50 protein-coding genes and 1 tRNA gene (2 of these 51 cut by a window edge) are annotated in these 57,671 nt (G+C 47.7%); 18 read left to right on the top strand and 33 right to left on the bottom strand.

The window, feature by feature from the left end; translation table 11 throughout:
* The 3 genes in view from AS006_RS03710 to AS006_RS03700 are tightly spaced (each overlapping or abutting the next) and all read left to right on the top strand, a layout consistent with a single transcriptional unit that may run on beyond the window.
* Positions 1-845, top strand: the 3' portion of a protein-coding gene (locus AS006_RS03710; protein WP_101513018.1) for a DMT family transporter. The gene continues 52 nt to the left of window position 1, outside the view; 845 of the gene's 897 nt are visible here — the last part of the coding sequence; its start codon lies off the left edge, out of view; its stop codon occupies positions 843-845.
* A complete protein-coding gene (locus tag AS006_RS03705; protein ID WP_101513017.1) occupies positions 775-1,854 on the top strand; it encodes a Gfo/Idh/MocA family protein in 1,080 nt (359 codons plus the stop codon). The genes AS006_RS03710 and AS006_RS03705 overlap by 71 nt, the downstream gene beginning before the upstream one ends.
* Positions 1,854-2,561 (top strand): rhomboid family intramembrane serine protease, encoded by a 708-nt coding sequence (locus tag AS006_RS03700; protein ID WP_101513016.1) that lies wholly within the window; start codon positions 1,854-1,856, stop codon positions 2,559-2,561. The genes AS006_RS03705 and AS006_RS03700 overlap by 1 nt, the downstream gene beginning before the upstream one ends.
* On the opposite strand, the gene AS006_RS03695 is transcribed toward AS006_RS03700, so the two are convergent.
* The 6 genes from AS006_RS03695 to AS006_RS03670 all read right to left on the bottom strand — a co-directional run bounded on the left by AS006_RS03695 (position 2,548) and on the right by AS006_RS03670 (position 8,901).
* On the bottom strand, positions 2,548-3,852 hold the full coding sequence (locus AS006_RS03695; RefSeq protein WP_101513015.1) for a nucleotide sugar dehydrogenase: 1,305 nt from the start codon (positions 3,850-3,852) through the stop codon (positions 2,548-2,550). The two genes, AS006_RS03700 and AS006_RS03695, sit on opposite strands and share 14 nt — an antisense overlap.
* A complete protein-coding gene (locus AS006_RS03690; RefSeq protein WP_101513014.1) occupies positions 3,846-5,303 on the bottom strand; it encodes a radical SAM protein in 1,458 nt (485 codons plus the stop codon). Before AS006_RS03690 ends, AS006_RS03695 begins: the two co-directional genes overlap by 7 nt.
* Positions 5,263-5,688, bottom strand: a complete 426-nt coding sequence (locus AS006_RS03685) for a thioesterase family protein (protein ID WP_101513013.1) — start codon at positions 5,686-5,688, stop codon at positions 5,263-5,265. The genes AS006_RS03690 and AS006_RS03685 overlap by 41 nt, the downstream gene beginning before the upstream one ends.
* Entirely contained in the window at positions 5,685-7,517 is a 1,833-nt protein-coding gene (ftsH, locus tag AS006_RS03680) for an ATP-dependent zinc metalloprotease FtsH (protein WP_101513012.1), read from the bottom strand. Before ftsH ends, AS006_RS03685 begins: the two co-directional genes overlap by 4 nt.
* Positions 7,504-8,748, bottom strand: a complete 1,245-nt coding sequence (gene tilS, locus AS006_RS03675) for a tRNA lysidine(34) synthetase TilS (RefSeq protein ID WP_101513011.1) — start codon at positions 8,746-8,748, stop codon at positions 7,504-7,506. Before tilS ends, ftsH begins: the two co-directional genes overlap by 14 nt.
* A gap of 77 nt (positions 8,749-8,825) precedes the next feature.
* Positions 8,826-8,901 (bottom strand) — tRNA-Thr (locus AS006_RS03670).
* Positions 8,902-9,100: 199 nt separating this feature from the next.
* Here AS006_RS03670 and proC point away from each other — a divergent pair.
* Positions 9,101-9,868, top strand: a complete 768-nt coding sequence (gene proC, locus AS006_RS03665; RefSeq protein WP_101513010.1) for a pyrroline-5-carboxylate reductase — start codon at positions 9,101-9,103, stop codon at positions 9,866-9,868.
* Complete coding sequence (locus tag AS006_RS03660; protein ID WP_101513009.1) at positions 9,869-10,408, top strand: GNAT family N-acetyltransferase; 540 nt, start codon at positions 9,869-9,871, stop codon at positions 10,406-10,408.
* Here AS006_RS03660 and AS006_RS03655 read toward each other — a convergent pair.
* From AS006_RS03655 to AS006_RS03630, 6 genes are all read right to left on the bottom strand, one after another.
* Positions 10,405-14,508 (bottom strand): PolC-type DNA polymerase III, encoded by a 4,104-nt coding sequence (locus AS006_RS03655; RefSeq protein ID WP_101513008.1) that lies wholly within the window; start codon positions 14,506-14,508, stop codon positions 10,405-10,407. The genes AS006_RS03660 and AS006_RS03655 overlap by 4 nt on opposite strands.
* Complete coding sequence (ruvC, locus tag AS006_RS03650; RefSeq protein WP_199167347.1) at positions 14,495-14,992, bottom strand: crossover junction endodeoxyribonuclease RuvC; 498 nt, start codon at positions 14,990-14,992, stop codon at positions 14,495-14,497. Before ruvC ends, AS006_RS03655 begins: the two co-directional genes overlap by 14 nt.
* Positions 14,993-15,073: 81 nt before the next feature.
* Entirely contained in the window at positions 15,074-16,081 is a 1,008-nt protein-coding gene (gene queA, locus AS006_RS03645; RefSeq protein ID WP_101513322.1) for a tRNA preQ1(34) S-adenosylmethionine ribosyltransferase-isomerase QueA, read from the bottom strand.
* A 16-nt stretch (positions 16,082-16,097) separates the two neighbouring features.
* Complete coding sequence (gene lnt, locus AS006_RS03640; RefSeq protein WP_233185621.1) at positions 16,098-17,534, bottom strand: apolipoprotein N-acyltransferase; 1,437 nt, start codon at positions 17,532-17,534, stop codon at positions 16,098-16,100.
* Entirely contained in the window at positions 17,527-18,678 is a 1,152-nt protein-coding gene (locus AS006_RS03635) for a DegT/DnrJ/EryC1/StrS aminotransferase family protein (RefSeq protein ID WP_101513324.1), read from the bottom strand. The genes lnt and AS006_RS03635 overlap by 8 nt, the downstream gene beginning before the upstream one ends.
* Positions 18,679-18,773: 95 nt before the next feature.
* Positions 18,774-20,156: a DegQ family serine endoprotease gene (locus tag AS006_RS03630; RefSeq protein WP_101513006.1), complete on the bottom strand. Its 1,383-nt coding sequence runs from the start codon at positions 20,154-20,156 to the stop codon at positions 18,774-18,776.
* A 115-nt stretch (positions 20,157-20,271) separates the two neighbouring features.
* On the opposite strand from AS006_RS03630, the gene ftsY reads away from it, so the two are divergent.
* Genes ftsY through AS006_RS03610 form a run of 4 tightly spaced genes read left to right on the top strand, consistent with a single transcriptional unit; the run spans position 20,272 to position 23,858 of the window.
* The gene (ftsY, locus tag AS006_RS03625) at positions 20,272-21,156 is read left to right on the top strand and encodes a signal recognition particle-docking protein FtsY (protein WP_101513005.1); all 885 of its coding nucleotides are present in this window, start codon (positions 20,272-20,274) and stop codon (positions 21,154-21,156) included.
* Entirely contained in the window at positions 21,153-21,806 is a 654-nt protein-coding gene (locus AS006_RS03620; protein ID WP_101513004.1) for a DUF2225 domain-containing protein, read from the top strand. The genes ftsY and AS006_RS03620 overlap by 4 nt, the downstream gene beginning before the upstream one ends.
* On the top strand, positions 21,782-23,440 hold the full coding sequence (locus AS006_RS03615) for a peptidoglycan DD-metalloendopeptidase family protein (protein WP_101513003.1): 1,659 nt from the start codon (positions 21,782-21,784) through the stop codon (positions 23,438-23,440). Before AS006_RS03620 ends, AS006_RS03615 begins: the two co-directional genes overlap by 25 nt.
* A 1-nt stretch (position 23,441) precedes the next feature.
* Positions 23,442-23,858, top strand: a complete 417-nt coding sequence (locus AS006_RS03610; RefSeq protein WP_101513002.1) for an RrF2 family transcriptional regulator — start codon at positions 23,442-23,444, stop codon at positions 23,856-23,858.
* A gap of 18 nt (positions 23,859-23,876) precedes the next feature.
* On the opposite strand, the gene AS006_RS03605 is transcribed toward AS006_RS03610, so the two are convergent.
* The 5 genes from AS006_RS03605 to AS006_RS03585 are packed head-to-tail and all read right to left on the bottom strand — an operon-like array spanning position 23,877 to position 27,100.
* On the bottom strand, positions 23,877-24,071 hold the full coding sequence (locus AS006_RS03605; RefSeq protein WP_012644985.1) for a hypothetical protein: 195 nt from the start codon (positions 24,069-24,071) through the stop codon (positions 23,877-23,879).
* Between the two features lie 3 nt (positions 24,072-24,074).
* Positions 24,075-24,743: a DNA/RNA nuclease SfsA gene (gene sfsA, locus AS006_RS03600; RefSeq protein ID WP_101513001.1), complete on the bottom strand. Its 669-nt coding sequence runs from the start codon at positions 24,741-24,743 to the stop codon at positions 24,075-24,077.
* The gene (locus tag AS006_RS03595; protein WP_101513321.1) at positions 24,740-25,219 is read right to left on the bottom strand and encodes a flavin reductase family protein; all 480 of its coding nucleotides are present in this window, start codon (positions 25,217-25,219) and stop codon (positions 24,740-24,742) included. The genes sfsA and AS006_RS03595 overlap by 4 nt, the downstream gene beginning before the upstream one ends.
* Complete coding sequence (locus AS006_RS03590) at positions 25,140-26,519, bottom strand: MFS transporter (RefSeq protein WP_101513000.1); 1,380 nt, start codon at positions 26,517-26,519, stop codon at positions 25,140-25,142. Before AS006_RS03590 ends, AS006_RS03595 begins: the two co-directional genes overlap by 80 nt.
* Positions 26,516-27,100, bottom strand: coding sequence for a hypothetical protein (locus tag AS006_RS03585; protein WP_369819746.1), 585 nt, complete (start codon positions 27,098-27,100; stop codon positions 26,516-26,518). Before AS006_RS03585 ends, AS006_RS03590 begins: the two co-directional genes overlap by 4 nt.
* Before the next feature lie 53 nt (positions 27,101-27,153).
* Between AS006_RS03585 and AS006_RS03580 the strand changes: the two genes are divergently transcribed.
* Positions 27,154-27,687, top strand: a complete 534-nt coding sequence (locus AS006_RS03580) for a hypothetical protein (RefSeq protein WP_199167345.1) — start codon at positions 27,154-27,156, stop codon at positions 27,685-27,687.
* A gap of 22 nt (positions 27,688-27,709) precedes the next feature.
* On the opposite strand, the gene AS006_RS03575 is transcribed toward AS006_RS03580, so the two are convergent.
* The 4 genes from AS006_RS03575 to AS006_RS03560 form a co-directional block, all read right to left on the bottom strand.
* The gene (locus tag AS006_RS03575; protein WP_101512999.1) at positions 27,710-29,623 is read right to left on the bottom strand and encodes a methyltransferase domain-containing protein; all 1,914 of its coding nucleotides are present in this window, start codon (positions 29,621-29,623) and stop codon (positions 27,710-27,712) included.
* A 116-nt stretch (positions 29,624-29,739) separates the two neighbouring features.
* On the bottom strand, positions 29,740-30,795 hold the full coding sequence (gene corA, locus AS006_RS03570) for a magnesium/cobalt transporter CorA (protein WP_101512998.1): 1,056 nt from the start codon (positions 30,793-30,795) through the stop codon (positions 29,740-29,742).
* A gap of 84 nt (positions 30,796-30,879) precedes the next feature.
* Positions 30,880-31,428, bottom strand: a complete 549-nt coding sequence (dps, locus tag AS006_RS03565) for a DNA protection during starvation protein (RefSeq protein ID WP_101512997.1) — start codon at positions 31,426-31,428, stop codon at positions 30,880-30,882.
* A gap of 113 nt (positions 31,429-31,541) precedes the next feature.
* Entirely contained in the window at positions 31,542-32,249 is a 708-nt protein-coding gene (locus AS006_RS03560) for a PHP domain-containing protein (RefSeq protein WP_101512996.1), read from the bottom strand.
* Between the two features lie 264 nt (positions 32,250-32,513).
* Between AS006_RS03560 and carA the strand changes: the two genes are divergently transcribed.
* Both carA and carB read left to right on the top strand, forming a co-directional pair.
* Complete coding sequence (gene carA / locus AS006_RS03555; protein WP_101512995.1) at positions 32,514-33,686, top strand: glutamine-hydrolyzing carbamoyl-phosphate synthase small subunit; 1,173 nt, start codon at positions 32,514-32,516, stop codon at positions 33,684-33,686.
* A complete protein-coding gene (gene carB / locus AS006_RS03550) occupies positions 33,686-36,985 on the top strand; it encodes a carbamoyl-phosphate synthase large subunit (protein ID WP_101512994.1) in 3,300 nt (1,099 codons plus the stop codon). Before carA ends, carB begins: the two co-directional genes overlap by 1 nt.
* A 16-nt stretch (positions 36,986-37,001) precedes the next feature.
* On the opposite strand, the gene leuB is transcribed toward carB, so the two are convergent.
* From leuB to ilvB, 9 genes are read right to left on the bottom strand one after another with little or no spacing between them, the layout of a single operon-like run.
* Entirely contained in the window at positions 37,002-38,066 is a 1,065-nt protein-coding gene (gene leuB, locus AS006_RS03545; RefSeq protein WP_101512993.1) for a 3-isopropylmalate dehydrogenase, read from the bottom strand.
* Positions 38,067-38,069: 3 nt separating this feature from the next.
* The gene (gene leuD / locus AS006_RS03540) at positions 38,070-38,570 is read right to left on the bottom strand and encodes a 3-isopropylmalate dehydratase small subunit (RefSeq protein ID WP_101513318.1); all 501 of its coding nucleotides are present in this window, start codon (positions 38,568-38,570) and stop codon (positions 38,070-38,072) included.
* Between the two features lie 4 nt (positions 38,571-38,574).
* Positions 38,575-39,828, bottom strand: coding sequence for a 3-isopropylmalate dehydratase large subunit (leuC, locus tag AS006_RS03535; protein WP_101512992.1), 1,254 nt, complete (start codon positions 39,826-39,828; stop codon positions 38,575-38,577).
* Positions 39,829-41,370 (bottom strand): 2-isopropylmalate synthase, encoded by a 1,542-nt coding sequence (gene leuA, locus AS006_RS03530; protein WP_101512991.1) that lies wholly within the window; start codon positions 41,368-41,370, stop codon positions 39,829-39,831.
* Positions 41,357-42,973, bottom strand: a complete 1,617-nt coding sequence (gene cimA, locus AS006_RS03525; protein WP_101512990.1) for a citramalate synthase — start codon at positions 42,971-42,973, stop codon at positions 41,357-41,359. The genes leuA and cimA overlap by 14 nt, the downstream gene beginning before the upstream one ends.
* A gap of 12 nt (positions 42,974-42,985) precedes the next feature.
* Positions 42,986-44,650 carry a dihydroxy-acid dehydratase gene (gene ilvD, locus AS006_RS03520; RefSeq protein ID WP_101512989.1) on the bottom strand — a complete coding sequence of 555 codons (1,665 nt, stop codon included), beginning with the start codon at positions 44,648-44,650 and terminating at the stop codon, positions 42,986-42,988.
* A complete protein-coding gene (ilvC, locus tag AS006_RS03515) occupies positions 44,640-45,650 on the bottom strand; it encodes a ketol-acid reductoisomerase (protein ID WP_101512988.1) in 1,011 nt (336 codons plus the stop codon). Before ilvC ends, ilvD begins: the two co-directional genes overlap by 11 nt.
* Positions 45,650-46,165: an acetolactate synthase small subunit gene (gene ilvN / locus AS006_RS03510; protein WP_101512987.1), complete on the bottom strand. Its 516-nt coding sequence runs from the start codon at positions 46,163-46,165 to the stop codon at positions 45,650-45,652. The genes ilvC and ilvN overlap by 1 nt, the downstream gene beginning before the upstream one ends.
* On the bottom strand, positions 46,162-47,907 hold the full coding sequence (gene ilvB, locus AS006_RS03505) for a biosynthetic-type acetolactate synthase large subunit (RefSeq protein WP_199167342.1): 1,746 nt from the start codon (positions 47,905-47,907) through the stop codon (positions 46,162-46,164). The genes ilvN and ilvB overlap by 4 nt, the downstream gene beginning before the upstream one ends.
* A gap of 227 nt (positions 47,908-48,134) precedes the next feature.
* Between ilvB and AS006_RS03500 the strand changes: the two genes are divergently transcribed.
* The 5 genes from AS006_RS03500 to AS006_RS03480 are packed head-to-tail and all read left to right on the top strand — an operon-like array spanning position 48,135 to position 54,140.
* Positions 48,135-50,297 (top strand): aspartate kinase, encoded by a 2,163-nt coding sequence (locus AS006_RS03500; protein ID WP_101512985.1) that lies wholly within the window; start codon positions 48,135-48,137, stop codon positions 50,295-50,297.
* A 5-nt stretch (positions 50,298-50,302) separates the two neighbouring features.
* Complete coding sequence (gene thrC, locus AS006_RS03495) at positions 50,303-51,343, top strand: threonine synthase (protein WP_101512984.1); 1,041 nt, start codon at positions 50,303-50,305, stop codon at positions 51,341-51,343.
* Complete coding sequence (locus AS006_RS03490) at positions 51,340-52,185, top strand: homoserine kinase (protein WP_101512983.1); 846 nt, start codon at positions 51,340-51,342, stop codon at positions 52,183-52,185. Before thrC ends, AS006_RS03490 begins: the two co-directional genes overlap by 4 nt.
* Before the next feature lie 12 nt (positions 52,186-52,197).
* Positions 52,198-52,932, top strand: a complete 735-nt coding sequence (locus AS006_RS03485) for an ABC transporter ATP-binding protein (RefSeq protein WP_101512982.1) — start codon at positions 52,198-52,200, stop codon at positions 52,930-52,932.
* Positions 52,914-54,140 carry an ABC transporter permease gene (locus AS006_RS03480; protein WP_101512981.1) on the top strand — a complete coding sequence of 409 codons (1,227 nt, stop codon included), beginning with the start codon at positions 52,914-52,916 and terminating at the stop codon, positions 54,138-54,140. Before AS006_RS03485 ends, AS006_RS03480 begins: the two co-directional genes overlap by 19 nt.
* On the opposite strand, the gene AS006_RS03475 is transcribed toward AS006_RS03480, so the two are convergent.
* Genes AS006_RS03475 through AS006_RS03465 form a run of 3 tightly spaced genes read right to left on the bottom strand, consistent with a single transcriptional unit; the run spans position 54,132 to position 56,569 of the window.
* Positions 54,132-55,262 (bottom strand): NADP-dependent malic enzyme, encoded by a 1,131-nt coding sequence (locus AS006_RS03475; RefSeq protein ID WP_101512980.1) that lies wholly within the window; start codon positions 55,260-55,262, stop codon positions 54,132-54,134. The two genes, AS006_RS03480 and AS006_RS03475, sit on opposite strands and share 9 nt — an antisense overlap.
* 4 nt (positions 55,263-55,266) lie before the next feature.
* Positions 55,267-55,761: a FumA C-terminus/TtdB family hydratase beta subunit gene (locus tag AS006_RS03470; RefSeq protein WP_101512979.1), complete on the bottom strand. Its 495-nt coding sequence runs from the start codon at positions 55,759-55,761 to the stop codon at positions 55,267-55,269.
* Positions 55,751-56,569 (bottom strand): fumarate hydratase, encoded by an 819-nt coding sequence (locus AS006_RS03465; RefSeq protein ID WP_101512978.1) that lies wholly within the window; start codon positions 56,567-56,569, stop codon positions 55,751-55,753. The genes AS006_RS03470 and AS006_RS03465 overlap by 11 nt, the downstream gene beginning before the upstream one ends.
* 45 nt (positions 56,570-56,614) lie before the next feature.
* Between AS006_RS03465 and AS006_RS03460 the strand changes: the two genes are divergently transcribed.
* A protein-coding gene (locus AS006_RS03460) for a TrpB-like pyridoxal phosphate-dependent enzyme (RefSeq protein ID WP_101512977.1) crosses the window boundary here: on the top strand, positions 56,615-57,671 show its 5' portion. Its footprint extends 212 nt past the window's final position; the window shows 1,057 of its 1,269 coding nt (coding positions 1-1,057); it begins with the start codon at positions 56,615-56,617; its stop codon lies off the right edge, out of view.

Raw genomic sequence — 57,671 nt, 5'->3', positions numbered from 1 at the left:
TCGCAACAAAGGTGGTCGTTCAGGTTCTGAATCCTTTCCTTGCAGGTTTTTTGAGGTTTTTGCTCGCCTTCCTCTTTCTGAGTCTGGTTTCAGGAAGACCGAAACTGTTCAACAGAGACATTTTCATGGCGGGCTTTTGGGGAGTCTTTGGTTATTTTGCTTTCGAGAACTCTGCACTCATGTTCACAGAGCCGACCAACGCTGCGATCATCGTCTCGTCCGCTCCCATCTTTTTTCTTCTCTTCTCACACATCGTTCAGAAAAAGAGGACAACAGCGGGCATGTACCTCGGTGTGATGCTTTCATTTCTTGGAGTTGCCCTCGTCATACTGAACGGACGATTCGTTCTCAAACTGAATCCGATTGGAGATCTTCTTGCATTCGGAGCCGCTCTGTCCTGGGTCTTTTACACACACCACGTGGAAAAGCTTGGAAGTCTCACCCTCAAAGAGAACGCCGGTATCATGTTCTGGGGGATGGTTCTTTTTCTTCCCTTCTCTGCTGGAAGGTTTCATCAGCTTCTGAACATGAACGCTTCTGTGATCGTGTCTTTGCTCTATCTTGGACTCCTATGCTCTGGTCTTGCATATTTTCTCTGGAATAAGGCAATCGAAAAGCTCGGAAGCAGGAGAACAACGAACATGATATACTACATACCAGTTGTGACGGCCGTGGTTGAACACACCGTGAAGATGAAGCTACCATCCGCTCTTTTGATTGGAGGGGTTGTGCTCGTTGTTCTGGGACTTTCTATCTTCGAAAGGGAGGTAGAACATGAAACTGAGAGTGGCACTGATAGGATGTGGAAGGATCGGTCAGAAAAAGCACGTTCCCGCTCTGATTGAAACGGGTGATCTTTTCGACACGGTGGCCGTTTGTGATTTGGTGGAGGAAAGGATGGATATGGCCGCCGATCAATTCGAAAAGGCAGGTCTCAAAAGACCTGAGACGGTGAAAGATTACAGAGAAATTCTCAAAAGAGACGACATAGACGTGGTATCCATCGCAACAGAAAGCGGAAAACACTACCAGATGACGATGGAGGCACTGGAGAGTGGAAAGCACGTTCTTGTGGAAAAACCCATGGCACTCTCAACACGGCATATGAACGAGATGGTGGAGCTTTCGGAGAGAAAGAAACTGAAACTCGCCGTGTTCTTTCAAAACAGGTTCAACCCGCCTATTCAAGAAGTGAGAAAGAAGCTGGATTCAGGAGCCTTCGGGAAGGTGTTCTACGCGTCCGTGGCGGTAAGGTGGAACAGAAACGAAGCGTACTACAAACAGGCAAAATGGAGAGGAACGTGGGAGATGGACGGAGGAGTGTTGATGAACCAGTCCACCCACGCCATAGACCTTCTTCAGTGGTTTCTCGGTGGAGAGATCGAGGAGATATACGGTTACATAGCGAACACGAACCATCCTTACATAGAGGCGGAAGACACCGGTTTTGCCATCGTGAAGTTCAAAGGAGGAAAAACGGGTCTGATAGAAGCAACGAGTAATGTGTTCCCAAGAAATCTCGAAGAGACACTCGCCATCTTTGGAGAAAAAGGAACCGTCGTCGTTGGAGGTCTTGCGGTCAACAGGATCCTCACCTGGAGGTTTGAAAAAGAAGAGTCCCATCCGTTCATGAACCTGCCAGATCCAGACACAGTGTATGGAGACAGCCACAAGTACGTGTACAGAGACTTCTACGAAGCGGTCCTCAAAGACAGAAAACCTTACATCTCAGGAGAAGATGGAAAGAAGGCGGTGGAGATAGTCCTTGGGATATACAAGTCCTTCCTGGAGGGAAGACCCGTGAAGTATCCGTTCGATTTTTCCACGGAGGAAATGAAAGGAGTAAAACTGTGATGAGAAAGAGGACCGTTTTTTTCATTTTGCTGTTCAACGCGTTCATATTCGTGTTGATGAGTCTTTCTGGAGTTTTCTCCACAAGGGAACCCATACTTCAAATGCTTCTTCTTCTCAGATACGGTGCCCAGTACGGTCCTAGAGTCGACGCAGGAGACTGGTTCAGGTTGATCACGGCCCTCTTTGTCCACGGAGGAATCCTTCACATCCTCTTCAACTCCTATGCCCTCTACTACTTCGGACTGATCGTGGAGGACATATACGGTTCGGAGAAGTTCCTGTTCAGTTACTTTTTCACGGGAGTAGTTGGAAACATCGCAACACACGTTTTCTATCACGACACGATCTCCGTTGGTGCAAGTGGTGCGATCTTTGGCCTCATAGGAATGCTCTTTGCGGCGGGCTTCAGAAAGGACACACCCTTCTTCATGAAGCCGGTAACCGGTGTTTCACTCCTTCCCATCATCCTGATAAACGTGGTGTACGGTTTTCTTCCTGGAACGAACATCAACAACGCAGCGCACCTCGGAGGATTTCTGTCTGGAATGCTCCTTGGATACACAATGAAGCCCTTCTCGTGGAAGAGAAGGGCTCTCTGGAAAGCCATTGCCATTCTCACCGTCTCACTTGTGGTTCTCTCTTATGTGTTCCTGATCAGACAGATCCCGGAGATCGATGAGGCGATCAGAAGGTTCAGAGCAAGATGATCTTTTCTCTGTTTTCTTTCACATCCTTTGTGATGTTTTTGGTGTCGAAGACAACGGGTGCGTGCCTTACAACGAAGTTGTAATCCACTCCGTTTTTGTGAGCGGTGGTTATCACAACGATGTCCACACTCTTCAGGTACTCCTCTGTGAGTTCAACCCTTTTGTGGATTTTCTCTCCTCTTTTCACTTCAGGAACGTAAGGATCGAAGAATTCAACAATCGCTTTTTTCTTTTCAAGATAATACCACACCTTGAGAGCGGGTGATTCCCTCACGTCGTCTATATCACCTTTGTAAGCAACACCGAGGAGAAGAACCTTCGAACCATTCAAAGGTTTGCTTCTCTCGTTGAGTATGTCCTGGACTCTCATCACAACGTACTCGGGCATGAAATCGTTTATCTCTCCTGCTATCTCCACAAGATCGAGCCTCACGTCGTACTCCTTTGCCTTGTAGGCAAGGTAGAACGGATCTATCGGTATACAGTGACCCCCCGCTCCAGGCCCGGGATAGAAGGGCATGAAACCAAAGGGCTTTGTTGCGGCAGCTTCTATCACTTCCCATATGTTGATTCCCATTCTTCTTGCAAGAATGGCCACCTCGTTTATGAGGGAGATGTTCACGAGTCTGAAGGTGTTTTCAAGTACCTTGGACATCTCCGCCACTCTTGGAGAAGAAACAGTGTGTACCGGTGCTTCGAGCACGTTCTCGTAGAGAATTTTTGCAAGCTCAGTGCACTTTTCTGTGACTCCACCAACCACCTTCGGCGTGTTTTTTGTCTTGTAGATCTTGTTTCCGGGATCCACCCTTTCCGGACTGAAAGCAAGATAGAAGTCTTCCCCAACTTTCAGGCCGGTGGATTCCAATATGGGAAGAACGACTTCTTCTGTGGTGCCGGGATAGGTAGTGCTTTCGAGGACAACGAGCATTTCCCTGTGAAGATGTTTTGCTATCTCTTTGGCTGTGTTTATCACGTAAGTCAGATCTGGTTCTTTGTACTTTCCAAGAGGAGTTGGAACGCAGATCGTTGCAACATCGCAGTTTTTCAGCTCAGAAAAATCTATTGTGGCTCTGATCATGCCCTTTTTAACAAGATCTTTGAGCTCTTCATCTACCACGTCTCCTATGTAGTTTATTCCCGCGTTCACCATGTCGACTCTCTTCTTCTGGATGTCGAAACCGACCACTCTGTATCCCGCTTTTGCCTTCTCCACCGCCAGGGGAAGGCCTACGTATCCAAGACCGATAACTCCTATCACAGCCGTCCTGTTCAGAAGTTTTTCCTTCAACACAGTTTCTTCCTCCCCTCGTTGAAGATCGTCTTCCTGAAACGCTTTTTATCTTCGAAAGATCTCAACCACTCCGCCATTTCTTCTCTGGAAGCACGGGCTATCGTGTACTGTATCACAGATTCTCTGATGCTCTCAAAATCAACCCTGAAACCTTTGAGAGACTCCCTCAGAAACTTTTCTTTTTCTCTCAGAACATCTACAGACTCCATCTTTCTTTCTTCAAAATCCGTTCCCGGTTTTGGAATGAGAGGGTTGAAGCTCATGTGAACCTCTCTGTAGCCCATCTTTAGGGCGATCTCTCCTATCTTTCTGAAGGCCATGAGATCTCCTTCCGTTTCCTCTTCAAGACCGTATATGAAGTACATCTTTATTCTATCAAAGCCGACGTTTCTTGCCATTTTCAGAGCAATTTCGATCTGATAATCCGTTATGTCCTTCTTCAAAATGTCTCTGATCCTCTGAGAGCCTGCCTCTGGAGCTATTGTGAAGGATCTCTGTCCCGATTCCTTCAGTACCTTCAGTAGCCTTTCAGAAAGACGATCGAGCCTCAGGGAAGAGACCGAGATCTTCAGTTGATGTCTTTCGACAACGCCGAGGAGTTCGTTGAGCCATGGATAATCGGTTATGGTGGCACTTACGAGTCCGTATTCCTTCCAGGGCATTTTCTCCACAAGACTTTCGAATTTCTCTGGCCTTACAAACCGAGCGGGCTTCAGGTTCTTTCCAAATATACAGAAAGAACACCTTCTTATACAGCCTCTTCCAAGCTCTACCAGGAGCTTTCCAGGAAAGACACCAACATTCGAAACGATGTGCGCGTGTGGAAGAAACTCGTCTATGATAACACCGGTTGCTATCTCCGAATGCTCCTTTCCCAGAGAAGGAACGTTCACCGAAGGTATTTCAGCAAGCATCTTCAGAATATCTTCCTTTTTCTCTTTTGTAAGAGCTTCTGAAAACTTCTCAAGGTACTTTTCCAGCTCACCGTAGTAGACCGCATCGGCAACAGGGATGAGAAACTCGGTGTTCAGATAGGTCGCGGCACCACCTGCCACAATGATCGGGTGATGCTCTTTTCTTTCCTTCCAGAAAATGGGAATTCCCTTCTTTTTGAGAAGATCAAGCAGGTTCAGAAAGTCGTTTTCAAAACTCACAGAGAAAAGCCAGATAGGGAATTCATCGAGAGGGGTCTGGGTCTCAAGAGAATAGTATTTTGAAAAGGATTCGTCGTAGAAGAACCTTTCACATCTGATACGGGGGTGTTGATTGAGAAGCTTTTGAACGTAATAGAAGGCAAGTCCTGAACTTGCAACGGTGTAATCGTTGGGAATAATGAGGGCGACACGAACGTCGCCCTCGAGTTTCAGATTTTCAACCTGTCTTTCTTTGTTTCTAAGACCCAGGACCTTCTCATATTCCAAAAAATCCTGAGGTCTTCTCGGTTTTCTCAAGCGTTACCCTCCGCAGGTAATTCCTGGAAACGATAACCCTCACAAATTCTGCCTCTAGAATCTTTTCATCACCACTCATCACGATCCCCCTGAACTTCACCCGGTTTCCTGTAACTCCGATCACCCTCACACCAACAGCCACTCTTGTTCCTGTGGGAACAGCCCTTACGTGCCTCACACAACTTTCCACCACAACGGCCGTGTAGTCGTCGGGAAGGTATCTGTTCAGAAGATCGTAGGATACTCTGTGAACTACCCCCATGAGTGCTGAGGTGGAAACGAGGTGAAGATCAAGCATCGCCACGTCCTCGTTCCAGGCCATTGTTTCATCGAGTGCCACGTCTTCTGTAAGCCTCTTTCCTTCAAGAAAGTCAAATTGCATCATTCCACCACCTTTTCGAACTCCTCAGAAAGGATCTTTCTGAGTTCTTCCCCCTCGAGGGTTTCTTTTTCCAGAAGAATCTCTACGATGTTATCGAGTTGTTTTCTGTACTTTCTTATGATCTCTTTAGCACGTTCGTAACAGTTCATCACGATTTTTTTCACTTCTTCATCGATTTTGCTTGCCACCTCTTCACTGTAGTTTCTCAGACGTGTGATCTCTTTTCCGAGGAAGACCTCCTGCTCTTCCTTGCCCCAGGCGAGAGGCCCGAGCTCCTCACTCATTCCAAGCTGACACACCATGTTTCTGGCGATCTCGGTTGCCCTCTCTATGTCGTTGGCTGCCCCGCTCGTCACGTCTCCGAAAACTACCTCTTCTGCTGCTCTCCCTCCGAGCAAGGCGGTGAGCTTGTCGAGGAGCTCGTTTTTCGTGACAAGATACTTGTCTTCCTCTGGGAGATGAAGGGTGTATCCGAGTGCTTTGTACCCTCTTGGGATGATAGAAATTCTGTGAACGAGTTCTCCGTTGGGAACAACAGTTGAAACGATAGCATGTCCTGCCTCGTGGTATGCGATGATGCGCTTTTCTTTTGGACTGATGAGCCTGGATTTTCTTGCAGGACCGGCTATCACCCTGTCTATCGCCTCTTCAAAATCTTTCATCGTGATCTTTTCTCTTCCATCTCTTGCTGCAAGAAGCGCCGCTTCGTTGACAAGATTTTCCAAATCGGCTCCCACAAAACCAGGAGTCCTCTTTGCAAGGATCTCCAGGTCGACATCCTCGGCGAGGGGTTTGTTCCTCGTGTGTATCTCCAGTATCTTTTTCCTTCCAAGCATGTCGGGTGGATCCACCACGATCTTTTTGTCGAACCTTCCGGGTCTCAAAAGGGCCGGGTCGAGAATGTCCGGTCTGTTCGTGGCGGCCATGACTATGATTCCCTCTTTCGAGTCAAATCCGTCCATCTCCACGAGCAACTGGTTCAGCGTTTGTTCTCTCTCATCGTGCCCCCCACCGAGCCCTGCGCCTCTGTGTCTTCCTACCGCATCGATCTCGTCGATGAAGACGATACAAGGAGCGTGGGCCTTAGCCTGTGCAAAAAGGTCTCTTACCCTCGCAGCTCCAACTCCAACGAAGAGCTCCACAAAATCGGATCCACTGATGTGGAAAAATGGAACGTTCGCCTCACCCGCAACAGCCCTGGCAAGAAGTGTCTTTCCAGTACCCGGAGGCCCAACAAGCAAGATACCCTTTGGCATTCTAGCTCCGATCCTGTTGAACTTCGATGGATCCTTCAGAAATTCAACCACTTCTCTGAGTTCTTCTATTGCCTCGTCTGCTCCTCCTACATCCTTGAAGGTGATTCTCTTGCTTCCAGAAGGTTTGTACATTGTTGCTCTGCTCTTTGTAAAGGTGAAAGCCTGACTGTTCCTGCCTGAAAGGCTCCTCATTATGAAGAGCCAGACGACTATGAAGAGAATCGTTGGTATGAGAGTTCCCAGAACGTTTATCCAGAAAGAACTGCCTCCGCTTCTTTCACCGGAAACCTTTATTCCTTTCGAAACGAGCCTTTCAATGAACTGTGAATCATTCACCACCCATGGAGCATCGACTTCATACACCCTTCCGTCTTTGGTGTAAACCCTCAACACTCCATCGTCCCTGATGACCACTTCGGATACCAGTCCTCTATCATCCTCCACCATCTGAACAAAACTCGTGTAACTCAACTTGGAAACGGGAGAACTTTCGATGTAGAAGAACCTTGCAAGCCAGAACAGAGAGACTATTATGAGAATCGTGAACAGGAGATTCCAGATACTAGACCTGTTCAAAACTCGTACCTCCTTTCACATAACCGATCGGAAATTCCAAAAGTTCCACGTTCACTTCCGGTGGAAAGAGATCCGAAACTGCTATTTTGGGTATCCAGAGAACCCTGTCATGTTCGTCAACGAGCAGGGGCACCCTGTCCCGGTAAAACACTGGCACTTTCTTTTCAATGAGAATGTCCTTCAGTTTTTCTTCCGAGCCGTTGATTATAATTCTATCACCTTTTCTTCTATTTCTGAGCCAGAACGCACGTTCAGTTCCGTGGAGGTTCACCTTTATTTTAAACCCTTCGATGTCGAAAATGCCATCTTTCACCTCCAGTTTGTACTTCTTTTTGAACAGGGTTTTCCCCACCGCCCCGTATCCAAACGATCTTTCAACGAACACATCTTTCCAGAGTTCAACCCTTTTTGATTTTAGCGATTCCATTAATTTTTCGTAATCCGGGATTTTCCCGTAGATGGTTTTCAATACCCATCTTGTGACTTCAAGAAACAGAAACTGGTTCTTCGGCTCTTCGAAGACGGCAAAATCTTTGTAAAAATGAACCTTTTCTTTCACGAAGTTCTGAACAGTCTCCTCAACGAATTCTCTCAACATGAAACTGATCGAAACCAGTCTGTAGACAGCATCCTCTACGTTCGGGTTCAGTTTCTTGAGGAGGGGAACAACTTCGTGTCTTATGAAGTTTCTGGTGTATTTGATGTCGTAGTTTGTTTCATCCACAACAAACGGGATCTTCTGCTTTTGAGCGTAATCTTCTATCTCGGATCTTTTGAACACAAGAAAGGGCCTTATGTATTTTCCCCTTTTCACCGGGATACAGGCAATTCCCAGAGGGCCGGTACCTCTAACCAGTCTGTGAAGGACTGTCTCCAAAAGATCGTTCTTGTGATGAGCAAGAGCGATCTTTGTTGCTTTGAACTTTTCTGCCGTCTTCTCAAGAAAACTGTATCTCACCTCTCTAGCCACTTCTTCCAGGGTCTTTCCAGAGTTCTTCCACAGGGCAGGAACATCTACAACGGCAGTTTCCACAGGAACATCCCACTGACGGCAAATGTTTTCCACGAATCTTCTGTCCTTTTCTGAACTTTCTCTTATCCTGTGATCAAGATGAGCACCTAGAACTTCGATCTTCAAAAGGGGGGAGAGTTTCTTCAGGATGTACAGGAGGGTCATTGAATCTATTCCACCGGAGACGGCAACGAGAACACGGTCACCTTCATTGATCAAGCGGTTTTCCTTCACGAATTCCAGGAACCTTTCCTCGAATTCTTCGGTAATGTTTCACACCCCTCTATGAAAAGAAATGGAGCCAGCGGTGGGACTCGAACCCACAACCTGCGCATTACGAATGCGCCGCTCTGCCGGTTGAGCTACGCTGGCCTCCCTCCAGGTTCTATTTTACCAGTAGATGGAAGAATTTCAAGATCGGTTAGTTGAAGAATTTCTCACCAAACTTCTTCATCATAAGTGATTCTGACACCCAAACCAGTCAGGTACTCTTTGGAAAAAAACAACCTTTCACGCCCACTTTGTGAATGAATTGTATAATATTCACAAACACACAGCTGGGGGGAAGAATATGAAGATATCCATCATCGGTGTTGGGAATATGGGCTCTATCTTTGCTGAGAAACTGTCTGAGAAGGCAGAAAAGGTGATTCTTGTTGAAAAGGTGCCGGAAAAACTTGCTCGTTTCAAAAGAGAACCATTCGAGATAGTCGATGTTGAAGCGGCCAAATTTTCCGACTACATCGTTCTTGCTGTGAAACCTCAGGACGCTTTCAGCGTTTTGGAAAAGCTGAAAGGATACAGTGGTGTTCTCATATCCATAGTCGCTGGGTTGAAGATATCAAAGATCGAAGAATACAACATTCCAAAGGTGGCACGTGTCATGCCAAATGTCGGTGTGAGGGTCGAAGAAGGTGTTCTTGCTGTAAGTTACAGCGAAAAGGTTAGCTCTGAAGAGAAGGAAAGAGTAAAATCACTCCTTGAAAGCCTTGGTCTTGTTGTTGAAATAGAGGAAAAACACTTTCCCGCGATAACTGCCCTCACAGGAAGCGGACCGGCTTTCATCTTTGTGATGACAGAGGCTTTCCTCGATGCCGCACTGAAGATGGGACTTTCCTTTGAAGTGGCCAGGGATCTTGTTTACAAACTCTTTGAAGGTTCTGCAAGGCTTCTTCTTGAGACGAAAGAACACCCTGCCGTATGGAAACACAGGGTCACTTCACCAGCGGGTACAACCATCGAAGGGATAGTTACAATGGAAAAATCCGCTGTGAGAGGTGGAATCATAGAATCTCTCTTTTCATCGTACAGAAGGGCCCTGGAACTGGAGGGAAAATGAGTGTTTCCAAAAAGAGTTCTGCTCAAAGACAGTTCTGTTCTCATGATACGTGAAGCAAACATCTGGGACGCAAAAAAGATCGTTGAGTACATGAAAGAAGTCACTTCTGAGACGGACTTTCTCATAACGCGTCCCGATGAGGTGTACGATGTTTCCACCGAGAGGAGTTACATAAAAATGTACCGGAACGATCCCAGGAAACTCATGCTCTTAGGAGAGATCAACAAAGAGATCGTTTCCATGCTGACCTTCACGGGATTTGGAAGAAAAAGAACAAGGCACGTTGGTGAACTTGGAATAAGTGTTAAAAGAAGGTACTGGGGCCTTGGTATAGGAACGGCGATGATGACATGCGCTATCGAATGGGCAAGAGAGAATGGCTTTAAAAGGATTCAACTGGAGGTTTTGAAATCAAACGAAAGAGCGATAGGCCTCTACAGAAAACTCGGTTTCGAGGTGGAAGGTGTGAAGAAAAGAGCCGTCAGAAAAGACGACGGCTCCTATGAAGACGTACTCATCATGGCACTTTTTTTCGATTAAAAGAGCGTGAACTGCTCCGTCTCTGGAAGGTCTCTCAGAACACCCAGACTCTTCATCAGTTCGACGTGGTTCTTGTTCACCTTCGTTCTTCGAACAAGATCCTCTATCGAGGTGAACGGTTTTTCCTCACGTGCTCGAACGATCGATTCCGCAACGCTGTCACCGAGGCCTGGAAGTTTGTTGAAGGGGATTCTGAGAGCGTTTCCTTCTATCAGAAACCTTTTCGCATCCGACTTGAATATATCCGGTGGAAGGAACGAAAATCCCCTCAGTATCATTTCCAGGGCAACTTCCAGGACACTCTCTTCGTTTTTCTTCTGAGCGTCCTTTCCTGTCATCATCTTCAGTTCCCTGAGACGAGCTTTGATGGCCTCTTTGCCCTTCAGAACGAGAGTGGGATCGAATTGATCACCCTTTATCGTAAAGTAGGCTGCATAAAACTGAAGCGGATAGTGAACCTTGAAATAGGCAATCCTGAAAGCCATGCTCACATACGCCACAGCGTGGGCTTTGGGGAAGAGGTACTTTATTCTTTTACACGACTCTATGAACCACTCTGGAACCTTCAGTCTCCTCATCTCTTTTTCCATCTCTTCTGTGATGCCCTTTCCCTTTCTCACGCTCTCCATGATCTTGAACGCAAGGGATGGTTCCATTCCCTTATGGATGAGAAAGTTCATGATGTCGTCCCTACAGGATATCACCTCGGAGAGTTTGGCATAGCCCAGGTTTATCCAGTCTCTTGCGTTGTTCAACCACACATCCGTTCCGTGTGAAAGTCCAGAGATCCTCACGAGTTCTGCAAAACTCTTCGGTCTCGTTTCAACGAGCATTCCTCTCACAAACTCTGTTCCAAACTCTGGGATGCCGTACGTTCCCACATCGCTTCCCAGTTCCACGGGATCCACACCAAGAGGCTTCACCGAACTGAATATGGCGAGGGTATCGGGGTCATCCATGGGAACGGTCATAGGATCGATCCCGGTAAGATCTTTGAGCATCTTGATGAAGGTAGGATCGTCGTGACCAAGCGCATCTATTTTCACAAGGTCGTCGTGTATCGTTTCGTAGGCAAAGTGTGTGGTGAACACTCCCGCCTCTCTGTCGTTTGCAGGATACTGTATCGGAGTGAAATCGTAGACTTCTTTGTCTTTCGGTATGATCATGAGACCGCCGGGGTGCTGTCCCGTTGTCCTTTTCACGCCGGCGATCATGGAGACGAGTCTTTCCATCTCCGCCCTTCTCAGTTTTTTGCCCGTCTTTTCTTCGTAACTTTTCACGTAACCAACGGCGCTCTTTTCCGCTATGGTGTTTATCGTTCCTGCCCTGTAGACATGGTCCTTGCCGAAGAGTTCTTCAACGAACCGATGTGCCCGCTCCTGATACTCTCCGGAGAAGTTCAGGTCTATATCGGGTACTTTGTCCCCCTCGAATCCCATGAACGTTTCAAAGGGTATATCGTGCCCGTCTTTTTTCAGTGGAGTTTCACATTTTGGGCAGTTCTTGTTTGGAAGATCGTAACCCGCACCGTATCTGTTGTCTTCTACTATTTCGAAGTACTTGCACCTGGGGCAGCGATAATGGGGAGGAAGTGGGTTCACCTCGGTGATTCCAAGAAGGTGGGCAACCAGCGAAGATCCAACAGAACCCCTTGAACCAACAACGTAACCATCGCTCATGGATTTCTGAACGAGTTCCTTCGCTATGAGATACAAAACGGCGTAACCGTGGTTTATTATCGCATCGAGCTCCTTTTTTATTCTCTTTTCAACAATCTCGGGAAGTGGGTCACCGTAGAGTTCGTGTGCCCTTTCCATGGTGAGATTTCTCACGATCTCGTCTGCGTTCTCTATGACTGGCGGATGGAGTTTTTTCTCAAGGGGCTGAACTTCCTCTATCATTTCGGCTATTCTGTTTGGATTTTCTACAACCACTTCCCTTGCTATTTCTTCGTCTTCGAATATCTCCATCGCCTTTTCCAGCATTTCTTCCGTTGTTCTGAGGTAGAGGGAGGGCTGCCTTTCAAAGTTCCTGCTTTGAGGAGCAAGGAGTGCGGAGCGCCCCTTTGCGTCCTCTGGATCCAGGAAATGAACGTCCCCTGTCATGACAACCGGTTTGTTCAATTTCTTTGCGATTCTGTAGAGTTTTCTGTAGACCTCTTTGAGCCTTTCCCTGTCGATCTCTTCGCCCTCTTCTATTACATCCAGGGGCATGATCTCTATGTAATCGTAGAATTTTGCTATCTCTTCGAGTTCAGAGTCACTGGCTCCCTCAAGCGCTGCACGCGCAAGTTCACCTGAGATGCAAGCACTTCCTACAATCAAACCCTCTCGTTTTTCTATCAGTTCGCTCTTCAAAATCCTTGGTACACTGTGGAAGTACTTCGTGTAGGAGTCGGATACCAGCCTGTAGAGGTTTTTCAACCCCGCTTTGTTCTGAACGAGTATCGTACAGTGATAGGGTTTCTGCGCGGTGAAATCCACGGAGTCCTTCAGTTTTTCCATCTCTGAAAGTTTCGTGATCCCGATCTTTTTCAGCATTTCGATGAATCTGAGAAAGACCTGTGCGGTGACCCTTGCATCGTCCAGTGCCCGGTGATGTCGGAAAGAACCAAGACCCAGTTTTTTCACAACGGAATCAAGTGAATAACTCTTCAGTCTCAGAAGGGATTTGGCAAGTGCGAGGGTGTCAACGTAAGGTTTTTCCCAGTCTTTTCCGAGTACCTTTTTGATCCAAAGTCTCAAGAACCTGTAGTCGAAGTTTGCGTTGTGTGCTACCAGGATGGAATCTTCAAGAAACGCGAGAAACTCCGGCAGAACTTCTTCGATGGCTCTCTCCCTTTCGAGCATCTCCTGGGTGATACCTGTGATCTCAACACTCTTCCTGGAAATGACTCCGGAAGGTTTTATGAGTGTGTGGTATTCATCGATGATGCGCCCTTCTTTTATCTTCACCGCTCCTATCTCGATGATTTCATCCACCTGAGGATCGAGGCCTGTCGTCTCAAAATCGAAAACAACGAAGGTAACATCTTCGAAAGTTGCATTACCTGAGAAATTCTTCAGAATAGGTTCTACATCGCTCACAAGGTAAGCTTCTATCCCGAATATGGGCTTTATACCAGCACTCTTCGCCGCGTCGTAGAAGTAAGGGATCGCCTGAACGTTTCCGTGGTCTGTGATTGCCACAGCCGGAAATCCCCACTCTTTTGCACGATTGACGTACGTTTCAATGTCCATTATTGCATCGAGATCACTGAACTTGGTATGGGCATGAAGTTCCACCCTTTTAACGGGAGAGTTGTCCACTCTTTTCTCTTCGGGAAGTTTGGTCACACCCTTCACGTAAAGAACCGGCTCTCCATTTTCCTGAGCCAGATCCCCTGTCACAACAACGATGTCACCTACCGATACTCCCTTTTCTATCTCTTCTATGCCGTTGAAGGCCTTGCAGATGAGAGAGTCTTCACCGTCTGTGAGATAGAGTAGAAGAAGCGTCTTTTTTCCTTCTACTTTCTCGATCTTGAAGACCTTTCCCTTTACAGAGGTCTTTTTGTTGTATTCGAACACCTTCGAGGGGGTAAAGACAATCTTTCTTGGTTTCTGGCCGAACACGTGGTTGCTGTCTTCGACCTTCACTTCTTCACCTTCAGACTTTTTCTCATCTTCTGGCTCTGCCTGTGGGATGATTTTCTTCAGAAGATCATCGGAAGGTTCTATAACTTCCAACATGATCTCCACACCGGGGGGTAGAATGCTATCCAATTCCCTTTTCATGTTTCTGAGTTTTGATGCGATCCTTTCTCGGGCAAAATCTCCCAGAACTTTCAGTACGAGCCTGTTCCCCTCAAGCACAACATCCTTTATGTAGGGAACGTTTCCGTTCAGAATGGAAAATATTTTCCCCTTCAGATCACTACTACCGTTTCGGTGGCCGTTCACCACAACACGAAACCTCGTCTCCTTCTCCAGAGACCGAACGAGATCTTCAATTTCCTCGGAGTAGTTTTCAACGGATATGGTCACGACACCGGTACCAGGATCGATTACCAGACTCTTCAGGGTGATGTTTTTCCATCTCAAGTTTTCAATCTTTTCCATGTGTTACCCTCCTCATTCTGCTCTGAAGGGCGTGACACCACGCTATAGCAAGGGCATCCGCAGCATCATCGGGCCTGGGAATCTCGGAAAGACCAAGAAAACGCTTCACGTTCTCCTGAACCTGTCTTTTGCTCGCTCTTCCGTACCCCGTAAGAGAAATCTTCACTTCGTTTGGAGCGTATTCGAAAACAGGAACGCCCTTTTCCTCTAGGGCAAGAAGGATCACGCCGCGTGCCTCTCCAACACCTATGGCGGTGGTAACGTTCTTGACGAAAAACAGCGTCTCCATGGCACACTCATCAGGAGAGAATTTCTCCAGGATCTTCAAAAATTCTTCGTATATCTGCTTCAATCTTTTCCCCTTGGGAAGATCTTTGGAGGTTTCTATCGCCCCATGGAAGACATGGGATATCCTGTTTCCAGAGATCTCAATGATGCCTATTCCTACTATTCCATACCCGGGATCAACACCGAGGACTCTCAACCGTCCGACCTCCATTATACTGTTCACATATTTTCGGTTTTTATACCATCTGTTTAAGAGAAAGTCGTGTTTTCCAAACCGCTACAGAATCAGCATCGCATCACCGAAAGAGAAGAACCTGTACCTTCTCTTCACAGCCTCCCTGTAGGCTTCCATGATGAAGTCCTTCCCGGCGAATGCCGCAACCAGCATGAGAAGGGTTGATCTGGGAAGATGAAAGTTTGTGACCAGTGCATCGACCATCTTGAACTCGAAAGGAGGGTATATGAAAAGATCCGTCTTTCCCGCGTACTCTTCCCGCTCGGGAAGCCGGGCTATCGTCTCCAGAGTTCTCACAGTTGTGGTCCCAACCGCCACAACTTTCTTTCCCTTCTCTTTCGTTTCTCTGATCTTTCTGACAGTTTCTCTGGGTACCCGGTAGTATTCCTCGTGCATTTTGTGTTTTTCCACCTCTTCCACCTTCACCGGTCTGAAGGTTCCTATTCCAACATGAAGAACGATCTCAGCGAATTCTACTCCCTTTTCTTTCAACTTCTCTATCAACTCAGGTGTAAAATGAAGTCCGGCAGTCGGTGCTGCAACAGACCCGTTTTCTTTTGCATAGACAGTCTGGTACCTATCCAGCGGAACTTCCTTCTTTATGTAAGGAGGAAGCGGGGCTTTTCCTTTTTTGAGGATGAGGTCGTCGTTTTTCGGTTGAAACTCCAGTATCCTTGTTCCATCCTCGCTTCTGTCGAGGCAGACGGCCGAAAGGTCGTCATCGATCAACAGTTCGGTTCCCTTCTTCACCTTCTGGCCAGGCTTTACAAGACAGCACCAGATGCCTTCCTCCAGACGCTCAAGGAGAAGTATCTCTATGTGTGCACCCGTTTTCTTTTTTGCGTAAAGACGAGCGGGTATCACCCTTGAAACGTTCAGAACAAGAAGATCTCCAGGTTCCAGATATTCCACTATTTCGCGAAAGATGCGATGCTCTATTTTTTTCATCTTTCTGTGAAGAACCATAAGCCGCGAAGAGTCACGCGGTTCTGCCGGTTCCTGTGCAATGAGTTCTGGTGGAAGTTCATAGTCAAACTCTGAAACCTTCATCATCATCATCATCACCTCACAACTTCGACAGTGTCCATGTAAGTCCTCCTAGAAGGATCGAAAGGTAGAAGAACCAGTCTCCTAACTTCACGTAAATGGTCTCTTCCTTCTTCGGTTTCACACGAAACAGTCCCAGAAGTCTTTCTTCCGGTGGAAGCACCCTGAGAATTCTACCGTACTCGTCTATCAGCCCGGTGATGCCCGTGTTTGCAACCTGAAGAAACTGTCTCCTTGTTTCAGCGGCCCTGAAGACTCCCTGAACGAAGTGGTTGATCAGTGCCACTTTGTAGTGAAACCATCCGTCGTTCGTCACGGTCACGAGGAATTCACTTCCGTTTTTCACGAAGTTTCGGGACACCTCCGGAAAGTAACTCTCAAAGCATATCTGAACGGAAAATGGAGGACTTTCCCTCACGTTGAAAACAGAAAACTCTTCACCCGGTTCATAGTAGGAAAGTCCTTTCAAAAAACCGAAGACACCAAAGATTTTAGGGTACGGGAGCGTTTCGACGAAGGGAAAGAGTTTCACCTTTGAGTAGACCCTTTTGAACTCACCGTTTTCCAGCAGAAAAACACTGTTTCTTCCACTGGCCGGAAAGCCGAGAATGATCGAGTTTTTTCTTGAGAGTTCCTTCAGACTGTTCGAAACAGATGAATGCCTGACATCTTCCAGGAAAAACGCCTCGGGTGTCATCACAACGTGGCCTCCCTTTCCCTTCAGCATCCCTTCAAGGATGTTGAGCATATCCTCGCTCGATGCGAAGTACTTCAAAGAGGTGGAAACGTTGGGCTGAAGAGCCATCACTTCGAACGTTCCACTCTCCGGCAGTGGAAGAAGATGCTCCACTGTCGTGTTTAGGAGATACACAAGAGCGATCAGCACGAAGATGAAAACAGCCTTTCTTTTCTTCAGAAGTTCGTAGAAGAAGGCGTTCAGAAAGACTATCAGAAACACAAGACCCAGTGTTCCTGTGACAGAGACAAGTTGCAAAAGACCAGTGTGCCTGAACAGAGCTTCAGAGATCCTTCCTCCCGTGAACCCCAGTTCCCCAATTCCGCGGATATACTCAAATATCGTGTAGGTAGAAGCAAGATAAAGTGGCCTCAGGAAAGTCCTACGCGGCGCAAAGTGAGAAAAGAACCCAAAACCAAAGAACGGAGCAGCCTCTATGACCCCCATCAAAAGATACACCACAACACCGAGCCACGATGGATACCTTCCAAAAACAAAAGGGAGATTCTCCGTCAGTGTTGGAAGAACCCAGAAGAAGGTGATCATAATGTGCGTGAAGAAGTAAAAAAACGAAAAGAGCGCCTTCTTCCAGATTCCAGTCCGCTCCATGGCGAAAAAAAGAGGTATCAGGGAAAACCAGATCAAAGCCCCGGATAAAAAGCCGGGCATCGAAAAGGCCGTGAGAACACCAGATAAAACACTGAACAAAAAACTAGCCAACCCTCTCCACCGCCTCCTTGAGAACTTCCACCACGCGTTCCTGTTCCTTCGGGGATATGTTCGTGAAGAAGGGAAGAGCGAGCGTCCTTTCAGATTCTTCCTCCGTTACGGGCAGAAGCCCTTTCATATTTCCAAACGTCTTCTCATAAAAGGGCTGAAGATGAACGGGATGGAAGTAATTTCTCACCTGAGCGCCTTTTTCTTCCATGTATTTCATGACACGATCTCTGTCCGGTCCGTTCAGTCTTATCACGTAAACGAACCAGCTCATTCTGGTCACGTATTCTTCGACAACGGGAACTTGAACCCATGGAAGGTCCTTCAGCATCTTCGAGTATCTGTCTGCCGCCTCTGAACGCTTCTCTAGTATCCTGTCGATCCTTCTCATCTGCGACAAACCGAGTGCGGCGGACATCTCATCGATTCTGTAGTTGTAACCAAACCTCACATGATAAAGCCACTTCTCGTCTTCTCCCCTTCCCTGGTTGCTCATGCTCTTTACGAGTTTAAAGATCTGCTCACTGTCTGTCACAACAACACCACCTTCTCCGGTGGTGATCTGTTTGTTCGGGTAGAAAGCAAAGGCACCCGCTACACCGAAGGTTCCTGTCTTCTTTCCTTTGTATTCTGAACCGAGCGCCTCGCATGAATCCTCTATCACGGTGATCCCGTACCTGCTGCAAACTTCCAGAACACCGTCCCAGTCGAGGGGATGTCCGAACACATCCACCGCCATGAAGAACCTGGGAACACCTTTTATGTGAACATCTCCCTGTTTGAATCCTTTCAGACACCTTTCGATGGCGTGCTCGAGCGTCTCAGAAGAGACGTTCAAAGTTCTCCTATCCACATCTACAAAGACAGGAACTGCTCTTTTCATGAGGATGACGTTCACAGAAGCGATGAAGGTGAAGGAGGGAACAAGAACAAGAGCTCCTTCTTTGACGTCCAAGCTCTCCAGTATGAGATGGAGGGCTGCGGTTCCGCTGCTGACGGGCCAGCCGTACCTTGCTCCCACGTACTGAGCCACGACTTCGCCGAACTTTCTGGTGTGATCTCCCAGACTCAGTCTGCCACTTTTCAGAACTTTCACAACTTTTTCTATGTCCTCTTCTGTTATATCTGGTCTGGAAAGCGGTATCATCCTTCTCACCTCGCTTTTATGATATCAAAAAAATCCCCCTCCACTGGAGGGGGAATCACCGCAGGGGGCTCTATTAACATTGAGGGGAGGCTTCTCTATCTCTGATATATGAAACTCACAAACACCCTCGCACCGTTTCTGTAGATGTACAGGGCTATGTAGTCTCCTTGTTTTATTTTCGAGGCAACTTTTTCGAGGTCCTCCACTGAATTTATATCATATCTTCTTCCGTTTATGTAAACTGCAACGATGATGTCTCCTTTCTGGATTCTAAACCTTCCGCTGCTCTCTCTTACTATGACTCCCTGGATCTCTTCTGTGATCGAGTAAGTCTCTCTGTCCGCTGGTGTGATGTTGGCCACCGTGATACCGAGAACGTCTATCGTTTTTTCTCCTTCCGATACTGCAGTTTCCTCTTCAGAGGAAGATCCGAACGTTACCTGAACCTTCATGATCTTTCCTTTCCTCTCTATGGTGAGAGTTGCAGTGTCTTCCGGTTTGTAAGTGTGGATGATGGAGACGAGTTCTTCGTGACTCCTCACATCCTGATCATCGACCTTGAGGATCACGTCACCTTCTTTGAGGCCTGCTCTTTCTGCAGGAGAGTCCTTCTGTACGCTCGTTATGAGGGCACCGCTTGTGGATTTGAGTCCCAGGGCCTTGGCCGTTTCTTCTGTGAGGGTCATGACGGTCACACCAAGGTAGGCTTTCTCAACCTTCTTTTTGGTGAGGATGGTGTCCAGGAATTTCTTCACCGTGTTTATGGGTATGGCAAATCCAAGGTTCACCGCTTCTTGAGGATTGACTATTGCGGTGTTTATTCCGATCACCTCACCATGGATGTTCAGAAGGGGACCTCCGCTGTTTCCAGGGTTTATCGCCGCGTCTGTCTGGATGAGTCCCACGTAATATCCGCTACCATCAGGTTTTGGTATCCTCCTGTTTGTGGCACTGACTACACCCACGGTCACTGTATGCTGGAATCCAAGGGGATTTCCTATGGCTATTGCCCACTCACCAATTTTCACCTTGTCTGAATCACCGAATTCAAGGTATGGAAATTCTTTGCCAGAGGTCCTGATCTTTATAACAGCGATGTCGAGTTCTTCGTCACCACCTATGTACTCTGCATCGTATTTGCTCCCGTCCAGCAGGGTCACAGTGATGTTATCAGCACCTCCGACCACGTGGTAGTTGGTGAGAATGTAGCCTTCAGGATCGAAAATGAAACCAGATCCAAGGCTGGAAACCTGTCTTTCAAAACCTGGAGGGAGTTCTCCAAACCATTTCTTGAAGAACTCTTCGAAGTAAGGATCGAAGAAAGTGGTTTTCACCGTCTTCGTCACATCTATCTTCACAACGGCGGGCGCACATGCCTCCACAACTTTCACGATGGGACTTTCGTAGTCGGGATTGACGTATGGAAAAACGCTGGAGAGAACAACTACAGTTAAGATGACTACGAGAAATTTCTTCATCTTTCATCCCTCCTTCGGTGAGGTTTCCGGTTTCTTAGACACACATCTTCTCCAGACAGTTCAAAAAACACATGTGGTATGCTTATATTGATGGAAAAATCGGGAGGTAGAAAAGATGGGACTCTTTGACTTTCTGAAAAAGGGCCTTCAGAAAACAAAAGACGCGTTCTTTGGAAAAGTGGTGAACCTTCTCAAAGGAAAAAAACTGGACGATGAAACTCGCGAGAAACTCGAAGAACTTCTCATTCAGGCAGACGTTGGTATTGAAACAACAGAGTACATTTTGGAAAGGATTGAGGAAAAAGATGGAGATGCCCTGGAAGCACTGAGGGAAACTCTTCTTGAAATTCTAAACTTCGAAACAGAACTGAACGAACCGGATAGCCCACCCTTCGTGATAACCGTGGTCGGTGTGAACGGAACGGGGAAAACCACATCCTGCGGCAAACTCGCAAAGATGTTCGCTGATAGAGGAAAAAGCGTTGTACTGGCGGCCGCCGACACCTTCAGAGCCGCAGCCATAGAACAGCTCAAACTCTGGGGAGATCGCATCGGCGCCACCGTGATAGCCCATTCGGAAGGAGCAGATCCCGCTGCCGTTGCGTTCGACGCCGTCTCCCACGCTCTTGCCAGAAACAAGGATGTGGTGATAATAGACACCGCTGGAAGACTTCACACGAAGAAGAACCTCATGGAAGAACTGAGAAAGGTTCACAGGGTGATAAAGAAAAAGATTCCGGAGGCTCCACACGAGGTGCTCCTTGTGATAGACGCCACCACAGGGCAGAACGGACTTGTTCAGGCTAAGGTGTTTAAAGATGCGGTGGACGTCACAGGAATCATCCTGACAAAGCTCGACGGCACCGCAAAGGGTGGAATTGCCCTTGCCATAGCAAAGGAACTGGGAATTCCTATAAAATTCGTGGGGGTTGGTGAAAAAGAAGATGATCTGAAACCGTTCGCTCCCCATGCGTTCGTGGAGGTGCTCCTTTCCGAATGAGAACCTTCTGGGAAAAAGAGTTCACGTGCCCTTTCTGTGAACACAGGTTCAGGAAAAAGATGGTCTTTTACGATGCGGTAAAGATCAAGTCAAGAGACATCGATCTGAAACCAGTTTTTGAGGATGTGAATCCCTTGCTCTACGAGGTAGTAACGTGCCCAAACTGCTACTTTTCTGCGTTCGACAAGGATTTTGAAACCATCAAAATAAAAGGTGAGGAAACAGAGAAAAGGCTCAAAGAACTGCTCGAAGAGGCCAAAAAGAAGATCAAACTGAAGAATGAAGAAACACATGCAGAAGCGATAAAGCGGTACGCCCTGAGTGGAATCGTGTACTCCGTTTTGAATCAGAGGAAGAAAGTGGCGATTTCCTATCTCAAGATCGCCTGGCTCTTCAGAGAGATGGGAAGGCCAGAAGACGAAAAGCGATACATCGAGCGTGCTCTGAAAGAATTCGAAAATCACTTCAAATACGATAGCTACGAAGAATCGGATGAACCCATGATACTCTTTTATCTTGGAGTGTTGAATCAACTCCTTGGAAAAAGGAAAGAAGCTGCAAGGTGGTACGAGCGTCTCCTCGGAAAGCACAGAGATTCCCTGTACGCGAAAGTGGGGAGAGAAAGATGGCAAGACTTAAGAAAATCTTGATCTTTCTCCTGTTACTGGTATTTCTTGGAGCGTGTGTACCCTCTGAGTGGAAAGAAAAACTTGATAAAATGGAAGAACAGATCAGACAGATCAACTCTCATATGGACCTTCTGGAAAAAAAGATCGACGATCTTCAAAAAAGGGTAGACTCTCAAAACTCTTCTCAAAGGGAGATAGAGTCATTGAAGAGAGAAATGGAGTACCTGAAAAAGGACCTTTCTTCTCTTCAGGAAGAGTTCCGCACAAGACTGGATGAGATCGAAAGCAGCTACTACACCATTTCCATGAAGATTCCTGCTGTGGAAAAAGCAGTCTCTGTGATGTCTGATCTTGAAGATCTGAAAACGAAAGTTTCAGAACTCGAAAGGAAGATGAGCATAGTCAATCTTGGAAGTACCCCATCACCTTCTGATGATCTCAAACATATCCTCCTTGATCTGGAAGAGAGGGTTTCTCGTCTGGAGAGGAACTCTTCGCGTGTGGATGAAATAGAAAAAAGACTGGAAAGTTCAGAAAAACTTCTCTCCAAAGTGGCTCTGCGTGTGTTATCACAGAGCGAGACCAGAGAAACGGTCGTGTACACCACAAACGATGAGATCGAAGACCGAATCGTTCAGATAGAGAACAGACTCTCACAGCTGGAAAACAACCAGAAGAATCTTGAACAGATAGTACAGGAAATAAGAAACACTGATAATCCACAGCTTGTGGACGTGAATGCGTACACCGAGCAACTGAGAAAGTATCTTGATGAATTCAGAAGACTGGTGAGAAGCTACGAAATAGCCCGAATTCTTGGAATCGAAGAAGGATACGTTTTCATCAGGGTGGAACGTGGAGACACCCTTGCAAAGATCAGTGAAGCCTTTGATCTGGGACCTGACGGGGTGGAGAAGATCATGAAACTCAACGGAATAGAAGACCCCAGAAGACTAATAGCGGGACAGATCATAAAAGTGCCCGTGACGAATCTTTCTGCGAGTTTTCCGGTGGGAGAAAAACCCGATCCAAAGATCGTGGTCGCTGGATTTGGCTTGAAATCGGATGGCTCGTTCTCTTCGGGAGTTGTGCTTGAAAGTTCCGGCCAAAAAGTGAAAGCCGCTCTTCCAGGAAGGGTGAAGAGCGTAAAAAATGGAACGGTCGTCGTGTACCATGGAAACGATGTGGAGACCGTGTACAGGAATCTCTCCGTTGTGAGAGTCAACGTCGGTGACTGGGTTGGTGCGGGAGAGACGATCGGATACGGAGGAAGTAACGTGGAGTTCGAACTCTACGTGGAGGGAGAACCGAAGGATCCCATGTTTCTGTTCTTTTCGAACATGGGAGAGTTCGAAATCAGCTTCTATACAGAGTGGGAGGATGGAAAACTTCCTGAACACCCTGCTTTCAGACTCACAAAATCCGGGAAAATACCGAAGGAGTGGCAAACGGCCGCGGCTGACACATCTGTCTTTCCCATCGGATCCGTTCTGTACATTCCTGAACTCAGAGACACACCAAGCGGTGGTGTTTTTGTCGTAGAGGACATTGGAGGAGTCATTAAGGGAAGAAAGATCGACATATACCTGGACAGTATAAGAGAGGCCCTTCACAATCGAAAGATCGTGTCCAGAGTTTTCGTCTGGAGGGATTGACATGTTCACGATGCGAAGCGAGTACGCCCTCAGGCTCATGATCGTGATGGCAAAAGAGTACGACAGATACCTCTCGATGACGGAGATACTGGAAAAGGCAAAAAACTCCGTTCCCAGGGAGTTCGCAGAGAAGATACTCTACACCCTCAGGAAGCCAGGTATCGTGGAAACAAAAAGAGGAAAGACTGGGGGATACAGACTCGCACGACCACCAAGGGAGATAAGAGTGTCCGATATCATCTTTCTTTTGGACAGAAAGGCCAGGGTGTTCTTCGACATGCCGGGTTGTCCCGATGAACTGGATTGTGTCATCAGATCTCTTTGGAAGAGGGTAGAAGAAGAAATAGAGAAGGTACTCGGTAGTGTCACCCTGGAAGACCTTGTGAAGGAACAGGAAGAGAAGTTGAAACAGATGTGAAGCCCGCCTCGTGCGGGCTCATTTTACCTTCAAGCTGAGTTTTTCCTCGAAGAAGACCTTTTTCCCATCCACCTCGAATTCTCTGATTCCGGTTCTCTGAGCGTATTCCCTCAAAACCTCCTCGATTTCCTTCTTCTCTGCTCTGAGTTCCTTCATGAGATCTTTTATCTCCACGTACCTTCTCACAAGCTGCTCGATGGTTGGGTTCTCCATTTTCTACACCTCCTCACAGATCGATAGATTCCCCATCGAGTAAAGATACTCTCCATCATATTTTAACCTGAACACACAAACATCGACCCCTTTGCTCAGAGCGCGCCAGAAGATCTCGGAAAAGAAAGGATCGACCTTTTTGTTTGGAAAAAAGCACCTGCTCTCAAGAAAAACCAGTATCAAAAGAAGCGCTCTGAAGCCACTTTCAACACATTGGATCAGTTCTTCCACGTGTCTTCTTCCCCTCGTTGTTGGAGCATCCGGAAACATGGCAACACCGTTTTCTTCGAACGTGCATCCCTTCACTTCCACAAAGGTTTTCCCGTCTATCAGAAAATCCAGCACGCTGTTTCCAAAGGTTTTTTCTCTTTCTATTCTGGCACCCGGGAACATTCCCTCGAGAAGTCTTTCTGCTATGAGGCTGTGGTATCCAGAGTGGACAAAGACGTATTCTTCCCTGTGCTCGACCGCAAGAAGATCCCATTTTGTCTTTCTCTTTTCGGATTTTGCCCGCTTCAGAAGAACCCTTTTCCCAGGCGATAGTAGTGGAAGACGGCCCGTGTTGTGGATGTGAACCTGTGTTCTCTCTTTTCCAACAGAGACGATACCCGTGAATCTGTTCTTTCTTTCAAGAAAGATCCCTTCTTCGTCGAACGGTATCTCGAGTTTCATCTCTGAAGCACCTTCTCGATCTTTCCAAAAAACAACGTGTGGAAACCGTGATCTTTGTAGAACCTGTCGATGATCCCCTGAGGAAGAACGAAAGGCTCTACGTTGTTTGCGAACGTCACAGAGCACTCAATCAGTGTGTGTGCTTCTTTTATGGGAGCAGTGAAGCCTTCCAGTTCATCCAGGTGAAGGAGTCCCTTCTTGAACTTCTCTTCCTGGTACCCACTCACACGCCCAAAGTAATTAAGCGCCTCTCTGTGTTCTTCGCTCAGAAAGTTCAGAGTGAATCTTCTGCTCTCTTTGATGAGACGCCAGGTGAATCTCTGAGGCCTCACAGCGGTAATGAAGTACTCTTCTTCCCACATGATACCGAAGAATCCCCACCCTATCGTCATGCCGTTAACTCTGTCTTTCATCTTGCTTGTCAGAATCACCCTTCCTTTTCTTAAGTCTTCCAGCAGTCTTTCGTACACGCTCACCACTCCTTTTCAGAATAAGGTACACATCCATCAGTCTGTACACGGGTCTTCTGAAGGTGACAAAGAGGGTGCTCAACATGAACGCCCTGAACGGAATGTACTGCCTTACCTTGACTCTCCTCAACAGGAATATAGCAGAGAATCTGAAGAATCCAGCCATTAAAAAGAGTAACTGTAGACCGTAGATCTCAAAACCGCTTATGTTCATGTAGATGTCAGAAAGAAACTTTGCAACGATACCTCCCAGGAAAGAGCCTGCCAGACTTCCCACACTGGCAAAAGAAGCGTTCAGACCGAAAAAGATTGGGTCTGATTCGAAGGCAACCTCCATGGGGAGAATGGCAAGCGACAGGTTTATGGCAGACCAGGCCACAGAGGAGATCACCGCGTCTGAAAGCATCAGTGTTCTGTACGTTTCGGTGTTCATAAAAAGCCACATTCCAGAAACAAAGGAGGCGAGCACTATTCCAAATTCTGCTATTGTTTTGTGTCCGACGCTGTCAGAGATCTTCCCTAAAATCCTGTAGGCAAGCATCGCCACGAAGTTGTTCAGTATCATCATATAGGCGATGTAGGTGTAACTCACATTCAGGTTCTTCAGAAGGTGGTAATGGTAGAACGCAGAAGAGAACGTAACCGCCATGTTCCAGTAGAACGTGAAGAGAACAAATCTCATGAAGTTGTCGTCCTTGAAGACGGCCTTCAGAGGAACACCACTTCCCGATGCCTTTACTGGGACGTCTGGGATTTTGTTCATCGAGAGGATGGAAAGAACTGTTCCCACCATGGAGATAAGAAGCACAAGGACAAAACCTATAGAGAAACGATCGATTAGGAAGGAGTAGAGGTATATTATGAAGGCGTTGCCTATGGAAAGGAACATGTTTCTGTTTCCAAATACCCTCCCCCTTTCTTCAGGAGGAATGAGATCTCTCATCCAGGAGTTCCAGGTGCTGCTCGAAAGGGCTGCGAAGATCTGCGAGATCATCAAAGCGCCGATGAAGGTAGTCGGATCTGTTTTTCCAAGGAAAACAAACACAACGAGCGCTGCAAAGCTGAATCTGCTCAGGGCGTTGAACACGTTGACGAGGAAGCGTCTCTTTCTGTACTTTCGTACGAAGAAAGAAGCGAAAAGTTGAAAGAACTGCATCATGGGTGGTACGGCAGCGGCGATGCTCAGAAGGAATTCATCCAGGTTGAAAAGCATCGCAAGTCCCGTGAAAACGGGACCTTGAACGAGCAGAGAATAGAACAGTGAAAAGATACCTTCAAGTGTGAGAAAAAGATAGGTTTTTTTCATGGACGCGGTCTCCAGAACACGTGCCCTGTCTTCTTTTTGTAGAGGATTTTGGCCATCACATAACTTCCAAGAAGGTCGAAGATGAGATCCAGCATCGTGTCGTCCAGACCCTTTTGAGTGTTGTACCCCGGAACCACCTTGTCTGTGACAAATTCAGCGATCTCCCAGAGAAGGCCAGAGAGGGTACTAAGAAGAAAGGCCATCAGTATCGCTCCTGGAACCTCGTCCCAGTACCTGGACTTTCTTGTCAGAATTTGATAGAAAAAGTACGTGACAACGAAAGATCCATAGAAATGAAGGCACTTGTCCCAGAAAGGAATTTTCCCGTAGAAGTTCATGAACTGCCCCAGAACGGAGTGAAGAAATATGGACGAAGAGAGCATCAGTTTTGTCTTTTCAGGCACTTCTTGGTGCACAACCTTTTCATACACGTACGGAGAAAAACCTCCCAGCCAGAATATGAAATAACCCACCGTCTCAACGATTTTGGCACGGATCAGAGAAAAAACGACAGGAATTCCCAGAGAAAGTATCAATATTTTGTTCAGAACCCTTTCACCGGTTTTCTCGACCGTATCGATTATTTCCCCGTCACCTCCGTGCGCTATTATATTCTCAGAGGGAGTGAGAAAACTTGAAGTATCTGTTACTCTTTCTGACAACGTTTCTTTTCGACAACTCTGGAACACCCCTTCCTATTCTAGCAGCGTCCACATTGATTTCTGCAGGAAGGATGCAGACAGGTCTGGCTTTCTTTGAGATATACCTGGGACTTTTGAGCTGGGATTCTCTCACCTTCTTTGCGGGAAAGATGTTGAAACCTCTCTTTTCCAGACTCAACTGGAAGGTTTTTCAGAAAATCCTCAGGGAGTTTTCGAACGTTTACATCTCTTCGGAAAAGATCCTGATTTTGTTCTGCAAGTTCGTTCCGTGGGTGGGAAAGGCCACACCGTTTCTTGCAGGATACATGGAAAGACCACTTAGAACGCTTCCCGTGATATGGACCGGAGATCTAATATACGAAAGTGTGTTCTTCTTCACCACACTGACGGCTGGCAGAGTCTTTCTGGAGTTTTCAAAAATTCTGGGAATCGTTCTTTTTGCAGTGGTGATGATTGTCTACTTAATCTGGAAGAGGAAGATGAGAAAGTTCATTGAAAAACATTGAAAGGGGGTCAGGCCCCCGTGCTTTACCTGATGTTCAACCTCTCCTCCGCCGCTTTGAGTATCGCTTCCAGCATTTCTGCGTAGGACATTCCCGCTATCTTTGCCATCTTTGCAAGATGACCATCCCAGCACCATCCGGGATTTGGATTCACCTCGAGAAGTTTGGGATTTCCCTCAGCATCCAACCTCCAATCGAACCTGCAGTAATCTCTGATCTCCAGCCTTTCAAAAAGTTTCAAACAGCAATCGATGATGAATTTTTCGGTTTCCTCAGGAAGTTGTGCTGGGACAGACCTTATGTTCCAGTATGGAGAATCGGGCAACCATTTTGCCTCGTACCCACATATTCTTGGAAGTTCTGGAGGAAGTGCAGAATAGTCCTCTTCTATTATGGGAAGTACGACGTAGGATTCGGGTGGGTTTCCTATGATGCCCACACTCAGATCCTTCCCCGTCAGGAATTCCTCTATCAGGATCGGTTTGTCATATCCGAATCTGCTTCTTATCTCCGAAACAACATTTATCAATTCTTCAGGAGAGTGAACAACGCTTCTTTGAGTGATTCCGAAACTGGAGTCTCCAAAGTTAGGTTTAACGATGGCAGGGAAGGGAAATGGTATTTCGAAAGAAGTGTCTTCTGGCTTTATGAAAACACCTCTTGGAACGGGAATCCCCATTTCCCGTGCGATTCCCCTGATGAGGGACTTATCATAACACAGGATGAGTGTTTGAGGTCCCGAACCCGTGTAAGGAATTCCCAGCATCTCCAGCAACGCAGGAATGTGTGCCTCTTTCCTGGGATCGTTGTTGAATCCTTCATCGCACAGGTTGAAAACGTAGTCTATCTTTCCTCTGAGTTTCATGAGGTCAGCGATTAGTGTGTCATGGTTGTCCAGATAGGAGAAATGGTAACCTTTCAGACTCTTCAAGGCCGCCTTCATCTGATCGATGGTGTAGATATCGTCTTCATCGAAAACCGAATTCGGTTTCAGAGGATCTGGTTTCCTCAGATCTCCAAGAACGACCACAACATTTTTTGTGGCCTTCTCAGATTTCTTTTTGATAGGAGTCCATTCTTTCTTTGCGACGGCAGTTACTATGAGTCTTCTTTCCATCATTCCAAGATCTTGATTTCTCTGTGAGGATGGAGAGAGTTCCCCATGGAACTTCACATCACTGAATCCCGCCGCTTTCAGAAGATTCTCCAATTCCTCAGGTGTGTAGAGCCGCTCTGCATAGAATTGATCCGCTATGACACCCTTTTCAGCGTTCACAACCACTTCGCGTGAGATGAGTCTTTTTCCATCAACCGAAAGAGAACGCTCCCTACAGACAAAGTGTTTTCTGTCGATCCACTCCCAGGATCTTGGCTGGAAGTTGTTTTTCAGGTACTCTCCGTTTGCCACGTCAATGAGAATCCTTCCCCATGGTTTCAGGACTCTGAAGACTTCCTTGAGAACCTTCAGATCATCTTCTACACTTTCAAAGTAGCCAAAACTGTTTCCGAGAATGAGCACTACATCGAAAGTGTCTGGAGGATAGGGCAGTTTTCTGGCATCTCCCTCCCTGAATTTAACGTTTAGACCTTCTTTCTTTGCCTGAGCCTTCGCTTTCTGGATCAGATAGTGAGATCGATCGAGCCCTTCGACCTTCTGAAAACCCCTCCTTGCAAGTTCCAGAGAGTGTCTCCCATGACCACAACAGAGATCGAGGATGTGATCCTCAAGGGAGAGTTTCAGGATGTGTGAGAACAGATCCACTTCCTCTCTGGTGATGCTGATATCGTCCACAACGTCCGCGTCCGTTTTCAGATAAAGCGAGTTGAAGATGCGACTCCACCAGTCAGGTTCCACATGTTCTTCCAGGTTGGTGACGGGTCCAAGGAATTTTCTGAATCTTTTCTGGTTCTTTTTCTGGGAAGATCCGTTGCTTTTCATTTTCCAACCCCCTCTACCTGAACGATTTTCTTCACAGAAAAACTACTCCCATCATCATTACAACTCAACTGCTAGATTCATTAATTAATCATTAAGGAAAAGTCAAAATTCTCATTTCATAACCACTTCTTTTTCTTGAAATAGACCACCATCCAGAACGCTATTACACCCATCACAATGAGAACCACTGGATAACCCCATTTCCACCCGAGTTCTGGCATGTACTCGAAGTTCATACCGTAGATGCCCGCTATGAAGGTGAGGGGCATGAAGATCGTTGCTATTATGGTGAGAACCTTCATCACCTCGTTCGTCTTGTTGCTCATGTTCGAAAGGTACACGTCCAGAAGGCCACTCACGATATCCCTGAATGTTTCCACGGTGTCTGCGATCCGGATGGTGTGATCATAGACGTCTTTGAAATAAGGAAGCGTTTCCTCTTTGATGAGAGAAGATTCGCCTTTAGTTATTGCGTTCAGAATCTCCCTCAAAGGCCAGATCGTCTTCCTCAGTTCTATGAGGTTTCTCTTCAACAGATATATTTTCTGGACTGTGTCCTCTGCGGACATTTCCAGAACTTCTTTTTCCAGTATCTCGGTCTCGTCGTCGATCCTCTCCAGTAGGACGAAGTAGTTGTCCACCAGCGCGTCCACCAGAGAGTAAAGAAGATAGTCTGATTTTCTCTTTCTTATAACTCCTTTGTTGTGCCTTATCCTTTCTCTCACAGGCTCGAATACGTCTCCCTTCTTTTCCTGGAACGTGAGAACACAGTTTTTCGTGAGGATCAGACTGACCTGCTCTGAGATAAGTTCGGAGGAATTCTCATCGTAGGTGATCATTTTCAGTACGAGAAACACGTACTCATCGAAGAATTCGATCTTCGGTCTCTGGTTAACGTTGAGGATATCCTCCAGAACAAGGGGGTGTATCCCAAAGTGTTCTCCTATTCTTTCTACAACGTCTGTTCTGTGAACACCAACGATGTTTATCCAGGTAGTTGCCATAGAATCTTTGAAAGAAAGAACATCTTCAACGTTTGCCGTCCTGAACTCTCTGAATTCCTCAGGGGAGTAACTCATCACTTCGATCTCAAAGTCTTCTCTGTGCTTTCCTGTATAAACGAGCGTCCCCGGAGGAAGACCTTTCTTGATGGGCAAAACACGATCTTCCATCACAATCCCTCCCTTTTCTTCGTTCATCCTGATTTTAAAACGAAAGGCGCACCCTCGGGTGCGCCTTTTTGATCACGGAAGCCCTCACTTGAGAAATTTCGAGACGAATGGCGAGGTTTCCCCATGTCTCATGAAGTGCCCGGAAGGGCCTTCTCCCAAGAACTCGGAGAACCAGGACTCGTGCTCGATCTCTTCGTTCAAAATTGCAAGAGAAAGTTCATAGGTTCTGTGGTCTTTTCCTGCCGTCATGTTGCATATTTCTGTGTAACCTCTCACTGCACACCTTTCAGCGGCAACGAGTACCTTCAATATCTCCTGAACGGTTGGATTGTCTGGAAGTCTTGCAGGAGGACACGCAGAAAGGTCGTGGAACTCTTTCATGCAATCTGGAAGCTTGCCTCCGAGTTCGTAGATTCTGGGAACGAGCGCCTCAAAGTGGTTTCTGTCTTCAATTCTGGCTACTTCTGTGATCTCTTTGAGAGTCTCTCCTTCAAGCCCAATGAGATTTGCCCTCAGAATGGTGTAATAGTAATAAGTTGTGAGTTCTGCCGCTGCGTTCTTTATCAAAAGCTCCAGCAAACGATCCACATCGACCCCTGCCTTTTCGACCATTTCCCTCGCCACTCTCGCCATGTTGACACTTCCTTCGATTTTCCTGAAAATCGTTTAGCACTTTCATAAAAGAAACGAATTGTTACAATTGAAATGTTGGATTAGTTCATAATACCATTTCTCTAAGGAGAAAGTCAAGTCTTTTCTCTCATCAGATAGATCGCCACATCCGTGTTCTTCCTTATCGCTTCCTTGATCGCCTCCACATTTCTTTCCGATCTGATCAAGGTCTTCCAGGAATACACATGCCACATCTCATGGAAATCGGAGTTTGCCACGTACCGGTATTTTTTCACACCGATCGAGTTGAAAAGATCATCTCGATTCGCCACCTCCCAGGCATCGAACATGTCTTTGAAACGCTCCATGTTCACCCAGAGATACCAGGAGAGGTGTTCTTCGTCCTGTTTTTTTCTATCTGGATGTGCCGCTATAACCAGTGCGTTCTGCTCTTTCAGCCTTTCCACGATCTCCTCAACCGGAAGAGAAGGATCCACGTACTCCTTCACATCTATGGCAAGAATGTGATAAAGACCCGTGTTGTTCGTGATCTCAACACCTGGAATCAGAATCATCCTGTACTCTTCCCAGGCTCTCTTCTGCTCCTTCCAGAGTTTTTTTAAATAATCCTGGAATCTGTCCTCGGTGATGGTTCCAAGTGGTTCGTTGTTTTTCTTTCTCCTTTCGAGTGTCTCTCTGTCCAGAACGTGGTCTGTTATTGCAATCACATCCACTCCATGCCTTCCGAACAGATCCACCACCTCTTCCAGAGAAAGGTGCCCATCGCTCATGTTCGTGTGCACATGAAAATCGCACAGAAGCCATTCCACAGAATCCTTCATAGATTCCCACCTCCGTTCACATGCTAGGAAGAATCCTTTAAATCTGTGTTCGGTTCTGTGAAGATAATGTATTCCAGACCCTTTCATATTCGATCTTCGGCATTTTCTCGGAGGAAACTCTCCATCATTTTTGCATATGAATGTTCAAATTGTAAATGTTTATTCCAAATTAATACCCTGTGACTTTCCTTTAATTCAAAGTAAAGAAAACAGACTGAACCCCTGCCTGCAGTTATAATCTCTGAGAAAGGAAGGAGGTGCAACATGAAAGCGCTTCTTGCTCTGGAAGACGGATCGTTTTTTTTTGGACAGAGTTTGGGTGTCGAGGGAGAAACCTTCGGTGAACTGGTCTTCAACACGGGAATGACCGGCTATCAGGAAGTTCTCACGGATCCCTCCTACACAGGCCAGATCGTTGTGATGACCTACCCTGAGATAGGAATCTACGGAGTGAACGAAGAGGATGTAGAGTCAGACGGGATAAAGGTTGCGGGATTCGTGGTCTACAGAGGCGTGTCCGTTCCTTCCAACTGGAGAGCCACCATGTCCTTTCCGGATTATCTGAAAAAACACAACATAGTCGCCATCGAAGGCGTGGACACGAGGGCCCTAACAAGAAAGATCCGTGTGAAAGGAGCTATGAAAGGCGCTATATCCACTGTAGATCTGGACCCGAAGTCTTTGATCAGACGCGTGAAAGAAAGTCCAGGAATAGTGGGAAGAGATCTGGTCGGTCTTGTCTCTCCAAAAGAGATCACTGTGGAAAACGAAGAGGGAGAATTTTCGGTCGTTGTACTGGACTCTGGAGTAAAGTGGGGTATCCTCAGAGATCTGAAGAGGGTAGGAGCACGGGTGATAAGGGTTCCCTATGGTGTGGACATAGATGACATCAAAAAGCTCAACCCGGACGGCGTTCTCATCTCCAATGGTCCCGGAGACCCTGCCGTCCTGCTGAAGACTGTCCGTCTGATAAGAGACCTTCTGAAGGAGGAAATACCCCTTGCGGGGATCTGTCTTGGACATCAACTCCTCGGCCTTGCGATAGGTGCCAGAACCTACAAGATGAAGTTCGGACACAGAGGGATCAACCATCCGGTGAAAGATCTGAGAAGTGGACGTGTTCTGATCACCACCCACAACCACGGCTTTGCGGTGGATCCAAAGAGTTTTGGCCTTCCAGAACTTGGAAGCGAAGATCAGGATGCGAACGTTCTCACCAGCAACCTTCAGAAGATATCCGTTCTTGAGGGAACCAGTCCGCAGGGAATAAAAGTTGAGGTAACCCACATCTCTCTCAACGATGGTACGATGGAAGGAATGAGGCTGGTTGATTATCCAGCCTTTTCTGTTCAATATCACCCCGAGGCCTCTCCCGGACCTCACGATGCGAAGTACTTCTTTGAAGAGTTCAAACGCCTCATAAAGGAGGTAAGGTAATGCCGAAAAGAGAAGACATAAAGAAGATCCTCGTCATAGGATCCGGCCCGATCACAATCGGTCAGGCTGCCGAGTTCGACTACTCAGGAACACAGGCCCTCAAAGCTCTCAAAAGCGTTGGATACGAAGTGATCATTGTAAACTCCAACTCTGCAACCATAATGACCGATCCGGAATTTTCGGACGCCGTTTACATAGAACCTCTGACAGTTGAATTTCTGGAAGAGATCATAAAAAAAGAAAGACCAGACGCCCTTCTTCCCACCCTCGGAGGACAGACCGCTCTGAACCTTGTCGTGGAACTTGCCGAAAGCGGTGTTCTCGACAGGTACGGGGTTCAGTTGATCGGTGCCAAACTCGAGTCGATCAAGAAGGCTGAAGACAGAGAACTCTTCAAAAAGACCATGCAAGAAGCTGGCCTTGAAGTTCTGAGAAGCAGGCTGGTGAACAACCTCACAGATGCGCTGGAGACGGCAAGGGAATTCGGCTATCCCGTCATTATAAGACCCAGTTTCACACTGGGAGGAACGGGTGGAGGAATTGCCTTCAACGAGGAGGAATTGAGGGAGATCGTCACAAAGGGACTCATAGAAAGTCCCGTACACACCGTTCTCATAGAAGAGTCCGTCATCGGTTGGAAGGAATACGAACTCGAGGTGGTGAGAGATGGAGCGGGAAATTTCATCGTCGTCTGTTCGATAGAGAACCTCGATCCGATGGGAATACATACGGGAGATTCCATCACTGTGGCTCCCTCTCAGACACTCACCGACGTTGAGTACCAGAGAATGAGGGATGCGGCGTACAAGGTCATCGATGCGATAGGAATAGAAACGGGTGGTTCGAACATCCAGTTTGCCGTGGATCCGAGGACCGGAAGAATGGTCGTCATTGAGATGAACCCGAGGGTTTCAAGATCGTCCGCTCTGGCATCGAAGGCAACGGGATACCCCATTGCGAAGATAGCCGCACTACTTGCCGTTGGATTCACTCTCGATGAGATACCGAATTACATCACGGGAAAGACATTGGCGGCCTTTGAACCTTCCATAGACTACGTCGTGGTGAAGATACCGAGGTTCCAGCTCGAAAAATTCCCCGGAGCCGATCCAAGGCTCAACACCCAGATGAAATCCGTCGGAGAAGTGATGGCAATAGGAAGAACCTTCAAGGAGGCATTGGGAAAAGCTTTAAGATCTCTCGAACTCGATTCTACACCGAAACTCGACTACGATCACATAAGAGAACACCTTGCAAATCCAACACCTGAGAGGATTTCTTACATCTTCGCCGCCTTCAGGAACGGAATGGACGTGGAAGAAGTACACGAACTCACAAAGATTGACAAGTGGTTCCTCGGAGAAATGAAAGCCTGTATAGACCTCGAGGAAGAACTGAAGGAAAAAAGGCTTGACGTCGAGGTCCTCAAGAAAGCAAAGCAGTGGGGATATTCCGACAGAGAAATAGCTGAGATCTGGCAGGTCTCCGAAAAAGAAGTGAGGAAGATGAGAGAGAAAAACAAGATATTCCCGGTTTACAAGATGGTAGACACCTGTGCGGCAGAGTTCGAAGCCCAGACTCCGTACTACTACTCAACGTACAACGGGGTGGAAAATGAAGCAATACCCACAGACAAAGAGAAGATCATGATCCTTGGCTCCGGTCCAAACAGGATAGGTCAAGGTATAGAGTTCGATTACACGAACGTTCACGGCGTGTGGGCTTTTCAGGAAGAAGGGTACGAGGTGATCATGGTCAACTCCAACCCGGAGACCGTTTCAACAGATTACGACACCTCCGACAGACTTTACTTTGAGCCCCTCACGGTTGAAGATGTCCTCGAGATCGTGAGAAACGAAAAGCCAAAGGGTGTTGTGGTGGCATTCGGTGGTCAGACTCCTTTGAGGATCGCTAGACACCTTGTGGAAGAAGGTGTGAACATCATAGGAACGAGCTTTGAATCTATAGAGATCGCCGAGGACAGAGAAAAGTTCGCAATGCTTCTCAAAAGAATCGGACTCAGGTGTCCCCCGTTCGGGACGGCATCTTCCGTGGAAGAAGCAATGAAAGTGGCAGAAGATCTTGGATATCCGGTTCTTGTAAGGCCAAGTTACGTTCTTGGAGGAAGGGCCATGGCGATTGTCGACACACCGGAGGAACTGGAAAGATACGTCAGGGAAGCGGCGATCGTTTCCCCGGGATATCCCATACTGATAGACAAGTTCTTAGAGGATGCGATAGAGCTCGATGTGGATGTTGTGTCGGATGGAAAGTACGTGTGGATAGCGGGTTTGATGGAACAGATCGAGGAAGCGGGAGTTCACTCCGGAGATTCGGCTTGTGTTCTTCCACCGGTGAGTCTTTCGGAAAAACTCGTTGAAGAAATAGAGAAAACCGTTCACAGACTGATAAAGGCATTGAAAATAGTAGGAATCGCGAACATACAGATGGCGGTAAAGGACGACGAAATTTACATAATAGAGGCAAATCCACGAGCATCAAGAACCGTTCCGTTCGTGAGCAAAGCGATCGGAATTCCTGTGGCAAAGATCGCTGCCAAGATCATGGTGGGAAGGTCTCTTCCAGAACTTCTTTCCGAGTACTTCCCCTATCCGACGAGGCCGGGAACAAAGGTGAACAAACTGGGAGACAGCGAGATCCTTCCCACACCGTGGCCGAGAATGTTCTCTGTGAAGGAAGTGGTGATACCGTTTCACAAGTTCCCCGGCACAGACGTTCTTCTGGGCCCTGAGATGCGCTCCACAGGAGAGGTCATGGGAATAGGGGAGGATTTTGTAGAGGCTTTTGCGAAGGCACAGATCGCTGCGGGAAATCCACTTCCAACGGAAGGTGCCATCCTTGCAACGATTGCAGACAGAGACAAAAGAGACGCCATCCCGCTTCTTGCACACCTTGCGGACATGGGATTCGAGATCTACGCAACCAGAGGAACGGCAAAGGCACTTCAGTCCCATGGAGTGGATGTCAGGGTTGTTCCCAAAGTGGGTGAAGGAAGGCCGGATGTAATCGATCTTCTGGAGCAGGGGAAGATCTCTCTTGTAGTGATCACCCAGTCCAGCGATGAACCCTCACTCGTTGCGGTCTCACACGGGAAAGATCCCTTCAAGGTAGAGGGAAGAAGAACGGTGGGATACATGATAAGAACCACAGCGCTGAAGAGAAAGATACCTTACCTGACAACGGTGGAGGCACTCAGGGCGGCGGTGGCGGCGATCAGAAAGATGAAGAAGGGTTCGATCGTGAAGGTGAGAAAACTCACCGACACATGGAAAATGTGAAGGGCCCTTCGGCCCTTCACCATATTTCTTCCAGTTTTTTACATATGACATCTCCCATCTGAGAAGTGGAGACAGCTTTTTCCGGATCTTCTGCTATATCTTTTGTTCTGTACCCTTCTTCGATGACCGTCTCAACCGCTTTCTCTATCTTTCTTGCCTCTTCCATCATGCCGAAAGAGTACTCGAGCATCATGGCAAGGGAGAGGATCTGAGCGATGGGATTGGCGATGTTTTTCCCCGCTATGTCGGGTGCCGATCCTCCCGCCGGTTCGTATAGGTTTTTGTCGCCGAAGGAAGCAGATGGAAGAAGACCAAGAGATCCTGGAAGTGCAGCGCTCTCGTCCGAGAGTATGTCTCCAAACATGTTCGTTGTGAGTATCACGTCGAACTGTGATGGTTTCAATATGAGTTGCATTGCAGCGTTGTCCACGTACATGTGATTGAGTTCCACGTCTGGATAATCCTTCGCAACCTCGCTCACAACCTTCCTCCAGAGCATCGAACTGTAGAGAACGTTCGCCTTATCCACGGAGGTAACCTTTTTCCTTCTGTTTCTTGCAATTTCGAAGGCGGTTCTTGCTATCCGTTCCACGGTTTTTCTGTCGTAGATCATGGTGTCAAAGCCCTTCTCCTCGTCGATACCTCTCGGCTGGCCGTAGTAGACCCCATAGGAGAGTTCTCTCACGATAACAAGATCAACATCAGCCTCGATCACCTTTTCTTTCAGAGGAGAAATGGACACAAGTGACCTGTAAACCTTTATCGGTCTGATGTTTGCGTAGAGATTGAGCATCTTTCTGAGAGCCAGTAATCCTCCGATCTCCGGTCTTTTTTCGGGTGGAAGATCGTCCCATTTTGGCCCCCCGACACTTCCTAAAAAGATGGCATCGGCCTCCATGCAGATCTTTCTGGTCTCTTCTGGAAGGGGTTCTCCGAACTTGTCGATGGCGTCCCCTCCAATGTGGCCAAAGACCTTCTCGAAAGTCCTGCCCGTTTTTCTTTCAACGACCTCGAGGACTTTTAGAGCCTCTCTCACAACTTCAGGACCTATACCATCTCCCGGCAGAATCGCTATCTTCATCTTTCACTCCCCCATCTCTTTGAGACAGTATTCAAGCCATCCACCGGCGTTCATGATCTTCATGAGAAATTCAGGATAGGGTCTTATTCTGTATTCTTTTGCTTTCGAAAAATTCCTCACAACACCGTTTTCAAGATCCACTTCGGCAATGTCTCCTTCTTCGAATTCGTCTGCTTCCTTCAGTTCAACAATGGGAAGGCCTATGTTTATAGCGTTCCTGAAGAAGATCCTGGCAAAGGACTTGGCGATGACACACGAGATGCCCGCAGCCTTTATGGCAACGGGGGCGTGTTCTCTTGAAGAACCACATCCAAAGTTCTCACCGGCAACGATGATACTCCCCTTTATGTCGTCCCGCCTTCCAAAACCGGGTCTTGCATCCTCCATGCAGTACTTTGCGAGTTCCTGAGGATCCGAGGTGTTCAGATATCTTGCGGGTATGATCTCGTCTGTGTTCACGTTGTCTCCAAAAACGAATACCTTTCCCCTTATCTTCATCTTCATCACCTCACAATTTCCTGGGATCTGCTATGTATCCTTTCACCGCACTGGCTGCGGCAACAGCGGGAGACGCAAGAAAGACCTTGCTGTTTGGATGTCCCATTCTTCCTACAAAGTTCCTATTGGTCGTAGAAACGGCGATCTCTCCCTCTGCGAGGACTCCCATGTGCCCTCCAAGGCAAGGACCACACGTTGGGGTGGAAACGGCACATCCAGCATCGAGGAAGATATCGATGAGACCTTCCTTCAAGGCCTGTTTGTAAACTTTCTGAGAGCCAGGTATGATAATGCATCGCACATTCGGAGCAACGGTTCTTCCCTTGAAAATCTGAGCTGCGAGTCTGAGGTCTTCTATCCTCCCGTTGGTGCAGCTTCCTATCACCACCTGATCTATTTTGATCCTCTCCTTTTCAGCCTCAGAGATATCTTTTGTGTTGGACGGTAGGAAGGGATAGGCGACCTGAGGCTCGAGTTTAGAGAGGTTCATCTCCACTTCTTTCACGTACTTTGCGTCCTCATCCGGATACATCTCTTCCACCTCTATGCCTCTTTCTTTCTCGTAAGCTATTGTCGTCTCGTCCACGGGAAAGAGACCCGTTTTCCCTCCTGCCTCGATCGCCATGTTCGAGATGGTGAATCTGCCGTCCATGGAGATCTCCTTCACACCTGGGCCAGAAAACTCTATGGCCTTGTAGTTCGCACCGTCCACCCCGAGGATGGATATGAGTTTCAAAACAAGGTCCTTGGCGGTCACCATTTCGTTGAACTTTCCATAGAGCGTCACTTTTATGCTCTCTGGAACCCTGAGCCACACTTTCCCGATGAGATAGAAACCCGCTATGTCCGTGGAACCAACGCCTGTAGCAAAGGCTCCCAGCGCCCCGTAGGTACACGTGTGAGAATCTGCCCCCACAACGAGGTCACCAGACTTCACGATCCCTTCCTCGGGAAGTAGAACGTGCTCGATCCCCATTCTTCCTATTTCGAAGAACTTTTCTATTCCCTGATCTCTGGCGAACTCCCTCATCATCTTCACCTGCATGGCGGACTTTATGTCCTTGTTCGGTGTGAAGTGATCTGGTACGAGAACCACCCTGTCAGGATATTTAACCCTTTTTCCACCGTACTCTTTGAACTTTTTTATGGCAAGAGGGGCTGTTATGTCGTTGGCGAGGGCAACATCTGGTTCCAGAAGAAGGAATTCACCGGGTTCGACCTTCCTTCCAGCCTTTTTCGAGAGGATCTTTTCCGCAAGTGTCATTCACTCAACACCTCCGTTTTTTCTCAAAAGCCCCTTTGCTATGAGATATTTGTTTATAGCGTTTATGTAAGCGATGGCGGAAGCCTCAACGATGTCCGTGGAAACGCCCCTTCCACTGTAGAGCTCTCCGTCTATCTTCAGGGTCAGTTTCACCTCTCCCTGAGCGTTCTTTCCCGTTCCAACCGCCTGGATTATGTATTCTTCAAGTTTTGGCTGAAGTCCGAGTGCTTTATCTATGGCCTTGAAGATAGCATCCACGGGACCGTTTCCTGCTTCCGCTGCTTCTCTCTTTTCATTTCCAACCTGAAGGACAACAGCGGCTGTTGGAAGCAGTGTGTTTCCCGTGTGCACGTGGAAATGGATGAGTTTGTAGCCGTTCAGGGGTTCTTTCAAAACTTCAGAGACGATGGAAAAGAGATCGTCATCGTAGACTTCTTTCTTTCTATCGGCAAGTTCTGTGAATTTCTCGAACACCTTCTGGAAGGTCTCGTCGTCCAGTTTTATGCCGTAACTCTCCAGTTTCTTTCTCAAGGCGTGTTTCCCCGAGTGCCTTCCAAGGACGAGCGTTTCAGAAGACCTTCCTATGTCCGAAGGCTTCATGATTTCATATGTCTCTCTGTGCTTCAGAACGCCATCTTGGTGTATGCCCGACTCGTGCAAGAAGACGTTCTCTCCCACTATGGGCTTGTTTCTTGACGGGATGAGCCCCGTTATGTGGGTGAGGAGTCTGGAAGCAGGATATATCAACTCTGTCCTTATACCCGTTTCGTACGGGAGTCTGTCTTTTCTCACTTTGAGAGTCATTACGAACTCTTCCAGTGCACAATTACCGGCCCTTTCTCCTATTCCGTTCAGTGTCACCTCCACTTGGGTCGCACCGTTTTGAACTGCAGCGATGGAATTTGCCACAGCAAGGCCAAGATCGTTGTGGCAGTGAACGGAAAGATCGACGTTTTCTATTCCAGGAATACCTTCCTTCAGGGTTCTTATGAGTTCTCCGAATTCATCGGGAAGGGCGTATCCCACGGTGTCTGGAACGTTTATCGTTGTTGCACCGGACTCTATGGCCGTTCTGTAAACTTCTATCAAAAAGGGCACTTCCGTTCTGGAAGCATCTTCTGCGGAAAACTCCACAAGATCGAAGAACTGTCTGGCGTAGGTGACGTACTTTCTCACCCTTTCAAGAATCTCTTCTTTTTCCATTCTCAGTTTGTACTTTCTGTGTATGGGAGACGTTGCTATGAAAACGTGTATCATCCTTTTGTCTTTCGGGCGATCTTTGAGTGCTTCGTACGCTGCATCGATATCCTTTTCCACACACCTTGCAAGCCCCACCACGATGGGTCTCTGAACGGTTCCTGCCACTTTCTTTACGGCTTCGAACTGAACGGGCGAGGAGACGGGAAAACCCGCTTCGATGAGATCAACACCTAGGTCTTCAAGCATGAGGGCCATTTCTACCTTTTCTTCAACGGACATGGAGGCTCCAGGCGATTGCTCTCCATCCCTCAGCGTTGTATCAAAGATCTTAATCCTTCTCATCTTCTCTCATCTCCTCTTCATCCTTGTGGAGTTTGTACTCCAGGGATTCAAGCAGTGCCGTCCAGGAAGCCTCTATGATGTTCGGGGAAACACCCACAGTTCCCCATCTTCTCTTTCCATCGCTGGACTCTATGAGAACTCTCGTGGTCGCTCTGGTACCCGCCTGCTCGTTGAGAATCCTGACCTTGTAATCGGTGAGTTTTGTGTTTTTCAGGGAAGGGTAGAACTTCTCAAGTGCCTTTCTCACCGCTCTGTCCAGTGCTTCGACGGGTCCTTCACCCTCTGCTGCGGTGTGTTCGAAGGGTTCATCGTGCCCCAACTTCTCTGCCACTTCATCGGGTACCCTGACCTTCACGGTCGCTTCCGAGAAACTCTTTTCGTCCCTGTTTTTCACGGTCATGACGGTGAAACCAAGAAATTCGAAGTACTTCTTCCTTATTCCGAGCATCTCTCTGACGAGGAGTTCAAAGGATGCCTCTGCCCCCTCGAAATGATATCCCTGCGCTTCGAGTTCCTTTATCTTCTTGAGTATCTCCCTGACCTTGGACGAGGTTTCGTCTATTTCAAATCCCATCTCTTTTATTTTCTCAAGCACATTGCTTCTTCCAGAGAGTTCGGAGATGGAGATGATCCTTCTGTTTCCCACGAGTTCTGGAGGAATGTGCTCGTAGGTTCTGGGATCTCTCTTTATAGCAGAAACGTGCACTCCTCCTTTGTGGGCAAAGGCATAATCTCCCACATAGGGTATATTCTCAATGTGCGGTCTTCCAGAAAGTTCGGCCACAAGGTGTGCAACATCGAAGAGTTTTTTCAGATTCTCCTTCGGTATGACCTCGAGGCCCATCTTGAGAACGAGGTTCGGAATCACAGAACAGAGATTCGCGTTGCCACATCTTTCGCCAAGACCGTTTATGGTCCCTTGAACGTGTACCGCTCCCTTTCTCACGGCAGCGAGTGTGTTGGCTACGGCCACATCGGAGTCGTTGTGGGCGTGTATTCCTATGGGAGCCTTCACATGTTTTTTCACCTCTTCTACGATCTCCTCGATCTCATGAGGGAGTGTGCCACCGTTCGTGTCGGCAAGAACAAGACAGTCCGCCCCCGCCTCCTCTGCCACCTTTAGGGTTTTAAGGGCATAATCTTTGTTTGCCTTGTAACCGTCGAAGAAATGCTCGGCGTCGTATATTACCTCGTCGGCGAACCTCTTCAGATAAGTGATCGTGTCGTATATCATCTTGAGGTTCTCCTCAAGAGTTGTTCGAAGGGCCTTTTCCACATGTAGATCCCAGCTTTTACCGAATATCGTGTAGACCGGTGTTTCGGCTTTTATGAGCGTCTGTATGTTTGGATCTTCCTCTATCCTCGTGTTTGGTCTTCTTGTAGAACTGAAAGCGGCCACCTTCAAACTCTTGAAGTGCACGTTTTTGACAGCCTCGAAGAACGCGATATCTTTTGGATTTGAACCAGGCCATCCCCCTTCGAGGTAATGAACGCCGAGGTCATCCAATGCCTCGGCGATTCTGATCTTGTCCTCCAGAGAAAAAGAAACTCCAAAGGCCTGAGCCCCGTCCCTGAGAGTTGTATCGTAGATCTTGATACTCAAGAGATCACCTCCTCAGGGCTTTCTGAACGTAGCCCCTTTGCTGGCAGACTGAACGAAGAAGGCGTACCTTCTCAGATAATCACTGTCCACATCTTTCACTTTCGGCACGAATTCCTTCATTCTTCTGTTGAATTCTTCCTCCGATATCAAAAGGTTCATCGTTCTCTTTTCGAAATCTATCTCGATGAGATCCCCATCTTTTACGATGCCTATGGGACCACCTTCTGCTGCCTCGGGAGATACATGACCGATGACGGCACCGTGTGAACCTCCAGAGAACCTCCCGTCCGTGATGAGGGCCACATCTTCTGCAAGGCCCATCCCCACGATCGCGGATGTGGGAGAGAGCATCTCCCTCATGCCGGGTCCACCCTTGGGACCTTCATAACGAATGACCACCACATCTCCCTTCTTGACCTTTCCAGAAAGAATGGCTTTTGTTGCCTCTTCTCCATCTTCAAACACGACAGCTGGTCCAACGTGGTGCTTCATCTTTTCGGGAACACCGGAGAGTTTGGCAACTGCCCCTTCCGGGGCGAGGTTTCCGAAGAGAATTCCAAGTCCACCCTCTCTATGGTATGGATTGTCGAAGGGTCTGATCACTTCTTCGTTCATGATCTTTGCTTCCCCGACAAGATCTCCTACCTTTCTCAAATAGATGGTCATGGCATCTTCCTTCAGAAGATTGTTTTCCTGAAGGCGTTTCATCACAGCGTAGATACCACCTGCTTCATCGAGATCCTGTATGTGGTAAGGCCCAACGGGTGAGATGTTGCAGATGTGTGGGACCTTCCGGCTGAGTTCATCGAAGAGTTTTATGTCAAATTCTATCTCGAAGCTCTCTGCGATCGCTTTCAGATGAAGGACGGTGTTCGTCGATCCTCCCGTTGCAAGATCCACCATGATCGCGTTCATGAGGGATTCCCGGGTGACGATGTCCCGAGGTTTTACGTTTCTTTTCACGAGTTCAACGACGAGCATACCAGCCTCTTTTGCTATTCGAAGCCTTTTTGCATGAACGGCAGGCACCGTTCCGTTTCCTCTCGGAGCGATCCCCAGCGCTTCTGCAAGAGAATTCATCGTGTTGGCGGTGAACAGTCCTGCACAGGATCCTGCGCTCGGACAGGCAAGATCTTCGATCGCCCTGAGCGTTTCTTCGTCGATCTTTCCCACCCTGTAGCCACCGACGGCTTCGAAAACGGTGATGAGGTCTATGTCTTTTCCAGCGTATCGACCAGCGAGCATGGGACCACCAGAGATCAAAACAGAGGGGATGTTCAGCCTCCCCATCGCCATGATCATTCCTGGAGTGATCTTGTCACAGTTTGGAACGAACACCAGGCCGTCGAAGGGGAAAGCGTTCGCAACTATCTCTATGGAATCGGCTATGAGTTCCCTGGAAGGTAGTGAGAACTTCATTCCCTTGTGATCCATCGCTATGCCGTCGCAGATCCCGATCGTTGGAAAGACGAACGGAACTCCCCCGGCCATCCTCACTCCTGCCTTCACCGCTTCAACGATCCGGTCAAGGTGCATGTGGCCGGGGATGATCTCGTTCCACGAAGACACGATACCGATGAAGGGCCGGTTCATCTCTTCATCGGTTATTCCAAGTGCCTTCAGAAGAGACCTGTGTGGAGCCCTTTCCAGCCCTTTCTTTATCACGTCACTCCTCATCCACATTCCTCTCCTTGAGCCACGGCATCATCTTTCTGAGTTCCTTTCCCACTTTTTCTATGAGGTGTTCGGACTCTTTCTTCCTCATGGTGTAGAAGAACGGCCTTCCTGCCTGATTTTCGAGTATCCAGTCTTTTGCGAACTTTCCTGTCTGAATGTCCTTGAGCATCTGTTTCATGTTCTCTCTGACTTCTCTGGTGACGATCTTTTCTTGGCTGATGTAATCACCGTACTCTGCGGTGTTGCTGACGGAGTACCTCATGAAAGTGAGTCCACCTTCATATATGAGGTCGACGATGAGTTTGAGTTCGTTCAGACACTCAAAATAGGCAATCTCCGGCTGGTATCCGGCTTCCACGAGTGTTTCAAATCCCGCCTTTATGAGAGCGGTCACACCACCACAGAGGACCGCCTGCTCTCCGAAGAGGTCCGTTTCCGTTTCCTCCTTGAAAGTTGTTTCTATCACACCCGCTCTCGTCACACCTATTCCCTTTGCGTAAGCAAGGGCGATTTCTTTAGCCTTTCCGGTGTAGTCCTGGTGAACCGCGATGAGCGCGGGAACTCCTCTTCCTTCAACGTACTCTCTTCTCACGATGTGACCAGGGCTTTTTGGTGCGATCATGGTCACATCGACGTTCTTTGGCGGGATGATTTGGTGGTAGTGTATGTTGAAACCGTGGGCGAACATCAGCATCTTTCCCTCTGTAAGGTGCTTTTCGATGTACTTTTTGTATACCTCCGGCTGGTGTTCGTCTGGAATGAGAATCATGATGATATCTGCTTCCTTTGCCGCTTCTTCGATGGTTTTCACGGTGAGTCCTTGTTCTTCCGCTTTCTTCCAGCTTCTGCTTCCTTCTCTCAAGCCAACGATGACGTTGAGTCCACTGTCTTTTAGGTTCAATGCGTGTGCATGCCCCTGACTTCCAAAACCGATTATGGCGATCTTTTTGTCTTTGATCAAATCGAGATTGGCATCCTTGTCATAGTAGATAACCGCCATCAAAACCCCTCCTTCTCTTTTGTGTTCCACCTGTTCATAGCGACGATACCCGTTCTTGCAATTTCTTCCACCTGTTTTTCCGGCAGAAGATTTATGAAAGCCTCTACTTTACTCCTTGCACCGGTGATCTCAATGATGGCTCCTTCCTTGGAAACGTCTATGATCTTGCCCCTGAATATCTCAACGAGCTGAAAGAGCTCCTGCTTGTCTTCCCCGAATTTCACCTTGATGAGGGCCATTTCCCTTTCCACCCGGTTTTCCGGGAGAGGATCTATGGGAGTTACCTTCACAACCTCAACGAGCTTGTAGGCTTGTTTCTCTATCTGTTCTATCGTTCTGTCGTCACCTTTCACCATGATCACAAGCCTGGAAAGACCTGGTGTCTCCGACTCGCCAACTGTGATGCTGCTGATGTTAAAGCCCCTTCTTGCGAAAAGATTTGCAATTTTTCTCATCACACCTGGTTTGTTGTGAACGAGCATGGAAACAAGATGCTCATGAACTTGGTTTGTCATCTTTCATCACCTCTCCTGCTCTCCTCGATAACTTTCAGGACCCTTTCGACAAAACTTTCATCGTAGGGTGCTTCGACAAGGGGTGTTCCCACATCTCCTCCCGGTGGAACCATTGGAAGAACGTTCTCGGCAGGATCAACAACCGCGTGTATGAGCATGGGTTCCTTCGATTTTGCGAGTTCCTCTATTGCTTTGTCCACTTGATCGGGCTTTTCTATTCTCATTGCCTTTATCCCGACAGCCTCTGCTATCTTTGCAAAGTCCGGGTTGTCGGCAAGGATGGTGGCGGAGTACCTGCAGTTGAAAAAGAGCTGCTGCCACTGCCTCACCATTCCCAGAGCCTTGTTGTCCATAACAATGATCTTCACCGGAAGGTTGTATCTTTTCACCGTCATGAGTTCTTGGATGTTCATCTGAAAACCACCATCACCGGCAAAGATCACAACTTCTCTGTTCGGAGCCCCTATCTTTGCTCCTATCCCCGCTGGAAGGGCATAACCCATCGTTCCAAGCCCACCGGAACACAGGAAAGATCTTTGATGTTTGAACTTGTAGTACTGTGCAACCCACATCTGGTTCTGTCCCACGTCTGCCACGACAATCGTATCGTCGGGAAAGACCTCGTTCACCTTCTCTACAATGTACTGAGGTTTTATGAGCTTTCCATCCCTTTTGTAGGTCAACGGGTACTTCTTCTTCACTTCTTGGAGTTCTTCGATCCACTCGGAAAAATCTGTGTCTAGATCATACTTCAAGAACTCCTCAAGAACGTTTTTCAGGTCTCCAACGATGGGTACATCCACGGAGACGTTCTTTCCTATCTCAGCAGGATCTATGTCAACGTGGACGATCTTTGCGTTCTTTGCGAAGGTCCTCGGATTGCCGAGGATTCTGTCACTGAACCTTACACCGAGTGCGATGATGAGATCAGCGTTGGCTACGGCATAATTTCCATAGTACGTACCGTGCATTCCTATCCCGTCGTAATAGAGTCTTTCATCGGATGGATTCACTCCACGTCCCATCAGGGTACTGACGGCTGGTACACCGAATTTGTCGATGAATCTGTTCACCAAGTCCATAGCACTGGAGAGGTTTGCTCCCCCACCAACGATGACGATAGGGCGCTTCGATTCTTTCAAAAGTTCCATTGCCTTCTTTATCTGTTTTGGGTGACCCTTCACGGTGGGTTTGTATCCCAGAATCTCTATTTCATCGGGATAGTTGAATTCTCCTTCTGCCGTCTGAACGTCTTTCGGAAAGTCCAGAACAACGGGACCTGGTCTTCCCGTTGTGGCAACATAGAACGCCTCTTTTATGGCATAAGGAAGTTCTTCTATGCTCGTGACGAGGTGATTGTGTTTTGTGATGGGCATCGTGATACCGGTGACGTCGACTTCCTGGAAGGCGTCCGTTCCAATGAAGGAGGTTGGAACCTGACCCGTGATCACAACAAGTGGTATGGAATCCATGTAAGCGGTGGCAATTCCTGTCACCGTATTGGTGGCTCCAGGACCAGAGGTGACTATGACCACGCCAGGTTTTCCGGTGACCCTCGCATAGCCGTCTGCTGCATGCGTGGCTCCCTGTTCGTGTCTGAAGAGGTAGAAATTTATTTTGTCTTCGTAATTGCAAAGTTCGTCGTAGACGTTGATGATGGCGCCTCCAGGGATACCAAAGATCGTATCCACACCTTCTTTTAGAAACGCCTCGAACAACATCTTTGAACCTTTCATCTTCACGTGGATCACTCCTCTCGGGTATTGAATGATTATACCAGAATCTTGGAATAACGAATCATGGGGGGTTTTTTAGGAATAGTATCATCATGTGCTTTACAATGTCAAGTTATCGAGTCGAATTTTTTAGTAGCGGTAGCATTTTCATCATGAAAATGTAAAATTTAAGATAAGAGGGGAACATATCGATCGTTTAAAATGTTCACAAATTCTATTGAGGAGTGAGAAAGGTGAGGGTGGGAATCGCGGGTCTTGGAACCGTTGGGGGAAGTATATACAGGATACTGAAGGAAAGGGGAGATGAGATAGAAAAAAGAGTCGGTGAGAGGTTCATCGTATCAAAGGTCATAAATCGCTCCCCAAAAAAGTACGAAGTCTATGGTGTACCTCCAGAGGAAATAGCGTTCGATTTCGATGACCTCATACTGAACAGTGATGTGGTTATAGAAGCCATCGGTGGAACAGATGTGGCTGTGGACCTTGTCCGGCGTGCTCTGGAACTTGGAAGAATCGTTGTAACTCCAAACAAAAACCTCATCTCGGAGTATGGAAACGAATTCATGGATTACATAAAAAAGAGAAAGCTCTTCTTTGAGGCTTCGGTTGGAGGGGGCATCCCGATCATCTCCCTCCTTCAGGATTATCTGATCTTTCAGAAGGTAACAAGAATACGTGGTATCATGAACGGAACGACAAACTACATACTCACGGAGATGAGCAAAGGAAGGCCCTTCGAGGAGGTCTTAAAAGAAGCACAAGAACTTGGATACGCAGAGGCAGACCCCACAAACGACATCGAAGGATACGACGTTGCATACAAGGTTTCAGTTTTGGCAGGTGTGGTAACGGGAAGATTTCCAGGGATACACAGCGTCCAATTCGAAGGAATAACGGGTATAGATCCTGAGTATCTGAAAGAAATTGTTCGCTCCGGGAAAAAGCTCAAGTTGATCGGAGAACTCGACTTTTTGTCGAACACCTATGAAGTACGCCTGAGGGAAGTCACACCGGAAGATCCATTTTTCAACGTCGATGGTGTGGACAACGCAATAGAAGTGTCCACCGATCTGGCCGGAGACTTCCTTCTGAAGGGACGGGGAGCAGGAGGGTATCCAACGGCCAGTGCGGTGATAGCAGATCTGTTCAGAGTGGCAAAGTACAAGGTGCTCGGTGGTGCTGAGAAATTCTCCGTTGTAGTGATGAAGTTCGGCGGTGCAGCCATTTCTGACGTGGAAAAATTGGAGAGGGTGGCAGAGAAGATCATAAAGAGAAAAAAGAGTGGAGTGAAACCCGTTGTTGTGCTTTCGGCGATGGGGGATACCACCGATCACCTGATAGACCTTGCAAAGACGATAGACGAGAATCCCGAGCCAAGGGAACTCGATCTTCTTCTGTCAACGGGAGAGATTCAAAGTGTTGCTCTGATGAGCATCGCTCTCAGAAAGAGAGGTTACAAGGCCATCTCCTTCACAGGAAATCAATTGAAGATCATAACGGACAAAAGGTACGGTTCGGCAAGAATCATCGATATCAATACGGACATCATCTCAAGGTACCTGAAACAGGATTTCATACCGGTCATCGCAGGATTTCAGGGAATAACGGAAACAGGAGACATAACCACACTTGGAAGGGGCGGATCGGATCTCACAGCGATCGCTCTTGCGTACTCTCTCGGTGCGGATTTGTGCGAGATTTACAAAGATGTGGATGGCGTCTACACGGCAGATCCCAAGATCGTAAAAAACGCTCGAGTTATCAAGGAATTATCTTGGGAAGAGATGATAGAACTTTCTCGCCATGGAGCACAGGTGCTTCAAGCAAGGGCAGCAGAATTTGCAAGAAAGTATGGTGTCAAGGTGCTGATAAAGAACGCGCACAAAGAAACGCGCGGCACTCTCATATGGGAGGGGACAAAGGTGGAAAACCCGATCGTCAGGGCGGTCACCTTCGAAGATGGCATGGCAAAAGTGGTTTTGAAAGATGTTCCCGATAAACCTGGTGTTGCTGCAAGGATCATGAGAACCCTCTCTCAAATGGACGTGAACATCGACATGATCATCCAGGGAATGAAGAGTGGTGAGTACAACACCGTGGCTTTCATCGTCCCGGAATCCCAGCTTGAAAAACTGGATCTTGACCTTCTGAAAACAAGAAGCGACGCCAGAGAAGTTATTATCGAAAAGGGTCTTGCAAAGGTTTCCATTGTCGGCGTAAATCTTACTTCATCTCCGGAGATCTCCGCAACTCTCTTTGAAACACTCGCCAACGAAGGCATCAACATCGACATGATCAGTGCTTCAAACAGCAGAATTTCTGTGATCATAGACAGCAGATACGTGGAAGACGCCGTCAAGGCGATCCACAGCAGATTTGAACTGGACAGGGAGTGAGGAACTTGGGCATACTCGAAAGGTACAGAAGGTTTCTTCCGGTGACGGACAAAACCCCCATGGTATCACTCAACGAGGGGAATACCCCTCTCATCCCTCTTGTGAACATGAGCAGGGAACTCGGGATAAAGGTCTACGTGAAGTACGAAGGAGCGAATCCAACGGGATCTTTCAAAGACAGAGGAATGGTCGTCGCCGTAGCCAAGGCTCTGGAAGAAGAATCTAGAGCCATTATGTGTGCTTCAACTGGTAACACTTCTGCTTCGGCCGCCGCTTATGCTGCAAGAACGGGGTTGAAGGCTATCGTTCTGATACCGGAGGGAAAGATCGCACTTGGAAAACTCGCACAAGCTATGATATACGGTGCCATCGTGCTCCAGGTGAAGGGAAACTTCGACAAGTGTCTGGAACTAGTGAAGGAGATCACTTCCAAATATCCCATCACACTCGTGAACAGCATCAACCCTTACAGGCTCGAGGGACAGAAGACTGCCGCCTTCGAAATCGTCGATGAACTCGGTGATGCCCCGGATTATCACTTCATTCCCGTGGGAAACGCAGGCAACATTTCTGCTTACTGGATGGGTTACAAGGAATACTATAAACATGGTCTTTCCTCAAAACTTCCGAAGATGATGGGATTTCAGGCAGAAGGAGCTGCTCCCATCGTTCGTGGTCATCCCATCGAGAACCCGGAAACAATTGCCACCGCCATAAGGATAGGAAATCCTGCCAACTGGGAAAAGGCAATCCGGGCTCGCGATGAGTCTGGCGGAGAAATCGACATGGTGAGTGATGAAGAGATACTGAAAGCGCAGAAACTTCTGGCCCAGAAGGAAGGGATCTTCTGCGAACCGGCATCCGCTGCATCGATAGCGGGACTTTTGAAAAAGCACCGTCAGGGACTTTTCAAGGGCGGAGAGACGGTGGTGTGCACCCTCACCGGAAACGGACTCAAGGATCCAAATGTGGTCATTTCACAGCTGGAACCACCGAAGACGATAGAAGGGAAGATAGAGGAAATCCTGGAGGTACTGGATCTATGAGAATAATGGTCCCGGCCACAACCACCAATCTCGGTGCGGGTTTTGATGTGTTCGGCCTTGCCCTCGATCTCTTCAACGAGGTGTTTTTTTCTTTTGACACCGACAGAACCATCATTGAGAGTACAGGAAAGTACGCACCGGATCTTGAAAATCACGATCTGTTCTTTGAGGTCTTCGAGTTCTTCGAGAAAAAGACGGGCTACAAGGTGCCTCCCGTGAGGATAAGACAGGTGTGTAACATACCGGTCTCCAGTGGGCTCGGCTCCAGTGCTGCAGTGATCGTTTCCGCACTCCACATAGCAAACGTGGGAACAAAGGCGAACCTTTCTCAGTGGGACCTCATGAAACTTGCCGCAGAGATCGAGGGACATCCAGACAACGTTGTTCCGGCTTTTGTGGGGGGACTGGTTGTCTGCTATCAGGATGGGGAGACCTTTGATTTTGAAAAGTTCGAGCTCGATCTTGAGCTCACCTTCCTCGTGCCCAGCTTTTCTCTCTGCACAAACACCATGAGAAAGGTCCTCCCCAGTCAGGTTCTGTTTGAAGACGCTGTTTTCAACATCAAGAACTCCTGTCAATTTCTGGCAAAGATCGTTTCCGGCAAACTGAACGAGGCCTTCAAATACGTGGGAGACCGTCTTCATCAGAACTACAGGATAAACGGAAACGAGAAGATGAAGGAATTCGTCGAGGCCATTCTTTCGAAAAAACCAGGATACTGGTTCGTGAGTGGATCTGGCCCTTCTGTGTGTACCGATCTGGAAGATTTCGAGGGAATACCTTATTTGAAAGACGTTCTGAAATTGAAAGTGAACAACAGGGGGTCGATAATCTTAGAATAGGGGGGTGTTCTCATGGGGGCTGTGACCGTCAAAGACCTGAAGAAAAGCATCGGAAGAAGAGAAATCCTCAAGGGGATTTCTTTTGAGATCGAAGAGGGAGAAATTTTCGGTTTAATAGGTCCCAACGGAGCGGGAAAAACCACCACCCTCAGGGTCCTGTCCACCCTTATAAAACCCTCCTCTGGGAAAATTTCCATCTTCGGAAAAGATGTGGTCAAAGAGCCACACGAGGTGAGAAAACTGATCAGCTACCTCCCGGAAGAAGCAGGAGCGTACAGAAACATGAGGGGAATCGAATATCTGAGATTTGTAGCAGGTTTTTACACGAAAGATCCCAGAGAAATTGAAGCCATGGTCGAGAAAGCCGTTGAAATCTCTGGACTCGGAGACAGAGTGAAGGACAGAATTTCCACCTACAGTAAAGGAATGGTGAGAAAGCTTCTCATAGCAAGATCCCTGATGGTGAATCCACATCTTGCCATACTGGACGAACCCACTTCCGGTCTCGATGTTCTCAACGCAAGAGAAGTGAGAAAGATACTGAAACAGGCGGTTCGGGAAGGTCTCACCATATTACTTTCCTCACACAACATGCTGGAGGTGGAGTACCTCTGCGACCGAATCGCACTGATCCATAACGGCAGGATCGTCGAATCTGGCACCGTGGAAGAACTCAAAGAAAGGTACAGTGCACAGAACATCGAAGAAGTCTTCGAGGAGGCGATAAGATGTTCAGAAAACTTCTGAAAAAAGAAATAAAAGAACTTCTCAATTTAGGGGCTATCGTTTCTGTAGTTGTAATCTCCATTCTGTATAGTTTTCTGGGAAGTGTTTTCGAAAGTACGATAGAAAAGTCCACTCAGAAACCGAAAATAGCAGTTGTGATGAAAGACAGCGGAGTGTTTTCTGAACTGATGAGGCAAGAATTCAGTAACGCGTCGGATCTCATCTACGCGGGAAACGATTTGAAGGAAGCAGAGAAAGTAGTGATGGAAAAGAAGGCCTCTGCGATTGTTCTGATACCGGATAGTTTCTCCAGAGATCTGACATCAGGGAAGAAAACCCGGGTGGAGATCGTATGGTATCTGAAGGGAACGGGGATATCCGACAGCATCTCCACAGGGATGGTTCTTTCCCTTCTTGAGCCGATCAGGGTGAAGATCGCTTCTCTGATACTCGGCGATCCAGAAAGGGCACAGTTCCTGTTCGATCCGTTCACGATCGTTCAGCACACGTATCTGAAAGGAAAGTTTTACGAAAACCATTCGCCAGATGTGATCATAAACATCTTCTACTCTCAAAACATAATGATACCCATACTGATCATGATGCTCATCATCATGTCGGGATCGTCTCTCATATCCTCCCTTGCCCTGGAGAAAGAAAACAAAACTCTGGAGACACTCCTCACGATGCCTGTGAAAAGAGAGCACATAGTGCTCGCAAAGATCCTGGGGAGCACAATCGTTGGCCTGATTCTTGCAGGAATATACATGGTGGGATTTTACAACTACCTGAGATCGCTAACTCAGAACACGCAGGGAATGGGTATGAGTTTCGGTGCAACGGATCTTCTACTGATAGGAACCAGTCTGTTCCTTTCCATCCTTGCCGGCCTTTCTCTCTGCATGTTCCTCGGTATCATGGCAAAAGATAACAGAAGCGCTCAGCTTCTTACCTTTCCCATATCGATTCTCGCTTTGATACCCATGATAGCGAACATGATCGTGGATTTTTCGAATCTCCCAGATGTTCTTAAGGTGGTTGTCTTTGCCATTCCCTTCTCACATCCCATCATGGCTCCAAAACTGATCTTTTACGGGGATTACTCTCTCATCGTTTCGGGAATAATCTATCTTGCCGCTTTCTCCATCGTCGTTATCAGTGCTGCTTTCAAGATGTTCAACTCGGATTATGTCGTTCTTGGATGGCAAATAAAAAGACGCTCACGATGAATTCTTGACCGCGAAATAGACGTTCTGGTGCACCCTCATGTCGAACGCCTCGGGGATGATTCTGTCAGGATGGGGCTCGCACGAGTTTGCGATCGCATCCACAGCGGAAAAGAGCATGTTCTTTGTGATCTTTGATCTTCTCTCCACGGCTCCTTTCATGATGCCGGGAAAGGCAAGAAGGTTGTTCACCTGGTTTGGATAATCTGACCTTCCCGTTGCAACGATGAACGCTCCCGCCTCTTTTGCAAGACGGGGATCTATCTCAGGAATAGGATTTGCGAGTGCGAAGACAACGGGTTTTACGTTCATCTTCTCTATCCATTCTGGCCTCACGATGTTTCCTTTCGAAACACCTATGAAGAAGTCTGCGCCGTCGAGTGCTGTTTCGAGATCACCTGAGAGTCTCTCCGGATTGGTGATGCGGGCGATTTCGAGGTGGTACTCGTTCAGACAGGTTTTCGGGTGTTTTTCGTTGAGGATACCGTTTTTGTCCACTGCCACAACGTTCTTCACCCCAAGGTCAAGGAGGAATCTCACGATGTTGTATCCCGCAGCCCCTATCCCGTTCACCACCACTTTCACTTCTTCTATCTTTTTCCCCACAAGTTTCAGTGCGTTGAGAAAGGCTGCAGACACAACAACTGCTGTTCCCTGTTGATCGTCGTGAAAAACAGGGATACTCATCTCTTCGGAGAGACGCTGAAGGATCCTGAAACACTTCGGTGCCGCTATATCTTCAAGGTTTATACCACCAAAGCTTGGTTCCAGACTTTTCACGATTTCGACGATCCTCTCCTCACTGGATTCAGAAAGACAGATGGGAAAGGCATCAAGATCCGCGAAGGCCTTGAAAAGAAACGCCTTGCCCTCCATCACAGGAAGCGCCCCGTAAGGTCCTATGTTTCCAAGTCCCAGTACGGCGCTTCCATCCGAAACAACGGCGATTGTGTTCCATCTGGACGTGTAGGTGTAGGTGTTCTCTGGATTTTCGGCACAGACCCTGGCAACTTCAGCAACACCGGGGGTGTAGAGAAGTGAAAGGATCTCTTTGTCCACCCTCTCAACGGGGAGGGAGATCCTTATCTTTCCTTTCAAAAATCTGTGAATCTCCAGAGGATCCATTCTCTCACTCCTCGAAGATTGTGTTACCTTCACTGTCTATCGCCACAACGAGAGGAAACTCTTCCACCTCTATTTCGTATATGGCCTCCGGTCCCAGGTCTTCGAACGCGAGCACCCGGGCGCTCTTCACCCTTTTTGAAAGGGCAGCAGCCGCTCCACTCGGTGTTATGAAGTAAACTCTTTTCCATTTCCTGCAAGTGTCGATCGCTTTCTTCGATCTTTTCCCCTTTCCTACCGTTGCCACTACACCGAGTCTGAAGAGCATCTCCAGGTAATCATCCATCCTGGCACTCGTAGTAGGTCCTATAGCACCTATTACCTTTCCCTGGGGAGTTCTGGCAGGTCCCGCATAGAACACTATCTGCCCTTCAAGATTCAAGGGCAGTTTTTCTCCTTTTTCCAGGAATTCTTTCAGTCTTTTCTGGGCTTGATCTCTCATAACGATGAGCTTTCCAGAGTAGCGTATCTCCTGGCCGGCTTTCAGTTCTTCAACCTTCAACGATCACTTTCCCCTTTCTGCAAAGATAGCAGTCCACCGAGATGGCAACGGGCAGGGTGGCGATGTGAGTTGGAAAATGTTCTATATGAACGGAATAAACGGTTTTTCCCTTTCCCAATCCCTGAAATCCTATTCCAAGAAGGTTCAGCTCGTTCTCGAGTTCTCTTTCGAGTTCGGCGTACCTTGGATCTTCGTTTCTTTCTTTGAAATCTCTTGTCAGAGCAAGTTTTGAAAGAAGAACGGCCTTGTCAGCCGTACCGCCTATTCCAATACCCACATGAAGAGGAGGACAGGCCTTCGCTCCGTGTTCTTTAATGTGCTCAACGACGAACTCTTTGATTCTGTCTATCCCGGAGGTTGGATTCATCATGCGAAGAACTGAGAGATTCTCGCTTCCCCCACCCTTCACAAGGAATCTGATCTCGAGTTTGTTTCCCTCGACCTGAAAGAGATGAACAACGGCAGGGGTGTTGGTTTCTGTGTTGATTCTGTCGAACAGAGGATCGGAAACAACAGAAAACCTGAAAGGATATTCTCTATAGACCTCTTCAACCGCTTTGTTCAGTGTCTGTTCGATGGGTTCTTCCAGTACGGTCTTGTGCCCAAGAAAGACGAAAAATTCCACCATCCCTGTGTCTTGACAGAGAGGAAGGTTTTCCTCTTTGGAAATGCGGTAGTTTTCCTTTATTATATCAGAAAAGGGGCCTTCGTATTCTTCAATGATCTCTCTGATTTCTTCGTTTATCTTCACGTTTGCTTCTACAATGGCTTTCTTTACTTTCTCAAGAACGGTGTGTGCTCTGATCAACTCTTTTCACCTCAATGGAGATTATATCATCGAAGGAGGGAGAGTATGAGAGTTGTCGTGAATTTGAAACCTGAAGAGATTCCAAGGCACTGGTATAACGTTCTTGCAGATCTTCCTTTCAAACTCGATCCACCTCTCGATCCAGAAACGGGAAGGCCAATCTCACCAGAAAAGCTCTCCGTGATATTTCCGATGAGTCTGATCGAACAGGAAGTTTCAGAAGAACGTTTCATCGAGATACCAGAGCCCGTCTTGAGGGAGTATGCGGTCTACAGGCCTACTCCTCTCATCAGAGCCACCTTTCTGGAAGAGTATCTTCAGACACCCGCAAGGATCTACTACAAGTACGAAGGAGTCAGCCCTACCGGCAGCCACAAGCCGAACACGGCCATCGCACAGGCCTATTACAACAAAATGGAAGGCGTGAAAAGACTGGTCACAGAGACAGGAGCAGGACAATGGGGCGGTGCTCTCTCGTATGCTGGTGCCAAGTTCGGTCTGGAAGTGAAGGTCTTCATGGTCAAGATCAGTTATCAACAGAAACCCATGAGAAAATACATGATGAATCTGTTCGGCGGAAAAGTGATCCCAAGTCCCAGCGAAGAAACAAATTTTGGAAGAAAACTTCTGAAGGAAGATCCCGAAAACCCTGGAAGTCTGGGGATCGCTATCAGTGAAGCGCTGGAAGTTGCTGTTTCCGATCCCGAGACGAAATACTCACTTGGAAGTGTTTTGAACCACGTTCTGCTCCACCAGACGGTGATAGGGCTTGAAATTAAAAAGCAACTCGAACTCCTAGAAGAAAAACCCAATGTGATCTTGGGATGTCACGGTGGGGGATCGAACTTCGGAGGAACGATCCTTCCCTTCATGCCAGAGAAACTCTCTGGAGAGAGCATCAGATTCGTTGCCTGCGAACCGACTGCCTGCCCCTCTCTGACCAAAGGAAAGTACGACTACGACTTTGGAGACACAGCTGGTCTTACACCCCTTCTCAAGATGTACACGCTCGGAAAAGATTTCATTCCACCGAAGATACACGCAGGTGGCCTCAGATACCATGGCTCTGCCCCAATAATAGCAAGACTCGTGAAAGAAAAAC

The organism is Thermotoga sp. SG1, from assembly GCF_002865985.1.
GTDB lineage: Bacteria > Thermotogota > Thermotogae > Thermotogales > Thermotogaceae > Thermotoga.
Note: the sequence above shows the minus strand (reverse complement) of the source record. Positions and strands in the feature narration are given on the sequence as shown.

Coding starts and splice junctions, on each gene's coding strand:
- AS006_RS03590 (WP_101513000.1), bottom strand. CDS start 26,519: ATGAAAAAAACCTATCTTTTTCTCACACTTGAAGGTATCTTTTCACTG.
- AS006_RS03605 (WP_012644985.1), bottom strand. CDS start 24,071: ATGGAGAACCCAACCATCGAGCAGCTTGTGAGAAGGTACGTGGAGATA.
- queA (WP_101513322.1), bottom strand. CDS start 16,081: ATGAAGGTTTCAGAGTTTGACTATGAACTTCCACCAGAACTCATTGCA.
- ilvD (WP_101512989.1), bottom strand. CDS start 44,650: ATGAGGAGTGACGTGATAAAGAAAGGGCTGGAAAGGGCTCCACACAGG.
- carA (WP_101512995.1), top strand. CDS start 32,514: ATGAAAGCGCTTCTTGCTCTGGAAGACGGATCGTTTTTTTTTGGACAG.
- leuB (WP_101512993.1), bottom strand. CDS start 38,066: ATGAAGATAGCGATTCTGCCGGGAGATGGTATAGGTCCTGAAGTTGTG.
- AS006_RS03485 (WP_101512982.1), top strand. CDS start 52,198: ATGGGGGCTGTGACCGTCAAAGACCTGAAGAAAAGCATCGGAAGAAGA.
- corA (WP_101512998.1), bottom strand. CDS start 30,795: ATGGAAGATCGTGTTTTGCCCATCAAGAAAGGTCTTCCTCCGGGGACG.
- AS006_RS03700 (WP_101513016.1), top strand. CDS start 1,854: ATGAGAAAGAGGACCGTTTTTTTCATTTTGCTGTTCAACGCGTTCATA.
- AS006_RS03635 (WP_101513324.1), bottom strand. CDS start 18,678: ATGATACCGCTTTCCAGACCAGATATAACAGAAGAGGACATAGAAAAA.
- dps (WP_101512997.1), bottom strand. CDS start 31,428: ATGGCGAGAGTGGCGAGGGAAATGGTCGAAAAGGCAGGGGTCGATGTG.
- carB (WP_101512994.1), top strand. CDS start 33,686: ATGCCGAAAAGAGAAGACATAAAGAAGATCCTCGTCATAGGATCCGGC.
- AS006_RS03575 (WP_101512999.1), bottom strand. CDS start 29,623: ATGAAAAGCAACGGATCTTCCCAGAAAAAGAACCAGAAAAGATTCAGA.
- sfsA (WP_101513001.1), bottom strand. CDS start 24,743: ATGAAACTCGAGATACCGTTCGACGAAGAAGGGATCTTTCTTGAAAGA.
- AS006_RS03490 (WP_101512983.1), top strand. CDS start 51,340: ATGAGAATAATGGTCCCGGCCACAACCACCAATCTCGGTGCGGGTTTT.
- AS006_RS03615 (WP_101513003.1), top strand. CDS start 21,782: ATGGCAAGACTTAAGAAAATCTTGATCTTTCTCCTGTTACTGGTATTT.
- AS006_RS03475 (WP_101512980.1), bottom strand. CDS start 55,262: ATGGATCCTCTGGAGATTCACAGATTTTTGAAAGGAAAGATAAGGATC.
- AS006_RS03610 (WP_101513002.1), top strand. CDS start 23,442: ATGTTCACGATGCGAAGCGAGTACGCCCTCAGGCTCATGATCGTGATG.
- AS006_RS03655 (WP_101513008.1), bottom strand. CDS start 14,508: ATGGAAAAGATTGAAAACTTGAGATGGAAAAACATCACCCTGAAGAGT.
- ilvC (WP_101512988.1), bottom strand. CDS start 45,650: ATGGCGGTTATCTACTATGACAAGGATGCCAATCTCGATTTGATCAAA.
- AS006_RS03630 (WP_101513006.1), bottom strand. CDS start 20,156: ATGAAGAAATTTCTCGTAGTCATCTTAACTGTAGTTGTTCTCTCCAGC.
- leuD (WP_101513318.1), bottom strand. CDS start 38,570: ATGAAGATGAAGATAAGGGGAAAGGTATTCGTTTTTGGAGACAACGTG.
- proC (WP_101513010.1), top strand. CDS start 9,101: ATGAAGATATCCATCATCGGTGTTGGGAATATGGGCTCTATCTTTGCT.
- leuA (WP_101512991.1), bottom strand. CDS start 41,370: ATGAGAAGGATTAAGATCTTTGATACAACGCTGAGGGATGGAGAGCAA.
- AS006_RS03620 (WP_101513004.1), top strand. CDS start 21,153: ATGAGAACCTTCTGGGAAAAAGAGTTCACGTGCCCTTTCTGTGAACAC.
- AS006_RS03560 (WP_101512996.1), bottom strand. CDS start 32,249: ATGAAGGATTCTGTGGAATGGCTTCTGTGCGATTTTCATGTGCACACG.
- leuC (WP_101512992.1), bottom strand. CDS start 39,828: ATGACACTTGCGGAAAAGATCCTCTCGAAAAAGGCTGGAAGGAAGGTC.
- ftsY (WP_101513005.1), top strand. CDS start 20,272: ATGGGACTCTTTGACTTTCTGAAAAAGGGCCTTCAGAAAACAAAAGAC.
- AS006_RS03685 (WP_101513013.1), bottom strand. CDS start 5,688: ATGATGCAATTTGACTTTCTTGAAGGAAAGAGGCTTACAGAAGACGTG.
- AS006_RS03705 (WP_101513017.1), top strand. CDS start 775: ATGAAACTGAGAGTGGCACTGATAGGATGTGGAAGGATCGGTCAGAAA.
- ilvN (WP_101512987.1), bottom strand. CDS start 46,165: ATGACAAACCAAGTTCATGAGCATCTTGTTTCCATGCTCGTTCACAAC.
- AS006_RS03480 (WP_101512981.1), top strand. CDS start 52,914: ATGTTCAGAAAACTTCTGAAAAAAGAAATAAAAGAACTTCTCAATTTA.